This is a genomic window from Tardiphaga sp. vice304, from assembly GCF_007018905.1.
Taxonomy (GTDB): domain Bacteria; phylum Pseudomonadota; class Alphaproteobacteria; order Rhizobiales; family Xanthobacteraceae; genus Tardiphaga.
Genome location: NZ_CP041402.1, coordinates 2357481 through 2415151, shown reverse-complemented (window position 1 = coordinate 2415151; position 57671 = coordinate 2357481). Strand labels below are relative to the sequence as shown.

Below are 57671 nucleotides of genomic sequence, written 5' to 3'. Positions count from 1 at the left end.
AGATTTCCGAACACGGGCCGCACGGGCCGGTGTCGCCCATCTGCCAGAAATTGTCCGAGGTCGGAATCCGGATGATTTTCGAATCCGGCAGGCCGATCTTCTTCCAGAGATCATAGGCCTCGTCGTCCTCGGAATAGACCGTGACCAGCAGGCGGTCCTTGGCCAGACCATATTCCTTGGTGATCAAATTCCAGGCGAGCTCGATCGCGCGCTCTTTGAAATAGTCGCCGAACGAAAAGTTGCCGAGCATCTCGAAGAAGGTGTGGTGCCGCGCGGTGTAGCCGACATTGTCGAGGTCGTTGTGCTTGCCGCCGGCGCGGACGCATTTCTGCGAGGTCGTGGCGCGCTGATAGGGCCGCTTCTCGACGCCGGTAAAGACGTTCTTGAACTGCACCATGCCGGCATTGGTGAACATCAGCGTCGGGTCGTTGCGCGGCACCAAGGGCGATGACGGCACGATGTCGTGGCCGTTATCGGCGAAGTAGTTCAGAAAGGCCGACCTGATCTCGTTGACGCCGCTCATATCAATCCCAATCGCACTCAAATCGCCCAAACCGCCGGCCTGGACGCCATTTCCCAGCGGAACGCTTTTAGACAAGGGGGCTGGCGCTGTCCAGAAACTGTGCAGCTATTCATCTAGGCAGATCAGGAGCTTGCCGCAGCAGCACAGAGCCGTGGACGGCGCCCCTGGCCGCGTTGACAGAAGCGGGGGCGGCGTGGTTTTGTCCGCTCCGTCAAAACGTCGCGTCGGGAGAGATCGGCCCATTTTCGGATGAGGCCGGCGCCGAAGGAGCAACCGCCCCGGAAACTCTCAGGCAAACGGACCGCGCGACGGGATTACATCTGGAAAGAGCCGCGCCGGACCCGTAAGGGCCGGGGCGACCGCCGACGGGATAATACTCTCAGGCACAGCGACAGATGGGGCTTTGGGTTTTTCGGGATGGTCCCGGGAAACCGCGAGGGCCCGTCCGCATGCTCGACCCCACCCCTGCCAAACTGTTACAGACGCCGCTGCACGCGCTGCACCTCGCCCGCGGCGGCAAGATGGTGCCGTTCGCCGGCTACGACATGCCCGTGCAGTACCCGACCGGCGTGCTCAAGGAACACCTGCAGACCCGCGCCGGCGCCGGCCTGTTCGACGTCTCGCATATGGGCCAGATGACGCTGCGGGCGAAGTCCGGCAAGGTCGAGGACGCCGCTTTGGCGCTCGAAAGACTGGTGCCGCAGGACATCCTGGCGCTGCCGCCGGGCCGCCAGCGCTACGCCCAGTTCACCAACGACGCCGGCGGCATTCTCGACGATTTAATGGTGGCGAATTTCGGCGACCATTTGTTCCTGGTAGTCAACGCCGCCTGCAAGGCCGAGGACGAGGCCCATCTGCGCGCGCACCTCTCCGACACCTGCCTCATCGAGACCCTGCCCGACCGCGCGCTGATCGCGCTGCAGGGCCCGAAGGCGGCCGAGATCCTAGCTCGCTTCTGCCCGCAGGCGCCGGACATGCGCTTCATGGACGCCGGTCCGCACGACGTGCACGGCATCGGCTGCTTCATGTCGCGCTCCGGCTATACCGGCGAGGACGGCTACGAGATTTCCGTGCCAGCCGACCAAGCCGAAAAGCTGGCCACCGCATTGCTCGACGTCGGCGTCTGGCCGATCGGGCTTGGCGCCCGCGACAGCCTGCGGCTCGAGGCTGGACTTTGTCTGTACGGACATGACATCGACACCACGACCACGCCGGTCGAGGCCGGGCTGAACTGGTCGATCCAGAAGAGCCGCCGCGACGGCGGCACCCGCGCCGGCGGCTTCCTTGGCGCCGACACGATTCTCTCCCAGTTCGCCGACGGCGCGCCGCGCCAGCGGATCGGGCTGCAACCGGAAGGCCGCGCGCCGGTCCGCGAAGGCGTGGCGCTGTTCGCCGATGATACCTCCGCCGAATCGATCGGCCGCGTCACCTCCGGCGGCTTCGGCCCCAGCGCTGGCGCACCGATTGCAATGGGCTATCTGCCGACGGCGCAGGCCGCCGCGGGCACCATTGTCTATGCCGAATTGCGTGGCCAGCGCGTGCCGATGCGCGTCGCCGCGATGCCCTTTGTCCCCCACAGCTACAAGCGTTGAGGAATTGAGATGACCACCCTGTACACCGAAGACCACGAGTGGCTGCAGATCGACGGCGACGTCGTCACCGTGGGGATCACCGACTACGCGCAGTCGCAGCTCGGCGACGTCGTGTTCGTCGAACTGCCGAAGGTCGGCCGCCAGTTGAAGAAGGCCGAAGCCGCCGCCGTCGTCGAATCGGTGAAGGCCGCCTCCGACGTCTACGCGCCCATCACCGGCGAAGTGCTGGAAGTGAACGCCGCGCTCACCGAAGAGCCGGCGCTGGTCAATTCCGATGCGGATAGCAAAGCGTGGTTCTTCAAGATCAAGCTCGCCGACAAGAGCGAGCTCGACGGGTTGATGGATGCCGAGGCCTACAAGGCCCACACCGCGTGATGCGTAGGGTGGACAAAGCCGTCCTGCGCGCAGCGCAAGACGGCGTGCCCACCATGTCGAGGGGCGGTGGGCACCGCGCAAGAGCGCCTTTGCCCACCCTACGAACACCATGAACAGTCGTTCGAGGAACAGCAGATGAACAAAAAACCTGCCGCTGACGTCGCTACCGATTTCGTCCGCCGCCACATCGGCCCCTCGCCATCCGATATCGCAGCGATGCTGGAAACCGTCGGCGCGTCCTCGCTGTCGGCGCTGATGGGCGAGACGCTGCCGGCCTCGATCCGGCAGAAGGCGCCGCTCGACCTCGGCCGCGCGATGAGCGAGACCGAAGCGTTGGCGCACATGACAGAGCTCGCGTCGCAGAACCGGGTGTTCACCTCGCTGATCGGCCAGGGCTATTCCGGCACCATCCTGCCGGCGGTGATCCAGCGCAACATCCTGGAGAACCCGGCCTGGTACACCGCCTATACGCCGTACCAGCCCGAGATCAGCCAGGGCCGACTGGAGGCTTTGTTCAACTTCCAGACCATGATCTGCGACCTCACCGGCCTCGACGTCGCCAACGCATCCTTGCTCGATGAAGCCACTGCAGCGGCGGAAGCGATGGCGCTTGCCGAGCGCGCTTCTTCTGCAAAGACCAAAACTTTCTTCGTCGATCATGAAGTGCATCCGCAGACCCTGGCCGTGTTGCGCACCCGCGCCGAGCCGCTCGGCTGGACGCTGGTTGTCGGCGATCCGCTCAACGAGCTCGCCGGCGCCGAAATGTTCGGTGCCCTGCTGCAATATCCCGGCACCACCGGCGTGGTGCGCGACCTGCGTCCCGTCGTCGCCGCGCTGAAAGCCAAGGGCGCGCTGGCGATCGTCGCCGCCGACCTGCTGGCGCTGACGCTGCTGGCCTCGCCCGGCGAACTCGGCGCCGACATCGCGATCGGCTCGGCGCAGCGCTTCGGCGTGCCGATGGGCTACGGCGGTCCGCATGCCGCCTATATGGCCGTGCGCGACGCACTGAAGCGCTCGCTGCCCGGCCGCCTCGTCGGCCTATCCGTCGACTCCCGCGGCGAGCCGGCCTATCGCCTGGCACTACAGACGCGCGAGCAACACATCCGCCGCGAGAAGGCGACGTCGAACATCTGCACGGCGCAAGTGCTGCTGGCAGTGATCGCGGCGATGTATGCGGTGTATCACGGCCCCGAAGGCCTGACGCATATCGCACGCGCCACGCATCGCCGCACGAAAGTGCTGGCAGCCGGGCTGAAGAAGCTCGGCTTCGTGCCGACCACTGAAAGCTACTTCGACACGTTGACGATCCCGGTCGGCGACCGGCAGGACGGCATCGTCGCCCGCGCGCTGGCCGAGAAGATCAATCTGCGGATCGCCGACGGCGTGCTCGGCATCGCGCTCGACGAGACCACGACGGATGCCACGGTGGAAGCACTGTGGCGCGCCTTCGGCGGCAAACTGGCTTTTGCCGACATCGCCCACGGCGTCAGCGACGACCTGCCCGCGGCGCTACAGCGCAAGACCGCGTTCCTCACCCACCCGGTGTTCCACGCCTATCGGTCCGAAACCGAGCTGCTGCGCTATATGCGCAAGCTCAGCGATCGCGATCTGGCACTCGACCGCGCGATGATTCCGCTGGGCTCCTGCACCATGAAGCTCAACGCCACTACCGAGATGATCCCGCTGACCTGGCCGGGCTTCGGTAGCCTGCACCCCTTCGTGCCGCTCGACCAGGCGGTCGGCTATCACGTCATGTTCGACACGTTGCAGAAATGGCTGTGCGACATCACCGGCTATGACGCCGTGTCGCTGCAGCCGAATTCCGGCGCGCAGGGCGAATATGCCGGGTTGCTGGCAATCCGCGGCTATCACGCTGCGCGCGGCGATTCGCATCGCACGATCTGCCTGATCCCCTCCTCCGCTCATGGCACCAATCCGGCCTCGGCCAGCATGGTCGGCATGGATGTCGTCGTCGTCGCCTGCGATATCAGAGGCGATGTGGATGTGAACGATTTGCGCGCCAAGGCGGAGAAGCATTCGGCGAACCTCGCCGCGGTGATGATCACCTATCCTTCGACGCACGGCGTGTTCGAGGAGCACATCCGCGAGATCTGCGACATCGTCCATCACCATGGCGGCCAGGTCTATCTCGACGGCGCCAATATGAACGCGCAGGTCGGCCTGTCACGCCCCGGCGATTACGGCGCCGACGTCAGCCACCTCAACCTGCACAAGACGTTCTGCATCCCGCATGGCGGCGGCGGACCGGGCATGGGCCCGATCGGCGTCAAGGCGCATCTCGCGACCTTCCTGCCCGGCCATCCCGCCGCCGAGGGCCACGCGGCGGTCGGCCCGGTGTCGGCCGCGCCCTATGGTTCGGCGTCGATCCTGACGATCTCCTACATCTATATCCTGATGATGTCAGGCGACGGCCTGACAACGGCGACCGAGATCGCGATCCTGAACGCGAACTACATCGCGAAGCGCCTCGATCCGCATTTCCCGGTGCTCTACAAAAACGCCAAAGGCCGCGTCGCGCATGAATGCATCATCGATCCGCGGGCGCTGAAAACCTCCGCCGGCGTGACCGTCGACGACATCGCCAAGCGGCTGATCGACTATGGCTTCCACGCGCCGACGATGAGTTTTCCGGTGGTCGGCACGCTGATGATCGAGCCGACGGAATCGGAATCGAAAAGCGAGATCGATCGCTTCTGCGATGCGATGATCGCGATCCGGCAGGAGATCGGCGAGATCGAAAGCGGCCGCTGGAAGGTCGAGGCGTCGCCGCTGCGCCATGCGCCGCATACGGTTCACGACATTGCCGACGACGACTGGCAACGTGCCTATACGCGCGCGGAAGGCTGTTTTCCGGAGGGGTCTTCACGCACTGATAAATACTGGTGCCCGGTCGGTCGCGTCGATAACGTCTATGGCGACCGCAACCTGGTGTGCTCGTGCCCGCCGATGGAAGACTACGCGCAGGCGGCGGAATAGATCAGGCGTCGGCCTCTCCGCTGTCGTCCCCGCGAAAGCGGGGACCCATAGCCTCCGTCGAAAAAGAAAGTACGCTTTGGCATCACAGCGTTCTTGTCACATCTACAGCGGTTATGGGTCCCTGCTTTCGCAGGGACGACGTGGAGAGCTCACGGCTACGCCGCTGGTGTTGAGCCAGCGGCGTGATCCGAAATAAGTTTGTCCTGCAGCCTTACGCAGCCGCTGCCAGATTCACCGCGCTTACCGCCAGCTTCGACAGCGAATCGTCGGTGGTCTTTTCCTGCTTCAGCGTCTCGTCGAGCAAGCGCGCCGCATCCTTCATGCCGAGCTCGGTGGCCCAGGTCTTCAGCGTGCCGTAGCGGGAAATCTCATAATGCTCCACGGCCTGAGCCGCGGCGAGCAGGCCGGCGTCGAGCGCGCTGGTGCCCTTGTACTCGTCCATGATTTCCTTGCCCTCGTCCAGAATGCCCATGATGGCGTCGCAGGTCTTGCCGCGGGCGGGCTTCTCGAGAAGCTCGAAAATCTTCTCCAGACGCTCGATCTGGCCTTCGGTTTCGCCTTCGTGCTTTTCGAAAGCGGCGCGCAACTTGTCCGACGTGGCGGCTTTCGCCATCTTCGGCAGCGCCTTCAGTATCTGCTTCTCGGCGAAGTAGATGTCCTTCAGCGTATCGAGAAACAGGTCGTTGAGATCTTTATCTTTAGCCATGACACACTCCGTTGAAGGTATAGGGATGTCGTTCCCGCTCCTCCAACGTGATGTCGCAAACCTTGTTCCCGCTGAATTGATATCACGTAAACATTTCGTCGGCTCTGTCGGCTAGCGTTCCATCATGCCGCTAGCGTGGTCTCCACCAGCTTCACCCAGTACGACGTACCGAACACGATGGCGTCGTCGTTGAAGTTGTAGGCGGGGTGATGCAGGCCGGCGCTGTCGCCGTTGCCGCAGAAGATGAAGGCGCCGGGACGCGCTTCCAGCATGTAGGCAAAATCCTCGGCGCCCATGATCGGCACCAGGTCTGTGTTGACCTGGGCGGCGCCGGCGATCCCGCCGGCGACCCTGGCAGCGATGTCGGTCTCGGCGGCGTGGTTGACCACCACCGGATAGCCGCGGTCGTAGGTCAGCACGATCCTGGCGCCGCTCTGCAAGGCGATGCCCTGCACCACCTCGTTCATGCGCTGCTCCATGAGATCGCGTACCTCGGGCTTCAGCGTACGCACCGTGCCGCGCAATTCAGCGGTCGACGGAATGACGTTGCCTACGTCGCCGGCGCGGAAGACGCAGATCGACAGCACCGCGGATTCCAGCGGATTGACGCTGCGCGAGACGATCGACTGCAGCGCCACGACCAGCTGGGAGCCGACCAGCACCGAATCGACGGTCTTGTGCGGATAGGCGGCATGGCCGCCGCGCCCCTCGATGTTGATCGAAATGCGGTCCATCGACGCCATGATCGGACCCGGGCGAAGCCCGAACGAGCCGACCGGCATGCCGGGATTGTTGTGCATGCCATAGACCTGCTGGATACCGAAACGGTCCATCAGCCCGTCCTCGATCATGGCCAGCGCGCCGGCGCCGCCCTCCTCCGCCGGCTGGAAGATCACGACCGCGGAGCCGGCAAAGTTGCGCGTCTCGGCGAGATATTGCGCCGCACCCAGCAGCATCGCGGTGTGGCCGTCATGGCCACAGGCGTGCATCTTGCCGGGCGTCTTCGAGGCATAAGACAGATTGGTCTCCTCCTCGATCGGCAGCGCGTCCATATCGGCGCGCAGCCCGATCACGCCGCCGGGCCGGCGGCCCTTGATGACGCCGACCACGCCGGTCTGGCCCAACCCCGTCACCACCTCGTCACAACCGAAGGCGCGCAGCCGTTCGGCGACGAAGGCCGCGGTGCGGTGCACGTCGTACATCACTTCGGGGTGGGCATGGAGGTCGCGGCGCCAGGCCTGGATGTCCGGCTGCAGCTCGGCGACGCGGGGGATGATGGGCATGGAAGATCTCGGTCAGGGGAGTTCAAGAATGGGTTATCTAGCACGTCCCGTGCCAGCCGCCCAATCCGGCGGCTGTACTAAAGGCCGCGGCACGGCTATGGCCATCCGGCGCGGCAAGCAGACCGCGGCGGGGTGCAAAAAATATGGCGACACGGCTTGATGGGGATTTCGATTATATCGTTGTCGGCGCCGGCACGGCCGGCTGCATCGTCGCCAACCGGCTGTCGGCCGATCCCGCCAAACGCGTGTTGCTGCTGGAAGCCGGCGGTCGCGACAACTGGATCTGGTTTCACATCCCGGTCGGCTATCTGTTTGCGATCGGCAATCCGCGCGCCGACTGGATGTTTCGGACCGAGCCGGAGCCCGGCCTCAATGGACGCTCGCTGGCCTACCCGCGCGGCAGGGTGATCGGCGGTTCCTCGGCGATCAATGCGATGATCTCGATGCGCGGCCAGGCCGCCGATTACGATCACTGGCGCCAGCTCGGCCTCACCGGCTGGGGCTGGGGCGACGTGCTGCCGGCGTTCAAGCATCTGGAAGATCATTTCCTCGGCGCAAGCGAGCATCACGGCACCGGCGGCGGCTGGCGCATTGAGGCGCCCCGGCTGTCATGGCCGGTGCTGGACGCTGTCGGCAACGCCGCAGCCGAAATGGGAATCCGCAAGACCTCGGATTTCAACACCGGCGACAATGAAGGCATCGGCTATTTCCACGTCAACCAGAAGCGCGGCCGGCGCTGGTCTTCCGCGCGGGGGTTCCTCAAGCCGGTACTGAAGCGGCCGAACCTGCGTCTGGAAACCGGCGTGATGGTCGACCGGCTGATCCTGGACAACGGCCGCGCGGTCGGCGTGCGCTACCTGCAGAATGGCCAGGCGATGGAAGCGCGGGCCAAGGGCGAAGTGATCCTGTGCGCCGGCGCGATCGGCTCGCCACATCTGTTGCAGCGCTCCGGCATCGGGCCGGCCGACTGGCTCCATGAGGCCGGCATCGATGTCGCGCTGGACCGGCCGGGCGTCGGCCACAATCTGCAGGACCATCTGCAGCAGCGCGCGATCTACAAGGTCTCCGGCGTCCGCACGCTGAACGAGACCTACTACAACCTCTTCCGCCGCGGCTGGATGGGCGTCGACTATGCGCTGCGGCGGCGCGGCCCGCTCACCATGGCGCCGTCGCAGCTCGGAATCTTCACGCGCTCCGATCCGCACCGCGAGCGCGCCAACATCCAGTTCCATGTGCAACCGCTGTCGCTCGACAAGTTCGGCGATCCCTTGCATCGTTTCCCCGCGATCACCGTCAGCGCCTGCAATTTGCAGCCGACCTCGCGCGGCACCGTGCGGCTACGCTCGAACCGCCCCGACGAAGCGCCCGCCATCGCGCCGCATTATCTCTCCACCGACGAGGACCGCCAGGTCGCCGCCGACGCGATCCGCGTGACGCGACGGCTGATGAAGCAACCGGTTCTGGCGAAGTATCATCCGGAAGAATATCTGCCGGGGCCCTCGGTCGGCGACGACGCCGCCTCGCTGGCGAAAGCCGCGGGCGACATCGGCACCACGATCTTCCATCCGGTCGGCACGGCGAAGATGGGCGTGGAGTCCGATGCGTTCGCGGTGGTCGATGCGCGGCTGCGGCTCTACGGGATCAAAGGCCTGCGCGTGGTGGATGCCTCGGTGATGCCGACCATCACCTCGGGCAATACCAACACGCCAACCGCGATGATCGCGGAAAAAGGCGCGCGGATGATTATCGAGGATGCGAGGTAGTTCGTAGGGTGGGCAAAGCGAAGCGTGCCCACCGCGTCAAATGCACAAGTTGGTGGGCACGGCGCAAGAGCGCCTTTGCCCAACCTACCCGATGCAGGCTACGCCGACTTCCGCACGGCGTTATCCACCAGCGTCTTGCCGAGCGACCAGATCGCGCCGGGGACACGGTGGCTGTCGGCAATCACGGTGCGGAACGAGTTCTCGATCCAGGTGCCGTCTTCTTCCGTGATGGTCAGCGGCGGCAACAGCTTGATGGTATGGCTGCCGTGGCCCGATACCTGGGTCAGGATCTTCTGTTCCTTGAACAGAGGCACCGTGATCAACTGGCAGAACAGGCCCTTGTTGGCCGACTCCAGAATGTTCCAAGACGCCTTCAGCCGCAGCGACTTCGGCGGGCCGAATTCGACGCCGATCATCAGGCCCTTGCCGCGCACTTCCTTCAGCAACTCGAAACCGGGAATCATGCCCTTCAGCGCCAGCTGAATCTGCGCGCCGCGCTGGGCAGCGTTCTCGACCAGTCGCTCGTGCTTCATGACTTCCAGCGTAGCGATGCCGGCGGCCATCGCCAGATCGTTCTTGCCGAACGTCGAACCATGCACCAAGGAGCGGTCCATGCGGTTGAATATCTTGTCGAAGATGCTCTTGCGCGTCAGCAGCGCACCGACCGGGACGTGACCGCCCGACAGCGCCTTGGCGAGCAGGATCATATCGGGCTCGACGTTCCAGTGCTCGATGGCGAGGAATTTACCGGTGCGGCCGAGACCGGTCTGGATCTCGTCGGCGATGAACAGCGTGCCGTATTTGCGGCACAACGCCAGCGCGCCGGGCAGGAACTCGTCGCTCGGCATGTTGACGCCCTTGCCCTGGATCGGCTCGACGATGAAGGCCGCGACCTGCCTGGTCGACAGCGCCTTTTCCAGTGCTACCAGATCATTGAAGGGAACCGAGGAGCAGCCCGGCAGCAGGGAACCGAAGCCGCCGCGGAAATTCGAATCGTCGGTGATCGACAAGGCGCCATAGGACAGGCCGTGATAGCCGTAGTCGCAATACAGGATCTCGTTGCGGCCGGTCGCGTTGCGGGCGAACTTCATCGCCGCCTCGACCGTCTCCGCACCCGAATTGGCGAAGAACACCTTGTCCATGTAAGGCGCGTGTTCCAAAAGGCGCTCAGCCAGAATACCGGCGAGCGTGGAAACATCCATCTGCACCAGATTGGCCAGATCCGCATCGAGCACGCTCTTCAGCGCGTTTCGCAATACCGGATGGTTCCGGCCAATCGCAAAAACGCCAAATCCGCTGAGTAGATCGAGATAGCGGGCGCCGTCGCGATCGAACAGATATTGGCCGGTTCCGCGCTGGAAGCCAACGTCGTAACCGATGGTTTTGAGGACTCGCACGAGTTGCTCGTTGAGGTGGCGGGTATGCATCGCACCGCGCTGCGCCTCGCGTTCAACAAACATCTCGGAAACGTCTATATTGGGATATAACATGAAGTTACTTACGTCGGTTGATGGTCGATACGTCAACTAGAAAACTCAAATGCGGCGATTTGCCATCGCCGAAAACCGCTACTTAAGCACAGGTCATCACATGTTGCAGCGCTCCAGCAATACCACGCGCCATCTAGTTTATTGCGGATTAGTTTTATCGGCCGGTTTTGTTTCCGCAGGTCTGTCGCCCGCCCGCGCATTGGACCCGACCGGGGATTGGCAGGTCGAGGATGCTGTAGCTGTGATCCGCGTCGCCGAATGCAATGGCAGCATGTGGGGCGCCGTAACGTGGGAGAAAATCCCCGGCGGCGTCGACAAGAACAACCCGGACGTGTCGAAACGGACCAGGCCAACGCTGGGTATGGTGACCCTGTTCGACATGAAAAAGAAGGCCAAGGCCGACGAGTGGAACGGCAAGGTCTATGACGCCCGGGATTCGGGCAAGCTTTACAGCGCCAGCATCAAGCCCAAGGGACCGAACGAGCTCGAAATCGAGGGCTGTCTGGTCTGGCCGCTCTGCGGCAGCCAGACCTGGACCCGGGTCGGCCCGCCGATCCCCTCCAGCCCGACCAACAGCATGGCCAAGGGCACCGCAGCACCGGCGCCGGCGAAGCCCGGCATCATCGCGCGGATTACCGGCACCGCGCCGAAACCTGCGCCGGGCGCAGCGCCTGCTCAGGCCGCCACAACGGCCCCTGCTCCTGCCACCGGCGCGCCGAAGGCTGCCGCCCCGGTTGCCGCGGCCGGCAAGGCTCCTGCCGGTCAGAAGACCGCCGCGGCCACTGGCCAGACCGGCGACATCGGCGATATCTGCCTGCTCCCGGAAATCGCCAAGGCGGCGCCGAGTACGGCAGCCAAGTAACGCGACCAACCGTAACGCTGGGACACCTCTCCCCACCGGGGAGAGGTCGACCGGCAGAGCCGGTCGGGTGAGGGGCTATGCAGTATCGGCGACGCGCGGCCCCCTCACCCGGATTGCTGCGCAATCCGACCTCTCCCCGGTGGGGAGAGGTGACGGAGCGTCGCGGCCTCGCTTGAGTTCGGAGCGTTAGCTTCTATTCCCCTGGCTCCCGCGGCTTGCCCATCAGGGCAGGCTGGAACAGCAGCACGGCGGCCAGCGTCACGACGAATGACAGTGCGAGCAGCTTGCCCATGCTGGCGGTGCCGGGGTGGTTGGAGAACCACAGGCTGCCGAACGCGGTGGCGGTGGTCAGCGCGCTGAAGAAGATCGCGCGCGTCAGCGACGACTGCAGCAGGTTCTTGTGGCCGGCGCGCCACGCCGTCACGTAATAGATCTTGAACGCCACACCGACGCCGAGCAGCAGCGGCAGCGCGATGATGTTGGCGAAGTTCAGCGGCAGGCCAATCAGCACGCAGATCTCCAGCGTCACCGTGCCGGCCACCAGCAATGGCACCACCGTGAGCAGCACGTCGCTGATGCGCCGCAGCGCCAGCCACAGCAGCAGCGAGATCGACAGCAGCGCCCAGATACCGGCATGGATGAAGGCGGTGACGATGGTGTCGCCGGACTTCAGGATCGAGATCGGACCGCCGACCGCGAGCGGCTCGGAGGCCAGTACGGCGCCGGCGAACTTGCGCAGCGTGTCGTTGTCGTTGGGATCGCCGGCGGGCTGCACCTCGACGCGAACCTGGCCATCCTTGGTGGTCCACGACTTCACCAGATCCGGCGGCAGCGTCTCCAGGCTGACCGGAGCCGCCTGCAGCAGGCCGCGTAGCTGCGCCAGCGCCAGCTGCAGTGGCACGACGAAAGTCGACTGCACCTTGTCGCGGGTTGCCTGATTGGCCTCCGCGGTCTTCACCAGCGCATCCGCCAGACGTTTGGCAGCGATTGCGCCCGGCCCGGTTTGGGTACTCGCGACCTTGCGCAGGCTGTCGGCGGAGTCTTTCAGCGCCGTGACGTTTTCGGCGTCGGTCGGTGCGGCATCAATCGATTCGGGATTGAGCGCGGGCTCCAGGATCTTGGCGCCGTCGCCGATCAGTTTCAGCTTGGCCGGCTGTTCCTCCGGCACGAAGCTGTTCAGCGAAATCGTGCGCGCCACTTCGGGCACCTTGGCGAGGCGTTCCTCGACCTTCTTGGCCTCGGCCTCGTTCGGCGACATCACGTTGACCGCGTTGGCGCCGGTGTTGGGATCCTTGCGCAGGTCGAGATAGGTCGCGATCGATTCGACGTTCGGGTTGCGCAGGTTGATCGGGTTGAAGTCGAACTTCAGGAAGTACAACAGCGGCAGGCCGGCCACGGTCAGCAGCAGCGTGCCGCCTATCACCCAGTAGCGCTGCTTTTCGAGGAAATCATCCACCGGCGCCAGGAAGGCATAGCCGAGCGGCTCCTTCTCGCCGGCAGGATTGAGCAGGTCGAGCAGCGCCGGCAAGGTGGTGATGCAGGCCAGGAACGCGAACACCATGCCGGCGCCGGCGATCTTGCCGAGTTCGGAGACGCCCTCATAATCGGTCGGCAGGAACGACAGGAAGCCGGCGGCGGTCGCCATCGCGGCGAGCGACAACGGAATCGCGCAGTAATGCGCGGCATTTTCCAGCGCCAGCGGCAGGTTGTTGTTCTTGTAGCGCTCGGAGCGATAGCGCACGCTGAACTGGATGCCGAAATCGACGCCGAGGCCGACGAACAGCACGGCGAAGGCGATCGACAAGAGATTGAGCGATCCGACCATCATCAGACCGACCGCGGTGGTGATCGAGAGGCCGACGATCAGCGTCGCGAACACGGCGAAGATGATCTTGGCCGAGTGCAGCGCCAGCCACAGGATCAGCAGAACGATCAGGATCGTAACGACGCTGTTGATCACGACACCGTCCTGGACGGTGGCGAATTCCTCGTTGGCGATCGGCACCGGTCCGGTCAGCCGCACCTTGGCGCCGTAATTACCGGCAATGTCGAGATCGACGGCGGCCTTGCGGATCGCGTCGGTCGCGACCTTGCCGGGCTCCAGCGCCTGGAAGTCCAGCACCGGCTTGACCTCGATGAAGCCGCGCTTGTCCGATGCGGTCAACGGCTCCGGGCTGGCAAGGCCGCGCCAGGAGAACGCAGCCGTGCCGTTCTTCAGCACATCCTCGATGGTCTGCGCGACCGTGTTGAAGGTCGGCGCAGTGGCGTCGAGCTTGAGTTCGCCGCGGCGCACGCCGGTCAATCCGGTCTCCAGCGCGCCGGTCAGGCCGCGCAGGCTGGGATCGCCGGTCATGATTTCCAGGAGCGGCGCGGCCGACTGGAACTGGCCGGTCATCTCGGCGACCTGAGCGGTCGGCAGGAACAGCAGGCCGTTCTTTTCAAAGAACGCGCCGGCGCCAAGGCGGCGCACCGAATCGAATTCCTTCTTGTTCTCGAGCAGCTTCTTCTCCAGCGCCGCGGTGGCGGCATTGGCGAATTCCGGGGTCGGCGCCTCGACCACCGTGATGATCAGCCGTTCCTGATCGAAGGCCTTGTCGAAAGCAATATCGCGCTTGCGCCAATCCAGATCAGGCGAGATCAGCTTGTTCATATCGGTGTTGATGCCGAAGTGTTCGTAAGTGTAGTACGCCGCGCCGGCTGTGAGGATGAATGAAATCAGCACCGTCAGCGACGCAAAACGGGTGCAAGCCTTCACGACGGAAACAACAAAACTGGTCAGCACACTTTTTCTTTCTGTTCCACGGAGCTTGCGAAGACTGCAGGGGCGCGACAGCTTGTACCGCGTCTCGGGATCTCAAAACTAAAGCTGTATCGGCGGCGGCTCGCCCCGAACGCCGCCCCGGCGCCCACGTTCAGCCCGGGATATAGGGCAGCAGCGTGACGAACCGCGGAGGTTTCCGGCTTTGTTTAGCCCAACTGTCTCAAGCCGCAAGTTTTGCCGTGCGTATCCCCTGCCTGATGTACCGTTCGGCGGCGCGGCTGATGTGATATTTATGTCACAGAAACGGTTCGTATTGTTGGCAGGCCCTATAAGCCCCTCCAACGAGTGATATATTTGCAGCACAGGGCAAGCAATTTAACGTTATTCAGGGGTCTGAACGCCCAGTATATCTGCTTTGCGACACAAAACCGCCAATCTGCGGTAAGAGACCCTGCCCGGCTCGTTAACATCAGGGTGGGGAGCGGACGACGGTCGAACTTCAAGTCATTGAGAAGTTTTGCACCGTCGGCATGGCGCTAGAGATTGAAGTCAGAGCTATCCTTATTGCGGCGTCGATCTGACGGGCCACGAAGAGACGATCGTACTCAGGCTATCACCGGATCAGACCGGAGTTTGACCCGGGACGGTTTGATCCAAGACAAAATTTCCGGATAAACTTGCCGGACCACTTTCGACGTGTGTGCAGAAAGAAACTTGAAATGGCTATTCCGTTCTTCAAAGAAATGAAAATCGGCGGCTATCTGGTGAAGCAGAAATTGCTTGGCCGGAAGCGGTATCCGCTGGTGCTCATGCTGGAGCCGCTGTTTCGCTGCAATCTGGCCTGCGTCGGCTGCGGCAAGATCGACTACCCCAATGCCATTCTCAATCGGCGCATGTCCGCGCAGGAGTGCTGGGACGCGGCCGACGAGTGCGGCGCGCCGATGGTTGCGATTCCCGGCGGCGAGCCGCTGATCCACAAGGAGATCGGCGAGATCGTCCGCGGTCTGGTGGAGCGCAAGAAGTTCGTCTCGCTGTGCACCAACGCGCTGCTGCTGGAGAAGAAGCTCGATCTGTTCACGCCGTCGCCCTATTTGTTCTTCTCGGTGCATCTCGACGGCCTCAGGGAGCACCACGACAAGGCCGTGTCGCAGGAAGGCGTGTTCGACCGCGCGATCTCCGCGATCAAGGCCGCCAAGGCGAAGGGCTTCGCCGTCAACGTCAATGCGACGATCTTCGACGGTCACGCTGCCGAGGACATCGCCAAGTTCCTCGACTACACCGTGGAGCTGGGCGTCGGCGTCTCGATGTCGCCGGGCTACGCCTATGAGCGCGCGCCCGATCAGGAGCACTTCCTGAACCGCAGCAAGACCAAGAAGCTGTTCCGCGACGTCTTCGCGCTCGGCAAGGGCAAGAAGTGGAACATCATGCATTCCGGACTTTTCTTGGACTTCCTGGCCGGCAACCAGGAATACGAGTGCAAGCCCTGGGGCATGCCGGCGCGCAACATCTTCGGCTGGCAGAAGCCGTGCTACCTGCTCGGCGAGGGTTACACCCAGACCTTCAAGGAATTGATGGACACCACCGACTGGGACACCTACGGCACCGGCAAGTACGAAAAGTGCGCCGACTGCATGGCGCATTGCGGTTACGAGCCGACCGCCGCGGATGCCGCGATCAGCAATCCGTTCAAGGCCCTGTGGGTGGCGATGCGTGGCGTCAAGACCTCGGGCCCGATGGCGCCGGAAATCGACATGACCCATCAGCGCCCGGCGCAGTATATCTTCTCGTCGGAAGTCCAGAAGCGCCTGTCCGACATCCGCAAGGAAGAAGCCGAAGCCGCCGCCCTCAAGGCGCAGGCCAAGGCCGAGAAGGCATCGACCGCGGCGTAGGTCGAACTCTTCAGATACGAAAAAGGGCGCGATGCAAATCGCGCCCTTTTTTGTTGTAGTTAGATCAAGCAAACATACGTGACGCGCCCTCTTCCTTCTCCCCTTGTGGGAGAAGGTGGCGCCGACGAAGTCGGCGTCGGATGAGGGGGCACTGGGTTCGGAGCTCGTGGCACCCCTCACCCGTCTCGACCGCTTCGCGGCCGATCCACCCTCTCCCACAGGGGGAGAGGGAAGAAAGCGAGCGTCGCGGTCCGTCGAATCCGATTCTAAGCGACCCGCTTGATGGCGTCGCCGAGGATCGAGACGATATCGTCGATGTGGCTCTTCTCGACGATCAGCGGCGGCGACATCGCAAACGAATCGCCACTCTGGCGCAGGTAGACGCCGCTGTTGAAGCAGTCGACCATCACGTCATAGCCGCGCGCATACGGCGCATCCTTGCGGGGGGCCAATTCGACGGCGCCCATCAGGCCGCAATTGCGGATGTCGATGACGTTCGGGAATTCCCTGAGCCGGTGCAGGGCATCGCGCCAGTACTCGGCGATCGAAGCGACGCGGGTCAGCAGTCCCTCGGCCTTGTAGATGTCCAGCGTGGCGATACCGGCGGCGCAGGCTACCGGATGCGCCGAGTAGGTGTAGCCGTGGAACAGCTCGATCTGGCCTTCCGGTCCGTTCATCAGCCCGTCGTAGATCGTGCGGCTGGCGAACACCGCGCCGCACGGCACGGTGCCGTTGGTGATGCCCTTCGCGGTGGTCATGATGTCCGGGGTGACGCCGAAATGCTGCGCGGCGAACGGGGTGCCGAGGCGACCGAAGCCGCTGATGACTTCGTCGAAGATCAGCAGGATGCCGTGCTTGGTACACAGTTCGCGCAGCCGCTTGAGGTAGCCTTTCGGCGGCGGCAGCACGCCGGTCGAGCCGGGCACCGGCTCGACGATGACGGCGGCGATGGTTTCGGCGCCATGCAGCGCGACCATCCGTTCAACGTCGTCGGCGAGTTCGACGCCGTGCTCCGGCAGGTCCTTCGAGAAGGCGTTGCGAGCCAGATCATAGGTGTGGCGGATGTGATCGACGCCCGGCAGCTGGGCGGACGAGAAGGCGCGGCGGTTGTTGAGCATGCCGCCCACCGACGTGCCGCCGAAGCCGACGCCGTGATAGCCGCGCTCGCGGCCGATCAGGCGCGTGCGCGCGGCTTGGCCGTTGGCCCGGTGATAGGCCAGCGCGATCTTGAGCGCGGTATCCATCGATTCCGAACCGGAATTAGTAAAGAAGATGCGATCGAGGCCTTCGGGGGCGATCTCGGCCAGCCGGTTGGCGAACTCGAAGGCCAGCGGATGGCCCATCTGGAACGCTGGTGCAAAATCGAGGGTCGTGAGCTGGCGTTCGACGGCCGCGGCGATCTCGCGGCGGCCATGGCCGGCATTGGTGCACCACAGGCCCGCCGATGCGTCTATTACCTTGCGGCCGTCTTCGGTCGTGTAGTGCATGCCCTCCGCGGCGGCGAACATGCGCGGCGCCGACTTGAACTGGCGGTTGGCCGTAAACGGCATCCAAAACGATTCGAGTTGCAGGCTGTTCGGAATCTGATGAATGGACAAGGGGCGCTCCTCTGGCTGAACGCACCAGATCACGTTCGCCCAAGGCGCAACAAGTCCTTTTCTTGGGTGGCGCAAGCCATTGATTTATTTCTGCTCAACGGCGCATATTTGCCGGATCCGAAACACTTCCAACAGGCATTGGCTATGACCATCGATCTGGGCGAGCGGCTGAGGTTCGTTCGTGGCCGACACAAGCTGTCGCAGCGCGAGTTGGCCAAGCGCTCGGGCGTGACCAATTCGACGATTTCGCTGATCGAGTCCAACCAGATGAATCCGTCGGTCGGCGCGCTCAAGCGTATTCTCGATGGCATCCCGATGGGGTTGGCCGAATTCTTCGCCATGCAACCGGAGACACGGCAGAAGGCCTTCTATCGATCGGACGAACTGACCGAGATCGGCGAGAAGCCGATTTCCTACCGTCAGATCGGCGACAATCTTTTCGGCCGCAGCCTGCAAATCCTGAAGGAGCGCTACGAGCCGGGCAGCGACACAGGCCGGGTGCCGCTGGTGCATGACGGCGAGGAAGGCGGCATCGTGGTGAGCGGCCGGCTTGAAGTCACGGTCGATGACGAGCGCCGCATTCTCAATCCCGGCGATGCCTATTATTTCGAAAGCCGACGTCCTCACCGATTCCGCTGCGTCGGCGACGCGCCTTGCGAAATCATCAGCGCCTGCACGCCACCGTCATTTTGAGCCGACGAGCGCTGTCGATCTTCCTTCTCCCCCGCGCGAAGCGAAGCTTCGCTAGGTGGGAGAAGGTGGCGCGGACGAAGTCCGCGTCGGATGCGGGGTTACTGGCTCGGAGTTTGTTGCCGCCCTCACCCGTCTCGAACCGCTTCGCGGTTCGATCCACCCTCTCCCACCTAGCGAAGCTTCGCTTCGCGCGGGGGAGAGGGGAAGAATAGAACGTCGCGGTTCGGGAAGAACTAGACTTCCGCCGACACCAGGCTGGTTTCGCCGAGGAAGAAGCTGCGGCAGTCGCGCAGGCTGCGCAGCGCGCGGTTGAAGTCGCGGCCGGTCGAGACCAGCGCGCGGATCACCAGCGGGTTGCGGGCGATGCCGCGCATCACCTTGGCGAGGTCGATGTCGCCATTCGGCTTGATCGCGGTGGTCGCCAGTTCCGGCAGCGCCCGGTGGGCGGGATCGGAGACGACGCGCAGGGCGGCAAACGGCAATCCGGCAGCCGCGGCGTAGCCGGCGGCAATGTGGCTTTCCATATCGACCGCGGCAGCGCCCGTGCCGGAGCGCAGGGCAGCCTTGCCGACCTGTCCGGTGACGACCTTCTCGACACCGGCAAGCCCGCCGCGGAACACTTTCTGGCCGATGCCGGCGCCGGCGATCAACTCCTCGCTCAGGGTTTCGCAGGCCTGCCAGCAGCGCTCGCCAGCCATGACTTCGGTCGCCACGATCACGGCGCCGGACTTGAGCTGCGGATCGAGACCGCCGGCAACGCCGAACGAGATCACGCCGCGGATGGTGGTGGGATCGAAGCCAGCCAACAAAGCGCGGAGCTGGGCGGGGTCGCTGGAACTGCAGATGACGGTCATGCCGGGGCCGGCTGCGATCTTGGCTTCCTGAACCAGTCCCGTGACGATCAATACAGGACGCGGGTCCTGAGAAGCGCTCCCGGTCGCAATGCCCCCAGCCGTCAAAATCACATCCCGACCCTTACCGTCTTGCTGTTGGTGCTCTTCAAATTGCGGAACCGGGCCAGCGCCCAGAGCGGGAAAAACTTCGCATATCCATGATAACGCAAATAAAATACGCGCGGGAAGCCTGTTGCGGTGTAGCGCGCCTCATCCCACAGGCCTTTTTCGGTCTGTGTGTCAATTAAGTATCGCATTCCCCGCGCCACCGCCGGATGCTCGACCTCGCCGGCCGCCATCAGGGCCAGCAAGGCCCATGAGGTCTGCGACGCCGTGGTCGGCGCCTGCTCGTAGCCCTTGTAGTCGAGCCGGTAGCTGACGGCGTCCTCGCCCCAGCCGCCATCGGCGTTCTGGACCGACAGCAGCCAAGTCACGGCCCGGCGCATCATCGGGTCCTGGTGGTCGATCCCGGCGGCGTTGAGAGCACAAAGCACCGACCAGGTGCCATAGATGTAATTGAGGCCCCAACGGCCATACCAGGAGCCGTCGGCGAGCTGGGTACGGCGCAGATATTCGACGGCATCGGCCATCGGCCTGCTGGTCTGGACGGTCTCGCCGAGCTGCGCCAGCATCGAGACGCAGCGCGCCGTGACATCCTCGGTCGGCGGGTCGAGCAACGCGCCGTGGTCCGAAAACGGGATGTGGTTGAGATAATGTTCGAGATTATCGACGTCGAACGCCGCGAAGCCGCCATCGCGACTCTGCATGCCCAGGATCCACTCCCGGCCGCGGTCGATCGCGTGGTCATAGTCGGTGATGCCAGCGTGCTTGCGCGCGCGGTCCATCGCCATCATCACCACGGCGGTATCGTCGAGATCGGGATAATGGGCGTTGTTGTATTGGAAAGCCCAGCCGCCCGGCCGCAGATCGGGTCGCTTCACCGCCCAGTCGCCCTTGACGTCCAGCACCTGCTTCGGCACCAGCCAGTCGAGGCCACCCTTCGCGGCATCGAAGGCGGCATCGCCGCCGGCCTCAAGCATGGCATGCGCCGTCAATGAGGTGTCCCACACCGGTGAGACGCAGGGCTGGCAATAGGCTTCGACCTCGCCGATCACCAGGAGCTTGTCGATGCCGCGGCGGGTAGTGGCGCGCGGCGGATGGTCCGCGGGAAAGCCCAGCACCTCGTACATCATCACGGTATTGGCCATCGGCGGATAGATCGCGCCGAGCCCGTCCTCGCCGTTCAGCCGCTCCTCGACAAAGGCCACCGCCTTGTCGATCGCGCGCTGCCGCAGCTTCTTGGGGAAGAACGGTTCGGCAGCGCGCAGCAGCATGTCGATGCCGGTGAAGAAGGCGAACAGCGCGCGGCTCTGGTGCGGCGCGCGCGCGGTGCGGCCGATCAGCTTGGGATCCTGCAGGAAAAGTTCGCGGATATCGATCTCGCCAAGATTCTGCGCACGCGGCTTTTTCGCAGTCAGCACCATCAATGGCACGATGGTGGCGCGGGCCCAATACGACATCTTGTTGAGGTGAAACGGAAACCAGAACGGCAGAAACATGATCTCGACCGGCAGCACCGGCACGCTCTTCCAGGTCAGCACACCGAACATCGACAGCATGAAGCGCGTGAACACGTTGCTATGGATCGCTCCGCCGCGCGAACGGATCGCCTCGCGCGCTTTCGCCATATAGGGCTCGTTGGGATCGACGCCCATCATCTTCAGCGCGAAGTATGCTTTCACGCTGGCGCTCATGTCGAACGGGCCGTCCTGCACCAGCGCCCAGCCGCCATGCGTGCCCTGGGTGCGGCGAATGTAGTTGCCGATCTTGCGCTCCAGCTCGTGATCGACGGGCTCGGCGAGATAGTGACGCAGCAGAGCGTATTCGGAGGGGATCGTGACGTCCGCCTCAAGCTCGAACACCCAGTGGCCGTCAGGCTGGCGGAATCCGAGCAGGCCCTGCCGCGCCGCGTCGATGCTGCTTTCCAGCGCCGCATTCGAAACGGTGGCCTCCGCATGATCGGACTGCATCTGGTTCGGCATGATGTGTACTCGTCGTGAACTAGTGGTTACGCCTGCGACATCGCCAGAACGAGATCGGCGGCGCGGTCGCCGGAGCGCACCGAGCCCTCGATGGTCGCCGGCAGCCCGGTGTCGGTCCAGTCGCCGGCGAGGAACAGGTTCTTGAACGCTGTCACCGGACCCGGCCGCAGCGCGTTCTGCTCGGGCGTGGCTTCGAAGGTGGCGCGGCGCTCGCGCACGATCTGCCACGGCGGCAGCTCGGCGGTAATGCCGGCGGTCTTGCAGATATCGTCCCAGATCGCCTGCGCCAATTGTTCGCGCGGCATGTCGATCAGCCGGTCAGCGCCGGAGATGGTGATCGAGAGCCGCTGCGGAAACGCGAACAGCCATTCGATCAGGCCGCCGACCACGCCGGTGAGATCCGGCAGGCCGGCCGGCGGGTCAAAACGGAAATGCGCGTTGACGATGGCGCGGAATTTGGTCGGCGCCGTCAGCCCAGGCAGCATCGACATCGCCGCGCGCGGCGGCACGGCCATCACCACGACGTCGTCGGGGCCGAGGGTCACCACGTCGTCGGCGCCGAAGTTCAGTTCGCCGGCGCGACCGCCGTTGTTCGTGAAGCCGCGCAGTTCATGTCCGAAATGGATACCTGCGCCTTTGCTGCGCAGCAGCTCGATCGCGGGTTCGACCAGCACGGCGCTCAGGCCATCGCGCGCAATCAGCGGCCGGCAGGCGTGGCCGCCGGCGAGCAGCGTCTCACGCACGATCGCGCCGGCGAGACCGGCCGAGCCTTCCGGCGGATCGACATTGAGCGCGGCGAGCAGCAACGGCTGCACCAGCCGGTCGTACAGTACGCCCTTGCACGGGATGACGTCGCCAACCAGCTGGCTCGGCTTCGCCCAGATCAGCGGCGCCAATGCCAGATAGTCTTTGATACTGGTATCCGGTACGCGGCGCGTCTTGTCGAACAACCAGGTCGGAATGCGACCATTGCCGAGGTCGAGCTGCCAGCGTTTTCCGGTCTTCAGATCGAAGAAGGGAAACTGCGCGCGCGCAGGACCGACCAGGCCGGCCTCGGTGCCGATCGACTTCGCATAGGCGATGGCGTGGTGGTTGCCCGACAGCAGCAGATGGTTGCCGTTGTCGATCACCAGCTGGGTCTGCGCGTCGAAATAAGAGCGGCAGCGGCCGCCGGCCTGCTGCGTGGCCTCATGGACATGCACCTGGAAGCCGGCATTGGCTAACCTGACGGCGGCAGCGAGGCCGGAAATTCCGGCGCCGATGATGTGAGCAGTCTTGGTAGGAGGAGTCTTGGTCATCACACGATGCCGTATTGCAGCAGGATCGCGATTTTCGACGCGCGGCCGAGGCGGACCGGATCGCGCCGCAGCGCGAAGCCACGCTCAACCAGCAGTTCGAGAATCTTGCGATAGTATTTCGACATGATGCGCGGCGCCTTCACGGTGCTTCGGCGGTTGCGCGACATGATCTCGTCGGCCTTGTCGTAATGCGCGCGGGCGCGCTTCACGAGGGGAGCCGCGACCTTCGGCACCGCCGGGCTGGCGATCACGGTGTCCGGGTCGCTCGAGGTGATGCCGGCGTGAAACAACAGTTCGCGCGGCAGATAGAGACGGCCGATATCGGCGTCCTCGTCGATGTCGCGCAGGATGTTGGTGAGCTGCAGCGCGCGGCCGAGGTGGTGCGCCAGCAGGATGCCGTCGTCGTCCGGCAGGCCGAATATCTTGACCGACAGCCGGCCGACGGCGCTGGCGACGCGGTCGCAGTACAGATCGAGCGTGGCCTCGTCCGGCGCGCGGATATCGGCCGGCACGTCCATCTCCATGCCGTCGATGACGGCGATGAAATCCTCGCGGCGCATGCCGAATTGCGCGATCGGCGCCGCGTAGGATTGCACCCGCGCCGGTGGATTTCCGGCATAGAGCGCGTCGATATCCTCGCGCCACTGCTGCAGGGCTTCGAGGCGCTCATCGCGCGGACCGTCGGAATCGGCGATGTCGTCGACCTGGCGGCAGAAACTATAGACCTGGAACATGGCGTCGCGCTGCGCGCGCGGCAGAATCCGCATCGCGGCATAGAACGAGCTGCCGACCGCGATCCCCTGGGCCTCGTCGCGGGCCTCTTCGATATTCGGTGCGCTGTTCATGGGATCAAGCGCCCGGTGTCGAGCGCGACAGCGGCGCGCCGCCGGTGGCGCGGCGCCACAACCCGCCGAACAGCCCGCTGAGGCCAAAGCTGACCAGTTGCATCTTCGACAAATGGACACGCTCGCTGAGCGGATCGCGCAGTTTCAGCAATTTCAGGATTTCGCGGGCATAGGTGTCGATCACCGCGACCTCGCAGCCGAGCCGGATATCGGCGACCTGCACCGTCAATACATCGCTTTCGCGCAGCAGCGTGTCGGTCTTGTCGGCGAGCTCACGGATGCAGGCCAGCAGAGCAGGCGAGGCCGTGCGCTGACCCAGCTCAGCCCGCGTCGCGCCGAAGCGGGCCAGCGTGTCGTCGGGAATGTAGACGCGGTCGAGCTCGCGGAAATCCTCGCCGCAATCCTGCAGATGGTTGTTGATCTGTAGAGCCGCACACAGCGCGTCAGAGGCCGGCCAGGTGGCCCTGCTCTCGCCGTGCACGTCCAGCATGAAGCGGCCGACCGGCATCGCCGAATACGAACAATAATGGATCAACTCATCCCAATTGCCGTAGCGACGGCGGTTGACGTCCATCCGGAACGCGGTGAGCACGTCCTGGGCATGGCGCGGCGCCATGCCGCGCTCGGCCAGAGCGGCGCGCAGTACCACGCCCTCGCGCTGGGCATCGCTTTGCCCCAGCAGATTGGCTTCCAGCTCATCGAGCAGCGCGAGCTTGGCCGCAGCATCCAGCGTGGCGTGGTCGGCAATGTCGTCGGCCGTGCGGACGAAATTGTAGAAGGAAAGAATCAGCGCCCGGTGGCGCGGATGGATGATCCACGACGCCACCGGGAAATTCTCGTCCTTGTGGGTTTTGCCCGATCGCAGGTCGCTCGCAGGGGTCATTCAAAAAGGGCTACATTGGTGACAAACAGGGATGGCCCGCCCATCGCCCACCTGAATTCGGCGGGCTGGTCGGTCGCGAGCCCCCATATAGGGGAAATCGCCCGGCTAAACCAATGCCAAATGCCCGGATACGGCTGCCCACCCCGAGGCCCTGCGCGACAAGGCCGGCCCGCGGCAGACCGCCGGGCCGGTCCGATCGCGCAGCCGGCTTACTGGCCGTGGCTGATCAGCACGTTGCCGCAGGCCTTGGTCAGCTTCGGGCGGTTTTCCTTCAGGCAGGACAGGATCGTGAGATCGCCCTGATCCATCAGGGGGCGGCAAAAACGCTGCACGTCGCGCGTACAGGCCTTCTGTTCGGCCTCCGTACCACTGCGCTGCTGCGCCAACGCGCCCGTCGTCGCGGACACGGAAAGCACGGACAGAACCAAGAGAAATCTACGCATTGTCTTCCTTCAGGGTGGGGACAAATTCAGCTCGTCAGCTATTTAGCATAACGCTGCGTTGTCGCATCGAGGGGGACGGCATATCTTCAGGCTCCGCAGCAGATTGGCAAAAATGGATGCAATCCGGACACAGCGCCGACCGAACCGAGACACCTGACAAATGCGGCAAAAACGCGCCGCCTCGCTGAATAAAGCTCGACCGACAGACAGGTTCCGGGGCTGTGAACTTGCGCCGCACGCTGCTGCAAAATCTTACCCGCGGGAGGTGACGGGGTACTTCTGGCTCAAGGCGGTGAAATCTAATTAAGTTGAACCTTACGGAACGCAGCAATACCAATTCGACGCGGCCGCGCCGGAGGCGCATGGGTAGGGAAGACGATATGAAACGATCTGCTCTGTTTTTTTCACGTTTGGCGGTCAAGGGCGCCGGTATCGGCGCCATGCTGATGCTGTCGGTCTCGGCCGGCCAGGCACAGTCCGGCCCGTTTGCCGGGTTCGACGGCTCCTGGAACGGCAGCGGCACGGTCACCCTGTCGGATGGCTCGTCGGAACGGATCCGCTGCCGGGCGACCTACCGGATCAATGGCGGCAACGCCCTGTCGCAAACCCTGCGCTGCGCCAGCGACAGCTATAAGTTCGATCTCTCCAGCAACGTGACCAGCCAAGGCGACAACGTCTCGGGCAACTGGAGTGAAGCTAGCCGCGGCATCAACGGCAACCTCAACGGCCGCGCCGGCGGAGGCCAGATCGACGTGTTCGTCGAAGCCGCGGGCTTCGCCGCCAGCATCACGCTGACGACGCGCGGCAACCGGCAGTCGGTATCTATCAATTCCAAGGGTGAAATCCGCGACGTGCGGATCAACATGGTCAAGGGCTGAGGCGACCGCGCCACCGGCCACGCTCTCCCGCTGCCATCGCCCCGGATTGACCGGTCGATGACAGCCGGGTTTGTGCGCCTTGGACCCCGCCCTACTCCGCCGGCTTGGTCAGTGTCGATCGGCTGGTCAGCTTCTGTTGCAACTGGATCAGCCACATCGAGGTCGGGCGCAGGATGAACAAGTCCGCGACCAGGGCTGCGACCATCGAGAAGGCCGACAGCCAGCCGAACAGCCGCAGCGACGGCAGGTCGGAGAACACCGTGACGATCAGGCCGCAGGCCAGCACTACCGTGGTCAGGATCAGTGCCGGGCCGACCAGCACCGTGGCGCGCTCCACCGCGACAGCGGGATCGGTCCCCGGCGTATCCTCCAGCCGCAAGCGGTTGAGGAAGTGGATGGTGGCGCTGAGGCCGAGGCCGAACGACACCGTGAGCGCCACCACGCTAGCGAATTGCAGCCCCTCTCCCAGCAGCCACAGCACGAAGCCGGACAGCACCACCGGGAAGATGCCCGGCAGAATGCACGCCAGCCCGACCACCCAGGAGCGGAAGGCGAGCCCGATGAACACCGCGACCAGCACGAATTCGATGGTCAGGCCGTGGTTGAGCTTCTCGATCATGCTGGCCGAATTGCGTGCCGCGATCGCCGACAGACCCGTGACCGCGATCTCGTAGCCGGGATGCCTGGCGCGGACGTCCTGCAAAAGGCCGTCGAGCTTGTCGACTACCGGCAGGATCTGGCTGGAATCCAGATCCGCGACGCGGCCGGATACCACGACCGCGGTCTTGTCCGCGGAGATGAAGCGGCGTGCCAGATGCTCGGGAATAACGTCGACATATTCCTTCAGCGTGCCGACGTCCGTGGCACCGGCTTTTTCGGCGAGCCAGCGGCGCAGCGTCTCGATCGACCAGACGTTGCCGACGCCGGCCGACTTCTCGACCAGCGAATGCACGTCGGCAATGGTCGCCAGCGTCTCTGGCGAATACAGGTCCTGGCCCTTGGGGAATTCGATCAGCACGTCGATCGGATTGGCGCCGGTCAGCTTGGCATCTAACCGGCTCGAGGCGGCGACCGCCTGCTCCTTGTCAGGTACCTGGTCGGCGAGGCGATAGCGCGGCTCCAGATTGGCGTAGACGATGCCGAGGCCGACGACGACCACCACCGAAATCAGGCTGAACAGGCCGGGACGGCCGACCATCCGCACCGCGATCCAGTAGCAGAAATCGCGCAGCGCCTTGACGCCGGAATCCGCCTTCTGGAACTTGGCGGCGAACTTCTCCTCGTTGCGCACCAGCAGCACGCCGAACACCGGCACCAGCGACAGCACCGCGACCAGCGCAATGATGGTGGCGGCCAGGCCGGCCTCGCCGAAGGCGCGGATCAGGTCGGAATCGGAGAATTGCAGCGCCAGAAACGAGATGCCTGCGGTGGCGTGGGTCAGCACGCAAGCGGGCCCGACAACGAGCACCGCGTTCTTGAATGCGGAGTACTTGTCCTCGCCGGCGATCAGCCGGTCACGCGCCGCGAAGGTGAGCTGCATGGAGTCGGCGAAGCTGATCACCATGATCAGCGGCGTCATCACGTTGAGGAACATGTTGAGGCTGAAGCCGGCCCAGCCGAGCGCGCCCAGTGCCAGCAGAATCGCCAGCAGCGGCGGGAACGCCGCCACGATCATGAACGACACTTTGCGGAAAAAGATGATCGCGATGATGCAGCCGGCGAGGATGCCGGCGACGTTGTAGATCAACCCGTCGCGTTCTACGGCGTTGCGGATCTCGAGCTGCATTACCGGCACGCCGGAGAGCTGCTTGGTCAGGTTGGAGTCGGCGAGATCGTCGTTCATGATCTTGCGGATCTCGCCGACGACCTTGGTGAGCTTGTTGTTGCTGACGACCTCGGGATCGAGCGACAGCACCACCAGCGCCAGCGTGCCGTCTTCGGACAACAGCTTGCCGCGGATCAGTTCGTTGGTCTTCACGGTTTCGATGAACTGGTCGTAGGCCGCGCCTTCGGGCAGCTCGGCGGGAAACAATGCCGCCGGCAGCTTGCCCGGCGCCGGCGTCTGCCGGGCGGAGAATAGCGAGATCAGTCCGCGGGTGCCGTCGACCAGCTGCAAATCGGTGACGAGGTCGCGGATCTTTTCGAGATTCTCGCGGGCCAGCAGCGTCTTGCCTTCGACGACCACCAGCACGTCGAACTCGCTCGACGGGAAGCGCTTCGTCACTTCCTCATACTGCCGATACTCCTTGGAGTCGGAGCGGAACAGCTGGCTCAGCGAATCGTCGATCTTGATGCGCTGGATGCCGAAGATCGCGCCGATCACCAGCGCCAGCAGGATCAGGCAGGACACGACCGGCGCCTTGACGGCGATCAGGCCAAGTCGCTCGAGGCCGAAGGCGATGCTGACGGGTCCTTTCCCAAGCTTTGCAATATCGGCGTCGTGCGAACTCTTGTCGTGCATCGTCTGTCCAGTTCTGTCGAAGGCGGCTCGCGTCGCACACCTCCGGGGCATCAATGAGGCGGCGTTCAACAGGACCGAACAGGCCTAACTGTTGAAAACATGGGCAAATTCCATCGGGAACTGGTGTAGCAGGTGAGTGTGACACCTCGCAAGGCGGTGGCGAGGCACGTCATGTCGGCATCGTGCCGAGTGCGCGCAGCCCACTCTCATCCTTCAACGCAACGCCGGTGACGCCGCGGGACAGGCCCTCGCGCACCAGCCACGCGATCTTGGTAGCGGCTTCGTCGTAGCGCAGACCGGCGGACTGGATGTTGGACACGCAATTGCGTCGCTCGTCGGTCAGGCCCGGTGTCGGACCCAGCGTGAGGTAGGCGCCGAGGCTGTGCGGCGACGATAGCCCCGGTCGCTCGCCGATCAGCAGCACGGTCATCCGCGCCTGCAGAAGCGCGCCGATCTCGTCCCCGAGTGCCACGCGGGCGCCGCAAGCGATCACCACCGGACCGATCCGCAATCCCGCGAGCTTTGGCAGCAAGGTTCCGATCAGCTCCGCAACATGCGCGTTGGCGGCCGCCGGCGACAGGCCGTCTCCGACCATCAAGGCGATGTCGCAGGGCGCGGCGTCGCGTGCCGCAAGTTGAATTTGCGATGCTTCATCGAGCTTGCGGCCGAGATCGGGGCGCTTGAGGTAGTCGGCACGCGCCAACGCCTGGCTCAAAACCACCACCGTCTCCAGCCCGAGCGCGACCAGAGCATGGGCGATCGCCTCCGTGTCGAACGACGAATGAACGGCATCGCGCGCGCGGGCATGGTCCAGCGTGAAGTCGAGCAGCGCCCGTGTCGTCAGGCTGGCACCGCTACGGCCCAGCCCGATCCGCGCCGGCGTCAGCGCTTTCAGGTCGGCCACCGTCCGCCGAAGCGGACGGGGCGTATTGTCGTCGGCCACGCCGGCCATTATTCGGCCGGAACCGCGTCCGGCAGCTTCATTGAATAATACGATGCGCTGGTGGTGCCCTGCGAGGCATCGCGCGAGAACATGATGAGGTGCTGCGCGACCATGATCGAGGAGATCAGATATTCGATCTCGCCGCGCTTCAGGCGACGGAAGGCGAACTTCCAGAACGCCGCCTTGTAGTCGCCGAGCACGCCGACCTTCCAGAAGATGTTACGCAACATGATCAGACCCATCCGGATATTCTTCCAGGACATCTGCTCTTTGGTGCGCGGCATGATGCGGTTCGGATAGGTGTGGGTGATCTGGTACTCGTACCGATCGAGCAGCTTCTGCGGCTGATAGGCCGCGCCCATGCAGGCGCGCCACGAACTGACCACGTCATGATACGGCAGCAGGAACTCGACGTTGGAATCGCGGCCCTCCTCCTCGTTGAGGCGGTCGGCCTTCTTCAGTCGGTCCCACAACGGCGTCTGCGGCAATGCCTGCAGCAGGTTGATGGTGAGCAGCGGGATCTGCGAGGCATCGACGAAGTCGAGCAGCGACTGGCCGGTTTCCGGACGGTCGGTGTCAAGGCCGAGAATGATGCCCGACACCACTTCCATGCCGAACGAGTTCAGCACTTCGATCGATTCCATGATCGGCAGGACCATGTTGTGGTCCTTCTTCATTGCCTTCAATGCCACCGGATCGGGCGTCTCGATGCCGCAGAAGATGGTGCCGAACAGCGAATCGCGCATCAAGGCGAGGATTTCCGGGCGCTTGGCGATGTTCAGCGTGGCTTCGCAGGACAGCCGCAGCACGTAGCCGGTCTTCTTCTGCCATTCGACAAGATGCGGCAGCAGGTCGAGCGCGGCCTTGCGGTTGCCGATGAAATTATCATCGACGAAATAGACCGAGCCCATGATGCCGCATTCGAGCAGCTTGTCGAGTTCCGCGGTGATCTGCTGCGGCGACTTCAGCCGCGGATTGCGGCCATAGAGGCCGGGGATGTCGCAGAACTCGCACTGATACGGACAGCCCGAGGAATACTGGATCGAGCCCAGGAAGTAGCGCGGGATCTCGGCCAGCTCATAGGCCGGGATTGGAAACTTGGTCATGTCGAGGCGTTCGTCGGTCTTCAGAACGACCTGACAATCCGGCCTTGTGACATCGGCGGCCAGAATGTCGATCAGCCGATCGGTGGCGTCGCCGAGTTCGCCGCAATGCAGATAATCGAATGCCGGATAGTATTCCGGGCACGACGACACCGACGGACCGCCGATCGCCACCGCCAGGTCATGGGCGTGGGCGCGGTGGCAGATGTCGTTCATCTGGCTGCGCTGGATGTGCATGCCGCTGACGAACACGGCTTCGGCCCAGCGGAAATCCTCGTCGGTCGCGACGCGGATGTTCTCGTCGATGAAGCGAACGTCCCAGTCCTCGGGCATGTAGGCAGCGATCAGCAACAGCCCCTGCGGCGGCATGAACGCCTGCACGCCGTCGGTGAGAGGGTAGGCATATTCGAACGTGCCGAATGAAGATGTGTATCGCGGAAAGACACACAATATGCGCCGTGCCGTCTGCCTGCCCTCAGCTCGCATCAATTTTCCTTTGTGGATTCGCCGGATGCCCCCCGCTGGTCATACTCGGCGCAGGGACTAATGTCTTAAGGTTCAAGCGGTTCCACTCCCGCCGGGTAAAAGCCGATCTAATCATGGTGCTTAAGGCTGGGCTACAAATTCTTCAAGATTGTGGCGTGCTTTGACGATTAGGTGACAGCAGGCGCATGACGCGGCGATGACATCAGGCGATCAGCCGTGCCAGCTCCGGCAGCAGGCCGTCATGGCCGTCGATGCGGAAATCCCTGTCCGTCAGGCCGGCGCGCACCAGCCAGTCGTCGAATTCCGGCGCCCGCTTCAATCCGAACAGATCACGGACATAGAGCGCGTCGTGGAACGACGTCGACTGATAATTCAGCATCACGTCGTCGGCGCCGGGCACGCCCATGATGAAAGTCACGCCAGCCGCTGCCAGTAGCGTCAGAAGATTGTCCATGTCGTCCTGGTCGGCCTCGGCATGGTTGGTGTAACAGACGTCGATGCCGAGCGGCAGGCCGAGCAGCTTGCCGCAGCAATGATCCTCCAGCCCGGCGCGGATGATCTCCTTGCCGTCATAGAGATATTCCGGGCCGATGAAGCCGACCACGCTGTTGACCAGCAGGGGATTAAAGGCGCGGGCCACGGCATAGGCGCGCGCCTCCAGCGTCTGCTGGTCGACGCCGTGATGGGCATTGGCGGATAGCGCACTGCCCTGCCCGGTCTCGAAATACATCACATTGTCGCCCACGGTGCCGCGCTTCAGCGAAAGCCCGGCCTGATGCGCCTCCTTCAGGATGGCCAGATCGATGCCGAAACTCTTGTTGGCGGCTTGGGTGCCCGCAATCGACTGGAACACGAGATCGACGGGAAAGCCCTGGTCGATAAGATCGAGCGAGGTCGTGACATGAGCCAGCACGCAGCTCTGCGTCGGGATCTGCAGCTTGCCGATGACCTCGTCGAGCAGCCGCACCAGGCCGCCCAGCACCGCGGGATCGTCGCTCGCAGGGTTGATGCCGATGCAGGCATCGCCGGCGCCGAGCATCAGGCCATCGAGCACCGAAGCGGTGATGCCGCGAATATCGTCGAACGGATGGTTGGGCTGCAGCCGCACACTCATCCGGCCGCGCAGGCCGATGGTGTTGCGGAAGCGGGTGATCACCTCGCATTTCTTCGCCACCAGGATCAGGTCCTGGTTGCGCATCAGCTTGGAGACCGCGGCGGCCATTTCCGGCGTGATGCCCGGCGCGAGCCGCCGCAGAACCTGCGGCGTCGCGGCCTCCGACAGCAGCCAGTCGCGCAAGCCGCCGACGGTCAGCGACGCAATCGGGGCAAAGGCCGGGGCGTCATGGCTGTCGATGATCAGCCGCGTGACCTCATCGTCCTCGTAAGGCACGACGGTCTCCTGCAGGAATTGCGACAGCGGCACGTTCGCCAGCGCCATGCGGGCGGCGATCATCTGCTCGGCGCTGTCGGCGGCGACGCCGGCCAGCCGGTCGCCGGAGCGCGGCGGCGTCGCCTTGGCCATCAGGTCGCGCAGGTCGGCAAAGACATGGGTCTGCGCGGCGATGGCGTGGCGATAGATCATGGCAAACTCCGGGGCCGGCTGCTCCCGAACGTTCCGGGAGGCCGGCCACGGCGCAGACTAGCATGGAAGCCGCGTTACGCAGCCTTGACGGTGGCGAGGAACTTGTCGACCTCCCCGCGCAACTGCTCGGACTGGCGTGACAATTCGGACGCCGAAGCCAGCACCTGCGAGGCGGCGGCACCGGTTTCACCGGCAGACGCCGTGATGCCGGCGATATTGGACGACACCGTACTGGTGCCGCGCGACGCTTGCTGGACGCTGCGCGAGATCTCGTTGGTCGCGGCGCCCTGCTGCTCGACCGCAGCCGAGATGGCGGTGGAGATCTCGCTCAGCGCACCGATGACCTTGGTGATGGTACCGATCGCCGCGACCGATTCCGTGGTCGAGCTCTGGATGTCGCCGACCTGTTCGGCGATCTCCGCCGTCGCCTTGGCGGTCTGTTCGGCCAGCGACTTGACCTCCTGTGCCACGACCGCAAAGCCGCGGCCGGCCTCGCCGGCGCGTGCCGCTTCGATGGTCGCGTTCAGCGCCAGCAAATTGGTCTGCGCCGCGATGTTGTTGATCAGTTCGACCACCGTTCCGATCTTCTGAGCGCCTTCGGCGAGCCGGTTCATCTTCACCGCGGTTTCATCCGCATCGCGCACGGCGGCACTTGCAATCCGCGAGGATTCATTGACCTGACGGGAAATCTCGCTGATCGAGCTGGTGAGTTCTTCCGTCGCCACGGCGACCGCCTGCACGCTCGACGACGCTTCGCGCGATGCGTTATCGACCACCTGCGACTGCGCCGTCGCCGTGCTCGCCGAAGAGGTGAGCATCTGCGCCGCGGTCTGCAATTCGGTGGAGGCCGACGCCACGATCCCAACCACGCCGCCCACGGTTCGTTCGAAATCCACGGCCAGGCGATCCAGCATCTCGCGACGTTCGCGGCGACCTCCCTCGACATAGACCGAGATCGCCAGATCCATGTCGAGCATCGCAGCCTTGATAATCGCGGTCTGGAACGCCGCGCGTTTCTTCTTCGCGCTGGAGTCGAACCTGCCGAATGGCATCTTGGTGGCGATGGCGTGCACCAGCCCGGCTGCCAGCGCGTTATAGCCGCCGATGTACCAGCGCGGCTCGAGCCCGAGCTTGTTGTGAACCTCGCCGATCTTGGTGACCGACGCAGAGTACGTATCGTCGAACCGCGCATCCAGGATCACCGACCAGTGCTGGATCTGCATCTTCTTGGCGTGCATCATGTGATCACGGCTCTTGAAGAATTTCGCGGTGTCGGAAAACTTTCCGATGTGATCGTAGAAGGCGTCGAGCACCCCGGGAAGTTCGCCGAGCACAAACGTCTTGGCTTCACGCAGGGCCGCCATGGTCTCCTGGTCGATCAGATTGAAACGAAGGCGCTCAGACAGTGAATTATTGCTGCTCATGGGAGCTCCTGTGTCAATCGCAGGCTTGAAGCGGTATTCAGCTGCGTTTATCTCGGTGCGGATCCCTCCATCGAGAGGGCGGTGAACGCGGCCAGGACATCAGGATTTTTTCGCTAGCCTGAGTTTGATATCCGCACGACAACAATGTCGCGGCATAGTTAAATTAGGGTCTCTGCGGCAAACCGTAATTTTACGGAAGGTGGCCCGGCGGCGACGCCGGTGCGCGCTTTTACTAGATTCCGTTACCGGCCGCGAAGCCGGACGACCACGCCCACTGAAAATTAAATCCGCCGAGATGGCCGGTGACATCGACGACTTCGCCGATGAAGTACAATCCCGGCACCAATTTCGATTCGAACGTCTTCGAGGATAGTTCGGTGGTATCGACGCCGCCGAGCGTGACTTCAGCCGTGCGATACCCCTCGGTACCGTTCGGGCGCACCCGCCATTCCTTGACCGCCGCCGTCGCTGCCGCGAGAAACTTGTCGGAATAGTCCGCCAGCCGCGGCGGGCCGGCCACGCGCTCCGACGCCATCTGCGCCAGTCGCTTCGGCAGCAGCTCGGTCAGTACCGTCGCCAGCTCCTGGCGCGGCCGTTCGCGGCGCGCCTGCTTCAGCCCGGCCAGCACATCGACATCCGGCGCCATGTCGATCATGACGTCCTGGCCGTCGCGCCAGTACGACGAGATCTGCAGCACCGCGGGCCCGCTCAGCCCGCGATGGGTGAACAGCAGAGCCTCCTCGAAGCGCGCCTTGCCGGTGCTGACCGCGGCATCTACCGCCAGCCCCGCCAGCTCCTTGAACTGCGCGAGTTGGCCGACGTCGAAGGTCAGCGGGACGAGGCCAGCGCGCGGCGGCACCATCTTGTGGCCGAATTGCTGCGCCGTCTTGTAGCCGAACGCGCTGGCGCCCATTTTCGGAATCGACGGCCCACCGGTGGCGACCACCAGCGAGCGGCTGCGATACTCGCCCTGGTCGGTCCCGACGACGAAGCCGGATTCGTTCTTCGACACGCCGAGGATCTGGACGCCGAGCCGCATCTGCGCGTCGCCGCGCCGGCTTTCCGACAGCAGCATGTCGATGATCTGCTGCGCCGAGCCGTCGCAGAACAATTGGCCTTTCGTCTTCTCGTGATAGGCGATGCGATACTTGTCGACCAGCGCGATGAAATCCTGTTGGGTGTAGCTCTTCAGCGCCGATTTGCAGAACTGCGGATTGTTCGACAGGAAATTCGCCGGCGAGGTGTGCAAATTGGTGAAATTGCAGCGGCCGCCGCCGGAGATGCGGATCTTTTCGCCGGGCGCCCTCGCCTGCTCCAGCAGCAGCACCGAACGGCCGCGCTGGGAGGCTGTACCGGCGCACATCAAGCCTGCAGCGCCGGCGCCGAGGATGATGACGTCATAGGTGTTGAACGTGCGGGGCGTGCTCATTCGACCAGCAATACGTCGACGCCGACGGCGAGCTTCTGCTTGCGCGCGCCGATGATGACGCCATCGACCGGCGACACGTCGGAGAAGTCACGGGCGACAGCGAGGATGATGTGGTCGTTCTCCACCAGAATGTCGTTGGTCGGGTCGAAGCCGACCCAGCCGAGTTGCTTGCCGCACCACACCGAAGCCCAGGCATGCGTGGCGTCGGCGCCCTGCAGCCGCGGCTGCCCCGGTGGCGGGATGGTGCGCAGATAGCCGGAGACATAGGCCGCCGGCAGGCCGAGCCCGCGCAGGCCGGAGATCATGATGTGGGCGAAGTCCTGGCAGACGCCGTGGCGCTTTTCCAGCACCTCCTGCAGCGGGGTGGAAATCACTGTGGCCTTCGGATCATATCTGAACTCGGTTCGAATGCGGTGCATCAGGTCGATCGTCGCTTCCAGCATGCCGCGGCCCGGCGTGAAACTCACCGCGGCATAGGCGGTAACATCGGCCAGCAGCGGCACCAGCGGGCTGGCAAAGACATAGCCGATCGGCGACGCCGCACCAAGATCGGCCGATTTATACGACGCCTCGCGCACGTTCTCCCACGCCGGACTGTCGTCGCTGCGGACAGGCACCGTGCGCTCGACATAGACGCGGGAGCGGCTGTCGATCCGCAGCGTGCGGTGCGGGGTCTCGATTAGCACGGTCTCGGTCGCGGTGCCGAAAAAATCGGTGCGCGTCGTGCGGCTCGCCGGGGTCGGCTTGATCTCGACATGGTGCGAGACCAGATGCTGGCCCGGGCTGGTTATTGGCTCCAGCCGCAGCGAGCAGCGCGCGAAGCTGACCGGGCTTTCGTAATTGTAGGTGGTGACGTGGCGAATATCGTAGATCACGCCAGCCCCGTCAGTTTTTCCGGCCGCGTCGCGCTGGAGGCGTGCGGGAAATAATGCGAGCCGATCGCGCTGGAAAGACTGAGCAGGTCCTGCTCCAGCACGAATAGCGATTTGGTATTCAGCTCCGAGGCTTCCCCGGTGGTGAGCGATGTCTGCAGCGCCATCGCCAGCCGCTGCGGACGCTCCATCAGACCGTCCTCTTTCAGCGCCGGGAGATTGGCGATGTGATCGTTGAGCGCCGACACCTGGAACGCGACCGAGCGCGGATTATAGGGGTCGAGCATCACGAGATCGCGCACCGGCGCCAGCAACGGGCCGACCAGATAGCGCGAGCGGTAGGTGATCTGGCAATCCACCAGCGTCAAAAGAATATCGAGATCGTCGGCGCTGGCTTCGTCATAGGCAAACTGCCGGGCAAAGCGCGTGGTGTTGATGGCGCGTTCGGCGCGGCGGCCCATCTCGAGAAAACGCCAGCCGGCGGCGCGGTTCATATTTTCCTGCGCCAGACCGGCGAAGCTCGCCAGCTCCTGCAATGTGAGTTCGGCGGCGCTGACCACGCCGTCATCGTCCTCGACCTCCTTGCCGAGCCGGTCGGCCATCTCTGTGATGACCTGCCAGGCGTCCGGCGACAGCCGTTCGCGCAGCGACGTCGCGGTGCGTTGCGCTGAGCGCACTAATGACAGCGCGGAGCCGAACTTCTCCTCGCTTTGCAGGGCTTGCGCGGCGACCTTAGCGGGCTGCGAGCGCGCGGTCCCGGAGGTCGCGCCCCAGGCCACCAGCAGGCGCTGGATGCGTTCGACCGAATGCTGCGCCGAGGCGCCGCCCTTGCCGGGGTCGCGCTGCGGCACGCCGAGCGCGCGCACCAGACGCAAGGTCGCCTCGGCGCGCTCCAGGTAGCGGCCGAGCCAGAACAGATTGTCGGCAGCCCGGCTCGGCACCCAGCCCGCAATGCGGCGGATGCGGACGGTCTCGACCGCCGGCAGCAGCGTGGTGGTCGGCACCGCCCGGTCGGCGACGACCCAGACGTCGGCGGCACGGGCACCCGCGCCCATCGATACCGCACGCGCATCGGGCTGGTCGGCGATGCGGCAGAAGCCGCCGGGCATGATGGTCCAGCCTTGCGGCGTGGCGGCGGCGAACACCCGCAGCACGAACGGGCGCGGCGCGAGGCGGCCGTTGTCCCACACCGGCGTGGTCGAGAGCTGCACCAGCTCCTGGCCGACATAATCGATGCCGCGGTTCTGGATCGCGGCGCGCAGCCGGTCGCGATCGGCCGGCGACAAATTGGCGGCGAGCACCGGGCCGGGACCCGGGAAGCCCGGCACCGACTGGCCGTAGGCGCTCTCGATGACGAAGTCGTCGAGCCGGTCCAGCACTTCCTCGCGCGCCGCCTTCTGGCCGCACCACCAGGTCGCGATATGCGGCATCTGCAGCTTTTCGCCGAGCAGCTTTTCGCACAGGCTCGGCATGAAACCGAGCAGCGCGCGCGCTTCCATCACGCCGGTGCCGGGCATGTTGGCGACGACCACGCCGTTCTTGCGGATCACGTCGAGCAGGCCGGGGATGCCGAGCTGCGACGAGGCATCGAGCTCAAGCGGATCGAGCGAATTGGAATCGACGCGGCGCAGCAGCACGTCGAGCCGCTTCAGGCCGGCCACGGTGCGGATGTGGATGCGGTCGCCGGACACCGCGAGATCGTCGCCCTCGACCAGCAGGAAGCCGAGATAGCGCGCCAGCGTGGCGTGTTCGAAATAGGTCTCGCTGAACGGCCCCGGCGTGAGCAGGCCGATGCGCGGCTCGTCGCGGTCGGCGGAGCCGCGCAGATTGTCGCGAAACGCCTCGAAGAACGGCGCCACGCGCTCGACATTCATCGACTTGTAGAGATCGGTGAAGGCGCGCGACAGCACCAGGCGGTTTTCCAGCGCATAGCCCATGCCGGACGGCGCCTGGGTGCGGTCGCCGAGCACCCACCAGCGGCCGTCGGGGCCGCGGCCGAGATCGGCGGCATAGAAATTCAGATAGCGGCCACCGGGGGGGGCCACGCCGCACATCGCGCGCAGATATTCTGCGCTGCCCGCGATCGCCGCCGCCGGCACGGCGCCGTCCGCGACCAGCCGGCCGCGGCCGTACAAATCGGTCAGCACCAGCTCGTGCAGTTGCGCGCGCTGGATCATCGCGACCGAGATCTGCTTCCACTCGGTCTCGTCGATCAAAAGCGGCACATGGCTGAGCGGCCAGACCCGGTCCGCAACGTCGCCCGGCGCCCGGTAGGTGACGCCGGCCTCGCGCAGATGGCGGTCGGCCGAGCCGAAGCGGCGCTCGATATCGGCGGCCGGGAGGTCACCAAAGGCATCGAAGAACCGCGTCCAGACCTCGCGCGGCGTGCCGTCAGCCTTGAGATATTCGTCGGGAATTCCGGGCAGCCGCTCGTAGTCGCGGGTCCACCGCGCAACCTTGCGATGCCCCGGACGGGGTTTTCTCCCCTGGCCGGTCTGTGACGTCATCCCGACTCTCCTGCCAACACGATTGGCACCTCAATGCAGGAGCGGCGTCCTCAAGTCGAGGGTCAAGGGGAATTCAAGTGTGCGTTCGGGCTTCGGCGGGTCCATTTCGCCGGGGGTGTGGCCGATCGCCTCGAAGCGCGCCAGCCGGCGGGCTTCGGCCTCGTAGGAATTGACCGGCTTGGTCTCGTAGCTGCGGCCGCCGGGATGGCCGACATGATAGACGCAGCCGCCCAGCGACCGCCGGTTCCAGGTATCGACGATATCGAACGTCAATGGCGCGTGCACCGGGATCGTCGGATGCAGGCCAGACGCCGGCTGCCAGGCCTTGAAGCGCACTCCCGCCACCGTCTCGCCGGAGCGGCCGGTCTCGGTCATCGGCAAAGCGCGGCCGTTGCAGGTAATCATGTGCCGGCCCGGCACGAAGCCGTTGGCCTTGAGCTGCAGCCGCTCCACGGAGGAGTCGACGTAGCGAACCGTGCCACCGGCCGAGCTTTCCTCGCCCAGCACGTGCCACGGCTCCAGCGCCTGACGGACTTCCAGCGTGACGCCGCCATTGGTGACCTGGCCGAACACCGGGAAGCGGAACTCGAGCTGCGCCTCGTACCATTCCTTCGAGAATTCGTAGCCGGCGTGGCCGAGCTCGGCGAGGATGTCCTGGAAATCCTCCCAGAGATAATGCGGCAGCATGAAGCGGTCATGCAGCGTGGTGCCCCAGCGCGTGAAGCCGCCCTGCTGCGGCTCGCGCCACATCTTTGCGATCAGCGCGCGGATCAGGAGCTGCTGCGCGAGGCTCATCCGAGGATCGGGCGGCATCTCCAGCGCACGGAATTCGACCAGCCCGAGGCGGCCGGTGGTGCCGTCCGGCGAATAGAGCTTGTCGATGCAGATCTCGGAGCGATGGGTGTTGCCGGTGATGTCGACCAGGATGTGCCGGAACAGCCGATCGACCAGCCACAGCGGCGCCTTCACGCCGGGTGGCGGCACCTGCGCCAGCGCGATCTCCAATTCATACAGACCGTCATGACGCGCCTCGTCGATGCGCGGCGCCTGGCTTGTCGGGCCGATGAACATGCCGGAGAACAGATAGGACAGGCAGGGATGGCGCTGCCAGTACAGCACCAGGCTCTTCAACAGATCGGGCCGGCGCAGGAACGGCGAATCCGCGGGCGTGCTGCCGCCGACCACGACGTGGTTGCCGCCGCCGGTGCCAGTGTGGCGGCCATCGACCAGAAAACGGTTGGCGCCGAGCCGCGTGCGCGCGGCGTCTTCATACAGGAACGTCGTGGTGTTGACGGCCTCGCGCCAGGTCGCGGCGGGATGGATGTTGATCTCCAGCACGCCGGGATCGGGCGTCACCTTGATCACCTCGACGCGCGGATCGTAGGGCGGCGGATAGCCCTCGACGTGAACCTGCAGCTGCATCTCTTCGGCGGTCGCTTCCAGCACCGAGACCAGTTCGAGATAGTCCTCCAGCTTCTCCACCGGCGGCATGAAGGCGCACAATATGCCGTCGCGCACCTCGATCGACATCGCGGTCCGCACCGGGCCGCGGTTGCGCCGATCCTGCTGAATCTTGTCGGCCGCAGCTTTCGCCCGCGCGGTCGCCTCGACATCCTCCGCCGACAGATCGCCGCGCGGCTCCATCGGGTCCCGCTCGACGATGTAGGGAAAGTCGTCTTCCGGGACATGCGGCAGGGAGGCGATCGGCAGCCGCAGGCCGAGCGGGGAATCGCCGGGGGTGAGAAACAAATTGCCGCGGCGCAACTGCCAGTGCTCGGAGCGCCAGCGCAGGTCCGGCTCGGCCTCCGCGTTCCAACGCTGGATCGGCAGCACGAAACCCTTCGGCGTGTTCAGCCCCTCGTCGAACACTTTGGCCATCCGCGAGCGCTCTTCGGGATCGGCCAGCTTGGAATCGCTGGGATCGACATTGTGCGGCAGGCCGGCTTCCTTCTGCAGCCAGTGCGAGGGGTCCTCGAACGCCGGAATGATGAAGTCGAGCGGCACGCCGAGGCGCTGCGCGGCGCGCTTGGCGAATTTCTCGGCGTCGCTGACCGCGGCCTTGCGCGGGCCTTCGACGCGCGCGATCAGCGCGTCGTTCTTCCAGATCGGCACGCCGTCTTTCCGCCAGTACAGGCCGAAAGCCCAGCGCGGCAGGCTCTCGCCGGGATACCACTTGCCTTGGCCATAATGCAGCAGGCCTCCGGGCGCAAAGCGCGTGCGCAGACGCCGGATCAGGTCGTCGCCGAGCCCGCGCTTGGTGGGACCCACCGCCGAGATGTTCCACTCCGCGCCTTCGAGATCGTCCATCGACACGAAAGTCGGCTCGCCGCCCATCGTGAGGCGCACGTCGCCGGCGGCCAGATCGGCATCGACCGTTTCGCCCAGCGCATCGAGCTTCTGCCAGGCAGCTTCCGAAAACGGCTTGGTGATGCGCGGCGCCTCGCGGACGCGAGTGACCTTCATCTCGAAGCCGAACTCGACTTCGGCAAAGCCCGCCATGCCGGAGATCGGCGCGGCCGAGCGGAAATGCGGCGTGGCCGCCACCGGGATATGGCCCTCGCCGGTCAACATGCCCGAGGTCGCGTCGAAGCCGATCCAGCCGGCGCCGGGGATATAGACTTCGGCCCAGGCGTGCAGGTCGGTGAAATCGTTCTCGACCTCGCGCGGGCCTTCCAGCGGATCGATGTCGGGGCGCAACTGGATCAGATAGCCGGAGACAAATCGCGCGGCGAGGCCGAGATGGCGCACCGTCTCGATCAGCAGCCAGGCGGAATCTCGGCACGAGCCGGAGCCCAGCGCCAACGTCTCTTCCGGGGTCTGGATGCCCGCTTCCATGCGGATGATGTAGTTGACCTTCTCGCGCAAGCTGGCGTTGAGGTCGACCAGGAAGTTGACCGTGCTCGGCGCTTCCCTGGCGATCTCCTCCATGTACGCTTTGAAGCGCGGGCCCGACGGCGTGGTCGCCAGATAGGGCTCAAGCTCGGACTTCAGATCGTCGGGATAGGCGAACGGGAATTTCTCGGCATAGGGCTCGACGAAGAAGTCGAACGGATTGATGACCGTCATCTCGGCGGTGAAATCGACCTCGATCTTGAGTTCGGTCGCCTTCTCCGGAAACACGAAGCGCGCCAGCCAGTTGCCCTGCGGATCCTGCTGCCAGTTCACGAAATGGTTCGACGGCGTGACCTTCAGCGAATAGGCCGGAATCGGCGTCCGCGTATGCGGCGCCGGCCGCAGCCGGATGGTTTGCGGGCCGAGATCGATCGGACGGTCGTATTTGTAATGCGTGACGTGATGTAGCGCGACGAAGATCGACAATGGGCAACTCCAGCAGCTTTTTTAAGCAGAACATTGCTGGCGGGTTGGATCAAGGCCTAACAATTGGCACGCGCTGCCTGTTGTGGGGGCGTCCATTTGTCGTTCCGGGGCGCGGGCGGCGTCAGCCGAACGCGAACCCGGAACCTCGACATGTTCATCGTCCCATGTCGAGGTTCCGGGTTCGCTCGCGGCTTACGCGCTCGCGCCCCGGAATGACAGTTTGTGGCAATGACAGTTGGTTACATCGTCGCCCCTAACACCCAGGGCGCGAACTCGGCGCCGCCGAAATCAAAACTCTCGCTCTTGGTCGGCGCGCCGGACGCCGTTTTCAGCATCTGCGCGAAGATGCGCTGGCCGCACGCCTCCACGCTCTCGTCGCCGTCGAGGATGGTGCCGCAGTTGATGTCCATGTCGTCTTCCATCCGCCGGAACATCGGCGTGTTGGTCGCGAGCTTGATCGAGGGCGCGGGCTTACAGCCGAACACCGAGCCGCGGCCGGTGGTGAAGCACACCAGATTGGCGCCGCCGGCGACCTGCCCGGTCGCGGCCACCGGGTCGTATCCCGGCGTGTCCATGAACACAAAACCCTTCTTGGTGACGGCCTCGGCGTAGTTCAGCACGTCGACCAGATTGGTCGAGCCGGCCTTGGCCATCGCGCCGAGCGACTTCTCCAGGATCGTGGTGAGGCCGCCGACCTTGTTGCCGGGCGAGGGATTGGCGTTCATCTCGGCACCCTCGCGCTCGCAATAGGCGTCCCACCAGCGCATCAGCCCGACCAGCTTCTCGCCGACCTCGCGCGACACCGCACGGCGCGTGAGAAGATGCTCGGCGCCGTAGGTCTCCGGCGTCTCCGACAGGATCACGGTGCCGCCGTGGCGCACCAGGATGTCGCTCGCCGCCCCCAGCGCCGGATTGGCGGAGATGCCGGAATAGCCGTCGGAGCCGCCGCATTGCAGGGCGACAATCAACTCGCTGGCCGCGACTTCCTCGCGTTTTGCCTTGTTGGAATCTTCCAGCACTTCGCGCACGAAAGCGACGCCGGCCTCGGTGGTCTTGCGGGTGCCGCCGACTTCCTGGATCTGCATTTCGCGCAGGCGGCCGGCGAGCTTCTGCTCCTCCATCAGCCCGCCGATCTGGTTGATCTCGCAGCCCAGCCCCAGCACGATGACATGCGAGAAGTTGACGTGGCGCGCATAGCCGCCGAGCGTCCGGCGCAGCAGCCGCAGCGGCTCGTCCTGCGTCATGCCGCAGCCAGTCTTGTGGGTCAGCGCGACGACGCCGTCGACGTTCGGATAGTTTTCGAGCGGATTGTGGCCGGTGAACGGATTCTTCTTGAACACGTCGGCGACCATCGAGGCGACATGCGCGCTGCAATTCACCGATGTGAGAATGCCGATGTAATTGCGCGTGGCGATGCGGCCGTCGTCGCGGCGGATGCCCATGAAGGACGCCGGCAGATCGAAATTCGGCGTCGGCTTGACATCGACGCCATAGGCATAGTCGCGCGCGAAATCGCCCATGCCCAAATTCTGCGTATGCACGTGCTGGCCGGGCGCGATCGGCTGCGTCGCGAAGCCGATGATCTGGCCGTAGCGGCGCACCTCTTCGCCGACCGCGATCGGCCGGATCGCGACCTTGTGGCCGGCCGGAATCCGCTCCGACGTGACGACACCCGGCGAGACCTCGACGCCCGGCATCAGGCTGGCGCGGGCGATCAGCACGGCGTCGTTGGCATGCAGGCGGATGACGGGAGATGCGGCCATGTTGTTTCCTCGGTTATTTTTGTTTGGAACGAGTCTAGCCCGTAGCCCGGATGGAGCGAAGCGAAATCCGGGGATGCCCGACCTGCTGAAACGCCGCCCCCGGATTTCGTAGAGTTCATCATCGGGCGCGCTTCGCGCGACCCGGTGGCTCCATCCGGGCTACCGATCGACAGACATGCGACATCGCCCCTGTTGTTTGCGGCGCGGGGACGCCGTCGTCTCGTCTTGCATTCCCTGCCCTCTCGAGAGGGCGCGCGGAACGCCGAGTGCCCGATGCACCCATGGTCCAGGCGCCGATGCCGTATTCGGCAAGGGGAATGCGCCCGGAAACTTCCGGATTCACCGGGGTATCACCCGGCGTTCCGCACGCGATGAGGCTCCGGCTTGCTTCGTGCTCTTTCCGGCGGAATGGTCGACGCCCGGAACTGAGGATGCGGCTCGCAGGCCGGTAGGCGTTGCGAACTCTCCGATCCGCGATGCCCCGTTCGGCATCGAGAAACCACACGACTTGGGCCGGCGCGACAGCGTGGTTCGTCAGCGCTTCGATCGATGGTTCACGGCCCTTGTGGGTGCCGCCCAGCCACCAACCTCTGCGCCTGACGCTGTCGCGTCACCGCATCCCGCCCCGCGTATCGTGACGATCGCGAGCCGCCCCTCCCAGTGGAGCGGGACGATACGGATAATAGTCCTGTTAGGGATATTGTCAAGCGACACAATCCGGCGTCCTGAAAAGACTTGGGCGTGCGGCAGACGTCTTGGTATCACACCTGACGGAGGCTATGGGTCCCCGCGTTCGCGGGGACTACTCGCGGAGGCGATGTCGCGCAAATTCGGCTTCGTTGTGTAGCCCGGGCTTGTTACTTAGCCACTACGTTCTTGTAGATCTTGCCGTCCTTCATGATCACAAGAAAGTTCTTCGCCGCGTCCGCCACCAGCGTGAGATCCTTCGTCGGATCGCCATCGACGAGCAGCAGGTCGGCCAGCGCGCCCGCTTCGATCACGCCAAGTTTTCCCGGATAGGGCGAGCGCGGACCTGACAGCGCGAGAAGCTGTCCGTTGTTGTAGGTCGCGATCTGCAATGTTTCGGCCGGCGTATACCACTTGACCACCCGGGCCTCGCGCGCGCTTGCGCACGGTGGCCTCGTCGTCCGCGATGGCGGCAGCGCCGATCCGGTCCGTGTAGCCGAACGCCTCGGGCGCCGCCGGCAATTCGGTCGGCAACCGGAAATCGCCATGGCCGCCGGTCTGGGAAATCAGGGCCCCCGACGGTCAGATGCGCGGGCCGGCCACCACGCCGCTATCGATCGCCTTTTCAGCCCGAAGGACGGGCCGCCGAGATCGCGGACGCTGGTGAAGCCGCGCATCAGCATGTCGGTTGCCGCCCTGGATGCGACGATATTGACCAAGCCGATGTCGGAGGTGAGCAAGGCAATCTGCGGCAGCGAACTGAACATCAGATGCACATGGGCCGAGAAGGAACGCCTGCTGGTGCGGGCGATGATCCAGCTGTCGCACGACCTCGGCTACCGCGTGGTCGGCGAAGGCGTGGAGACCGCCATTATCCAGCAGTGGCTCTGCGAGATGCAGTGCGACGAGGCGCAGGGCTATTTCATCGCGCGACCGCTCGAGACCGATCAGCTCGAAGCCTGGATGCGGGATGACCGCCGTTCCAAGCTGTCACTGGCGTCGTAACCAGCAGCGCAGCCGCCCGCCGCCCATTCGATTTAATCCGTAAACGCTTGCGATTGAGGCGCCATTGTGTGGCGCTGCCCGGTGAGACGTCGGCCCGCGCGGTCTCGCAGTCCGGAACATGGCAGTCGGCCCGTCACGCCGCGGACGTTTTTTATGCGTATCCTATTACTCTATTAATGGTTGTGGCCTAGCGTGGCAGCTTGATGCGATGGAGATTATTTTGGCTGATATGACGACCGACACGACGATCGAGACGATGACGCTGGGAGACCTGCAGGCGATGCGGCCCGACGATTGCAACCAGCTTCCCTTCGGCGTCATCGGCCTGGATCGCTCCGGCATCGCCAAGCTCTACAACGCTACCGAATCGCGGATGGCAGGGCTGTCACCGGACAAGGTAATCGGCTCGGATTTCTTCGGCGCTGTCGCGCAGTGCATGAACAACTATCTGGTCGCGCAGCGCTTCGAGGACGAGGCGGAACTCGATACGATCATCCCTTACGTGCTGACGCTGCGGATGCGGCCGACGCAGGTGCGGATGCGTCTGCTCGCCAGCCCGTCCGCCCCGTTGCGCTACATTCTCATTGCACGGTGAAGCGATGGCGCAGATCGTAAGCGACGAAGAGAGACTGCTTGAGTTCCTCTATGCAGCGCCGACCGGGCTGGTGGAGATCAATGCGTTGGGAGCGATCATGATGATCAACCCCTATGCGATGAAACACCTGCTGCCGCTGACCGGCGCACGCGATTCCGGCAATCTGTTTGCCATGCTGGAAAACTCCGCGCCGGAATTGCGCAATCTGCTCGATGGCTTTGACGGCGAGCGTGGCACCGTCTGCGACGGTCACCGCATCACGGTCGACATCGGGCGCGATCGCGACGGCCCGGAGCCCAAGGTACTGGCCTGCACGCTGGTCAAGCTGGACCCCGACCGCGCCATTGCCTGCATTTCGGACATCACCCAGCAGGTCGCCCAGGAGCGGCGGCTGAAACAGGCCGAGACCTGGTTCTCGTCGCTGATGAACGACATCAACGACTATGCCGTGCTTTCGATCACCTCCGATGGCTTGGTCGATGCCGTCAATGATTCATGGACGGCGCAGACCGGCGAAGCCCGCGAGCGGGTGCTCGGACAGACGCTCGCCGATATCTTTCCGTCCACCGACGACGACGCTGTCGGCATGGCCGAGCTGCTGCGGGGCTGTGCGCGCGACGGCTGGCATCTCGACGAAATGTCGCATGTGCGGGCCGACGGCTCGCGCTACTGGTGCCAGCGCCTGCTTGCCGCACGCGTCGGCAGCCAAGGCGATCTCGTCGGCTACACCGTGGTGTTGCGCGATATCGCGCGGCCGGCCTATGACACCGGCGACCTGCGCCGCCTGCTGACGCAGGACCATCTGACCGGCGCGGCCAACCGCGCCCGCTTCCAGCATCTGTTCGAGCGCGCGCAGCAGGCCTGGAGTGAACACGGCACGCCGCTGTCGCTGATCATGCTCGACATCGATCATTTCAAACGGGTCAATGATAGCCACGGACATGTTGCCGGCGATATGGTTCTGACGGCCTTTGCCGAAACGATTAGCCAGACGATCCGTCCGAAGGACGTATTTGCGCGTCTTGGCGGCGAAGAGTTCGCGGTGCTGCTGACCGGGACCCTGTCCGACGCCAGCGAGATGGCCGAACGGCTGCGGCTGGCGGTCGCCGCCATGCGGGTGGCGACGCCGCAGGGCGAATTGTCGATCACGGTCAGCCTCGGCTGCGCCACCGCGCGCATTGGCGAGGATTTGCTGCGTGTCGCCGACGCAGCGCTTTACGTCGCCAAACACACCGGCCGCAACCGCGTGCACAAGGCGGCAAGCGCCGTGGCGGCGGCATGAGGGCTCGCCCCGCTCTGGGCTGAAGGGTGTGGATCGGCTCTGCGCGCCCGCTTCAGCCGGGCGCGAACGGCAGGCGCCGGACCAACCGCCAGGGTCCGCCCAGATACTCCCAGACCAGCAATGCCGTGGCGTGGCCGGCGCGGCCGGCGAAGTCTTCACTGAGCGTCACGAACAGATCGCGGGCGATTTCCGTTTTCACCTTGTTCTGCACCGTCACATGCGGCGTCCATTTCTGGGCGTCCTGTCGCGACAACTCGCCTGCCATCGCGGCGATGATCGCTTCGCGCAGGCGCGCCAGCCCCGGTGATCGCAGATTGAAGGCCACGCCGCCGCCCAGAAAGCGCAAGCCGTCGACATCGAGGTCGATCGGCTGGTCCGGTATGGCAACCAGCGGCAGCCGCTCGATCTGCGCGCCGGACAGGCGATGAAACATCGTGAGATGCGCCGACAACACGTTACGCTCGGGCGGAAAATGTTCACGGCGCAGCGCGTCGAGCCAATCGAAACTGGCATCGTCCAGCTCGGCGGTGAGAATGTAGGTCTTGTCGTTCATGGCGACAGATCAGTCGGTCCAGGTTTACTCGTCGAAGCCGACGAACACGGTGGCTTCCTCGACCGATCGGCGCTCGGACACCACCGCATTCGCCGGGAAGCTGTCGTCCGGCCAGCCCAGCGCGATGCTTTTCATGATCACCTGGTCGTCGGCGATGCCCGCGTGTTCGCGCACCACCGGCGACTGCATGATGCCCTGGCTGTTGATGACGCAGCCCAGCCCGCGCGACCAGGCAGCATTGACCAATGCGGTCGCCACCGCGCCGCAATCGAACGGCGTGTCGTCGCTGCCGTCGAGCGCGCGGTCGTAGGTCACGATCACGCACACCGGCGCGTCGAACTGGCGAAAGCCGCGCAGCACCCAGTCCTGCCGCATCTCCTTGTCGTCGCGCGCGATGCCCATGGCGGAGAATAATTGCTTGGCGACGCCGACCTGGCGATCGCGGTGCGGTCCGGCGAAGGCCTGGCCGGTGCGGAATTCGCGCGACTGCGGCACGCCGGCCAGCATCCGCTCGGTATTGCCGGCGCGGATGCGGTCGAGCGGTTCGCCGGTGATGACGTAGAAATTCCACGGCTGGACGTTCATCGACGACGGCGCGCGCATCGCCAAAGCAATGATTTCCTCGATCAGTTTGCGGGGCACCGGATCGGGCTTGTAGCCACGGATCGAGCGGCGGCCGCGAATGACGTCGTCGTAAAGCATGGTGTTTCCCCAGTGAACCGTCTTGTCAGGATCGTCGCGGCTTCGCCGCTCGAACGCAAGGTGGCGACCCGCGCGTCACCCCTGTCGGAAATGACGCGGTAGCCTTTCCGCATGTCGTCCCCGCGAAAGCGGGGACCCATACGCCGTGCAGTGGCCTCGACGCGCGGCAGATCTCGTCAATTATCACAACGACGGAGGCTATGGGTCCCCGCTTTCGCGAGGACGACTCGCGGAGGCGATGTCGCGGAGTTTCAGCGTCGCTGCGTACTGCACCTATTGCGGCGATCCCAGGCCCGCGGCCAGCTCGGCCCAGATCGGCGCCTCCGTCGCGTAATGCGCCTGGCTGGCGGCCAGCGTCATCGGGCCTTCGTCGATGCCCTGGCTCTTCAGCAGCTCACGCACGCGGTCGCTCTTGCCGGCGTTGACGAACAGCTCGGAGAGTTTGGCAATGATCTCCGGTGGCGTCTTCGCCGGGGCAACGCAGCCCTGAAACGTCAGAAGCGAATGCCCGCGCGAGGTGGCGCCTTGCTCCACGAAGGTCGCCACATCGGGCAGATCCTTGATGCGGCGGCGCGAGACCGCCACCGCGCGGGCGCGCCCGGTCTGCAGCACCGGCAAGGCCGCGGCATAGCTGCCGATGCCGGCATCGATCGAGCCACCGGCGAGATCCGTCCACATCGGCGCCTCGCCGCGGTAATGCACCGCCTCCATCTTGAGGCCGTATTGCTTGTTGAGTTCGACGATCACCATGTGCGCGAACGAGCCGCTGGCATAGGTGCCGACATTCACTTTCTCGGTGCGGCGCGCATAGGCGATGAACTCGGCCAGCGTCTTCGCACCGACCTTCTCATTGACCACGAGCGGCAGGCTGCCGCCCGGCATCACCGAGACCCAGGCAAAATCCTCGGCGACGTTGTACTTGATGTCTTTGATGACCACCGGATTGAGCATGTAAGCGGTGGTATTGCAGATCATCAAGGTGTGGCCGTCGGGCTCGGCGCGCTTCAGCTCCATCGCCGCGACCGCGCCGCCGGCGCCGGCCTTGTTCTCGACCACCACGGTCTGGCCGAGCTCGCGCGACAGATACTCGCCATAGACCCGCGCGAACTGGTCGGTCTGGCCGCCCGCGGCGGAGCCCGCCAGCATGCGGATCGGCTTGGTCGGCCAGGTGCTGGCACGCAGCAGCGACGGCGCGGAAAGCAGCGCGGCGGCTCCGGCGCCGGCACCGATGAGCTGGCGTCGGTTGAGCAGAAGCGAGCGGTTTCGCATGGTCGTCATCCCAGGGGTTGGCCTCATCTCTGCGGACGAGTGCGTCGATTAACGTGTCATTCCGGGGCGCGAGCGCACCAGCGCGAGCGAACCCGGAATCTCGAAGTGTTCATCGTCCCATGTCGGGGTTCCCCACCACTCCAATTGGAGTGGCTGAGGTTCGGTAGCGGCTCGCGCCGCTCCCGCCCCGGAACGACAATAAGTTACGCCTTGCCGCCGGATCCCTGGCGCGTCTCGGCGACCCAGTTCCTCGCGCCGATGGCGAGGATGCCGCTGTCGTTAAGCAGCGTCACCAGCTTGAAGCCCATGTCGATCGCACGCTTGGCGCCGGCGGGGCCCGAGCAGTGGATGCCGGGATAGATGCCGCGGGTGCCGCATTCCTTCACCAGCTTCTCGTAGATCTTCAGGATCTCCGGCTCCTCGCGGTCGAGCTTCGGCACCAGGCCATAGGAGAAGCCGAGATCGGAGGGGCCGACATAGACGCCGGCAATGCCTTCCACGTCGAGAATCGATTCCATATTGTCGACCGCGGTGCGGGTTTCCAGCATCGGAATGCACAGCGTCTCGTCATTCGCGGTCTTCTGGTAGTCGCCGGCGCCACCATAAAGGCCGGAGCGGATCGGGCCGTTGGAGCGGGTGCCGAGCGGCGGATATTTGGCGTATTGCACGAAGTTCTCGGCTTCCTCGCGGGTATTCACCATCGGGCAGATCACGCCATAGGCGCCGCCGTCCAGCACCTTGCCGATGATGCCGGGCTCGTTCCACGGCACCCGGACCATCGGCGTCACCGGCTGGCCGCTCATCGCCTGGAAGCATGTCACCATCGACTGATAGTCCTGCACGCCGTGCTGGATATCGACCGTGACGCTGTCGAAGCCGCATTGCGCCATCACCTCGGCGGAGAATCCCGACGGGATCGCCAGCCAGGCGTTGACGACAACTTTTCCGGATGCCCAGATTTCCTTGACTCGGTTTGCCATTGTTTTTCCTTTTCCACTCGATTTCAGAATGCGTCATTGCGAGGTCAGGGAAAGCCAATTGGCTTTCCCCTTAGCCCTTGCGACGAAGCAATCCAGTCTTCTTTCGCTTGTGGCTCTGGATTGCCGCGTCGCTTCGCTCCTCGCAATGACGGGTGATGGTGAAGCGCTCTAATTGGTAGCGTTGCGAACCGCCTCTTCGCTGACGCCGACTTCACGGGCGGTCTGCACGATGGCGCTCCAGGTCTCGTCGGGCAAGGGCACGCCGTTCGCCGTGCGATCGGCGCGCGTCATGGCCTCCTTGTCGCCGGGGATCAGCACATGGTCGGTGCCGGCCGCCGGCTTTGTGTCCTTGAAGTAGTCGATGTAGCGCGTCACCTCGCCGTCGAAGAAGTTCGCAGGATCGATCCGCTTCGGATCGACATAGATCGCGAACATGCCATTGGCGAAGGGGCGGTTCGGCTTGGTGGCGCCGTTGCCGGTCAGCGCGCCGCCCAGCAACTCGCACATCAACGCGAGGCCGGAGCCCTTGTGCTCGCCGAAGGCGCGGATCGCGCCCGTGCCCTTGGAATGGTCGCGCGGGCCGTTGGCCTCATGCGGGCCGTAGAGCGAGGTGGGGTCCTCGCTCAGCGTGCCGTCGAGATCGATCAGCGCGCCGTCCGGCAGCTTCTTGCCGCCGCGGCTGGCGACCAGCACCTTGCCTTCGGCGACGATCGAGGTGGCGAAATCCAGCACCACCGGCGCCATGCCGGGGCGCGGAATGCCGACGCAATACGGCGCTGTCGAAAGCCTTCGCTCGACGCCGCCATAGGGCGCCACCAGCACCGAGCCCGCGGCGTTGACGAAGTGGATCGAGATCAGCCCCTCCTCCGCCGCCATCTCGGCCCAGTCGCCGATGCGGCCGATATGACCGGAGTTGCGCGTGGCGATCGCGGCGAGGCCCGTGGCCTTGCACTTCTCGATGCCGATCCTGACCGCCTGCGGCCCCACCGTCTGGCCATAGCCGAAGCGGCCATCGACCACCGCCAGCGACGGCGTGTCGACCGGCACTTCGATGGTCTGGTTCGGCACGATCATGCCGCTGTTCTTCCAGCGGATGTAGACCGGCACGCGGATGACGCCGTGGCTGTCATGGCCGGTGAGGTTGGCCGTGGTGAGGTAGGTGGCGATGCGCTTCGCCTCTTCGGCGGAGGAGCCGGCATGCGCGAACACGTCGGCGACGAAGTCGATGAGCTTGGTGACTGGAACTGTAACCATGGGTGGACATTCGCCCTTATACGTTGGTTGCGAGCGGCTTTTCGTCAGAAGGCTTGGCGTGGCCGCCGAGATAGGCGGCGGCGATCGCCTCGTTGCCCCATAATTCATCCGGTTTGCCGCCAAGTACAATCCGTCCCGTTTCCAGCACGTAGCCCTGATCGGCGACCGACAGTCCCATGCGCGCGTTCTGCTCGACAAGCAAGACCGTGGTTTGCATGCGTATCTCGCTGACAATGCGGAACACCGCCTGCACGATCACCGGCGCCAGTCCCAGCGAAGGCTCGTCCAGCAGCAGCAGCCGCGGCTTGGCCATCAGGCCGCGCGCCACTGCGACCATCTGTAGCTGGCCGCCGGACAGCGTCCAGCCCAGCGCGTCGGTGAATTTGCGGATGTCCGGAAACAGGTCGAACATCGCGTCGGCCTCTTTCGACAGCTCGGCCTTCGACGCCCGGCGGTTGGAGCCGCCGAGCATGATGTTCTCTTTCACGGTGAGGCCGGGAAACACCCGCCTCCCCTCCGGCACGTGGCTGATGCCCATCCGCACGATCGCTTCGGGACCGAGGCCGGCGATGCTTTTTCCGTCAAATAGAATGTCGCCCTGCGCCGGCCGGGCAAGGCCGGAGATCGCGCGCAAGGTGGTCGACTTGCCGGCGCCGTTGGCGCCGAGCAGCGTCACCACCTGGCCTTCATCGACGCTGAAGGAGACGCCGCGCAAGGCCACGATCTCGCCGTAGCGGACATGGAGGTCGTTGATTTCCAGAAGCGCCATCAGTCTGTCCCGAGATAGGCGGAGACGACGTCGGGATGCCGCAGCACCGCCATCGATTCGCCGTCCGCGATGCGGCGCCCGAAGTTGAGCACGGTAATGTGCTGGGCGGCCTCCGACACCAGCGTCATGTCGTGGTCGATGATCAGGATGGTCAGCCCCTGCGCCGCGATGCGCTTGAGCAGCTCGTGCAGTTCGAGCTTCTCGGTCGAGTTGAGGCCCGCGGCGGGCTCGTCGAGCAGCAACAGCGTGGGGTTGGCGGCGAGCGCGCGGGCAATCTCGATCAGCCGCTGGTGGCCGTAGGAGAAGCTGGAGATTAACTCATTAGCGCGCGGGCCGAGGCCGACGAAGGCCAGCGCCGCCATCGCCCGCAGCGTCAGCGCGGCTTCGCCGCCATTGCCGATCAGCGTGTTGCCCGGCCGCTCGGCGCCGATGATAACGTTCTCCAGCGCGGTCATCGAGCGGAACAACCGGATGTTCTGGAAGGTGCGCCCGAGCCCCGCCGCGGCGCGCAAGTGCGGCGGCATGGTCGTGACGTCGGTGCCGTCTAGCAGCACGCGGCCGGCGGTCGCCTCATAGAGGCCGGACAACACGTTGAGCGTGGTGGTCTTCCCGGAGCCGTTCGGCCCGATCAGCGCATGCACGCCGCCGCGGCGCACCGCGATATCGACATCGTCCACGGCCTTGAGGCCGCCGAAATGCTTGGCGAGGCCGGTGACTTCCAGCACCATCTCGCCGCCGGTCTTGGCCGGCGCCAGCACCAAAGGCAGGCCCTCAGCCGGCAGCTTCACCTTGCGGCGGAAGCGGTCGAAGAAGGTGGTGACGAAGCCCCAGATTCCGTCCGGCATGTAACGGATGATCAGGATCACCGACAGGCCGTAGATGGCGAGATACAGGCCGGGGACGCTCTTGAGAAAGCGCAGCCATTCCGGGATCAGGATCAGCAGGCCGGTGCCGATTGCCGAGCCGATTGGAGAGGCCACCCCGCCGAGTAGCGACATGGTCAGGAATACGATGGATTCCGCGAACGAGAACTGGTCCGGGCTGATATAGGCGAAGCCGCCGGCGAACAGCCCGCCGCCCAGGCCGCCGAGTACGGCGCAAATCGCAAAGGCATAGATCTTGGTACGAAACACGTCGATGCCGTTGACGCCGGCGGCGAGTTCGTTGTCGCGCACCGCGCGCATGGCCCGGCCGAGCCTTGTATCCGGCAGGTGCCAGACGAGGTAACCGACCAGCGCCAGCATCGCGACGCAGAAGGCGAGATAGGATTGCGACGACTGGAACAAAGCGGGACGGCCGATCTTGCCGACGCCGTCCGGCCCGTGCGTCAGCCAGATCGCGTTGATCATCACCAGGGTCACGATCTGCTGGAACGAGATCGTCACCATCGCGAGGTAATGCCCGCCGAGCCGCAAGGTGGACATGCCCAGCACGGCGCCGGCGAGCAGCGCCATGATGCAGCCGGCCACGAGGCACAGCCAGTAGCTGATCTGGTAGTCCGCGGTGCCGATGCCGACGGCATAGGCGCCGAAGCCGAAGAACGCCGCCTGCGCCAGATTGATCTGGCCGCACAGGCCGAGCACCACCGAGAGGCCGAACACGGCGATCGCAAAGGTCGTCGCCTGCATCAGGATGTTGAGGATATAGCCATCGAACGAAGCGGAGGCTGCCAGCGCCACCACGATGGCCGCGCCGATGAAATACGGCGAGTGCCGGATCAGCAGCGGCGTCGGACGTGCGAGCTGTTCGATGGTCTGGACGTGTTCGGTGCTGCTCATGCTTTTTCCGCCACGCGCTCGCCAAAGATGCCCTGCGGGCGGAACACCAGGAACATCACCAGCACCAGGAAGGCGAAGGCGTCCTTGTACGGAACGGATATATAGGCTGCACCAAAGGTCTCGATGATGCCGAGCGACAGACCGCCGATGATCGCGCCGGTGACGTCGCCGAAGCCGCCGATGATGGTGGCGGCGAAGGCCTTCAGCGCGATGGTCGAGCCCATCTGGATCGAGACGAACAGGATCGGCGCCACCAGAATGCCGGCGAGGCCGCCGAGCACGGCCGAATAGATGAAGGTGATCATGATCATGGTGGAGACGGAGATGCCGAGCAATGACGCCATCTCCTTGTCCTGCGAGGTGGCCTGCAGCTTCTTGCCGAGCATGGTCTTTTCGAAGAACCAGTAATTGAACGCGACCAGGATCATCGTCACCACGATGATGAGCAGATACTGGCTGTCGAGATAGACCGGGCCGAGCTGGATGCCGGGGGTCTCGAACCAGCCCTCCAGCACCTGCGGCTGCGGGCCGTACAACGCCAGCACGCCGTTCGCCATCAGGATGGAGGCGCCGATGGTGGCGATGATGACCGGCAGATAGGTGCGGTGGCGCAGCGGATAATAGACACCGAGATTGAACACCGCGCCGAGGATCGCCATGCCGGCCAGCGCCAGCAGGAACGACAGCCAGTATGGCAGCGCCAGGTCGACGGCGAACACCACCATCAGATAGGCCGCCACCATCGAGAATTCGCCTTGCGCGAAATTGACGACGTTGGTGGCGCGGAAGATCAGCACGAAACCGAGCGCCACCAGCGCATAGACCGCGCCGATCCCGATGCCGGTGAAGAGAAGTTGCAGGACAAGATCCATTGAAAGGGACTCGGTAGGAGGGCAGTTAGGCGGTCATTCCGGGGCGCGAGCGCGTCAGCGGCGGCACCACCATGTCATTCCGGGGCGGACGACAGCGGCGAAGCCGTCTGGCGGGCGAACCCGGAACCTCGAAATGTTCATCGTCCCATGTCGAGGTCCCCCGCCACTCCAATTCACTCCAATTGGAGTGGCTGAGGTTCGCTCGAGCTTTCGCTCTCGCGCCCCGGGACGACAGTGTGAGGTTAGTCTGCAAACTCGATGTGCTTGTCGAAGACGATATTGCCCTTCTCGTTCCGGACGATGTTGTAGCCGTGCAACCCGTCGCCCTTGTCGTCGAAATTGTACTCGCCTTCGGCGCCGGGGAATTTCTTGATGGCGACGATCGCCTCGCGGATCTTCTGCGGATCGGTCGAGCCGGCCTTGTTGATCGCCGCAGCCAGCACCGTTACCGCGTCATACGGCCACGAGCTCTGGTTGTCGGGCGCCACCTTGTAGGCGTCGCGATAGGCCTTGCCGAACGCCTTCGACGCCTCGGAGGATTCCTCGGCGTAATCGGCGACGCCATAGGTCCCGTACAGCGCAGGTCCCGCCAGCTTCAGCGCGGTGACGTTGACGATCGAGGGCGAGCCGACCCACGGAATGGTGACGCCGAGCTGGCGCAGCTGGCGAGCAAAAATGCCGAGGTCGTTCTCGAAGGTGAAGTAGGAGCCGAGAATATCCGCGCCGGACTGCTTGATCGCCAGCACGACGGGCGTGAAATCCTGGCTCTGGTTGGCATAGCCCTGGTCGATCGCGATCGTCGCGTCGAGCTTGCCGAGAGCCTCTGTGAGTGCCTTGCCGCCGGCGGTGCCGAAGGCGTCGGTGGAATGCAGCACGGCCCACTTCTTCTTGCCGAGCGTCTTGACGCCGTAATCGGCGATCACGCGGCCGGAATAGGTGTCGTTGGGGCGAAAGCGGAACAGCCAGGGATTGCCGAGCTTGGTGAGATTCGGATCGGTGCCGCCGAACATCACCGGCTTGCCGAGCTTCATGACGTCGGGCGCCATCGCATGGACCTGCGTCGAGCGGATCGAGCCGAGGAAGCCGACGATGTCGGACTGCGCGGCGAGCTTGGAGAACGCCAGCACGATGCCGGGATTGGTGGTCTGGTCGTCCTCGACGATCAGTTCGAGCTGCTTGCCGAGCACGCCGCCGGCCTTGTTGATCGCCTCCACGGCGAGTTTGGCGCCGCCGGTGGCGTATTTGCCGGCTTCGGCGGCGGGGCCGGTGATCGGCGCGCACATCCCGATCTTGATGGTCGCACCTTGCGCGCGCACGCTGCCGATGAGGTAGGGTGCCGTCATACCTGCGGCGAGACCCGCCGTGAATCCACGTCTCGTGAGCTTCATCATATCCTCCCTCAGAGGCCGGTCGTGAGCGCCAGCCTTCTTGATGTGGCGAGTTGAGCGAAAAGTTTTTGCGCTGTCTACCGACTCTACTGATAGGCGCGGATCTCCAGGCAATCAAATTCTCTTTTGGCGGAGGCAAGGTCGTGGTGTGAGAACGCGGCGCGCGCCGCCCTAATTCCGCAGCACGAATTGCCCTGGCGTCACATGCCTAAAGCCGATGCAATCGCGCATGCTGCAGTGCGGCGCGAACGACTGTACTATACCCATCGCGTGATATTTGGTAGAAGCTCGCGCCAAGCCAATCACCAGTTTCGGTCAACGAGACGCCATGCCGCATTTTACCCTGCAATATTCCGCCAACCTCGACGACACGCTCGATATCGCGGCGGTCTGCGAAGTCGTGCGGCAGGCGGCGGTCGCGACTGGCATCTTCCCGCTCGGCGGCATCCGCGTCCGCGCCATCCGCTGCTCCAATTTTGCCATCGCCGACGGCCGGTCTGACTACGCCTTTCTCGACATGGTGCTGCGGATCGGCGAGGGCCGAGACCTCGCGACGCGACAACAAGCGGGCGCACATGTGTTCAAGGCGCTGTCGGATCATCTCGATCCGGCCTTCGCAAAACAGCCTTTGGCGCTGTCGTTCGACATCCAGATCAACGACAGCGCGATGAGCTGGAAGCGCAATACGATTCATGACGCGCTGAAAGCAAAAGCCTAGGAATCCCCATGCCCGTTCCACAGCATATCTTCGATCCGCCGTTCAACATCCTGCGCGCCAGCCATGTCGTGCTCGACGTCTGCGACCTCGACGCCAGCCGCGCGTTTTATGAGATCA

Annotated in this window: 45 protein-coding genes and 1 riboswitch (2 of these 46 cut by a window edge); of the genes, 13 read left to right on the top strand and 32 right to left on the bottom strand. The window is 64.5% G+C overall.

Going from position 1 to position 57671, the window contains the following annotated elements; genetic code table 11:
* Positions 1-523, bottom strand: the start of a protein-coding gene (gene alaS, locus FNL56_RS11410; protein WP_143572819.1) for an alanine--tRNA ligase. 2156 nt of this gene lie to the left of the window's left edge; the window shows 523 of its 2679 coding nt (coding positions 1-523); its start codon is at positions 521-523; its stop codon lies beyond the left edge, outside the window.
* 214 nt (positions 524-737) lie between these two features.
* A riboswitch (glycine riboswitch) is annotated at positions 738-837 on the top strand.
* 135 nt (positions 838-972) lie between these two features.
* Between alaS and gcvT the strand changes: the two genes are divergently transcribed.
* The 3 genes from gcvT (at position 973) to gcvP (ending at position 5487) form a co-directional block, all read left to right on the top strand.
* A complete protein-coding gene (gcvT, locus tag FNL56_RS11405) occupies positions 973-2115 on the top strand; it encodes a glycine cleavage system aminomethyltransferase GcvT (protein ID WP_143572818.1) in 1143 nt (380 codons plus the stop codon).
* A 9-nt stretch (positions 2116-2124) separates the two neighbouring features.
* Positions 2125-2490 (top strand): glycine cleavage system protein GcvH, encoded by a 366-nt coding sequence (gene gcvH / locus FNL56_RS11400; RefSeq protein ID WP_143572817.1) that lies wholly within the window; start codon positions 2125-2127, stop codon positions 2488-2490.
* 135 nt (positions 2491-2625) lie between these two features.
* Positions 2626-5487, top strand: coding sequence for an aminomethyl-transferring glycine dehydrogenase (gcvP, locus tag FNL56_RS11395; RefSeq protein WP_143572816.1), 2862 nt, complete (start codon positions 2626-2628; stop codon positions 5485-5487).
* A gap of 211 nt (positions 5488-5698) precedes the next feature.
* Here gcvP and FNL56_RS11390 read toward each other — a convergent pair whose 3' ends face one another.
* Both FNL56_RS11390 and FNL56_RS11385 read right to left on the bottom strand, forming a co-directional pair.
* Entirely contained in the window at positions 5699-6193 is a 495-nt protein-coding gene (locus FNL56_RS11390; protein WP_143572815.1) for a YciE/YciF ferroxidase family protein, read from the bottom strand.
* A 122-nt stretch (positions 6194-6315) separates the two neighbouring features.
* Entirely contained in the window at positions 6316-7476 is a 1161-nt protein-coding gene (locus FNL56_RS11385; protein WP_143572814.1) for a M20 aminoacylase family protein, read from the bottom strand.
* Positions 7477-7619: 143 nt separating this feature from the next.
* Between FNL56_RS11385 and FNL56_RS11380 the strand changes: the two genes are divergently transcribed.
* Positions 7620-9239 carry a GMC family oxidoreductase gene (locus FNL56_RS11380; protein ID WP_143572813.1) on the top strand — a complete coding sequence of 540 codons (1620 nt, stop codon included), beginning with the start codon at positions 7620-7622 and terminating at the stop codon, positions 9237-9239.
* A gap of 98 nt (positions 9240-9337) precedes the next feature.
* On the opposite strand, the gene hpnO is transcribed toward FNL56_RS11380, so the two are convergent.
* Positions 9338-10729, bottom strand: a complete 1392-nt coding sequence (gene hpnO / locus FNL56_RS11370; RefSeq protein ID WP_143577827.1) for an aminobacteriohopanetriol synthase HpnO — start codon at positions 10727-10729, stop codon at positions 9338-9340.
* A gap of 100 nt (positions 10730-10829) precedes the next feature.
* Between hpnO and FNL56_RS11365 the strand changes: the two genes are divergently transcribed.
* Positions 10830-11591: a DUF2147 domain-containing protein gene (locus FNL56_RS11365; RefSeq protein ID WP_143572811.1), complete on the top strand. Its 762-nt coding sequence runs from the start codon at positions 10830-10832 to the stop codon at positions 11589-11591.
* Positions 11592-11784: 193 nt separating this feature from the next.
* On the opposite strand, the gene FNL56_RS11360 is transcribed toward FNL56_RS11365, so the two are convergent.
* Positions 11785-14373 carry an MMPL family transporter gene (locus tag FNL56_RS11360; protein WP_143572810.1) on the bottom strand — a complete coding sequence of 863 codons (2589 nt, stop codon included), beginning with the start codon at positions 14371-14373 and terminating at the stop codon, positions 11785-11787.
* Between the two features lie 698 nt (positions 14374-15071).
* Here FNL56_RS11360 and hpnH point away from each other — a divergent pair.
* Complete coding sequence (gene hpnH / locus FNL56_RS11355) at positions 15072-16241, top strand: adenosyl-hopene transferase HpnH (RefSeq protein ID WP_143572809.1); 1170 nt, start codon at positions 15072-15074, stop codon at positions 16239-16241.
* 266 nt (positions 16242-16507) lie between these two features.
* Here the strand turns inward: hpnH and FNL56_RS11350 are convergent, their stop codons facing one another.
* On the bottom strand, positions 16508-17839 hold the full coding sequence (locus tag FNL56_RS11350) for an aspartate aminotransferase family protein (protein WP_168202905.1): 1332 nt from the start codon (positions 17837-17839) through the stop codon (positions 16508-16510).
* A 144-nt stretch (positions 17840-17983) separates the two neighbouring features.
* On the opposite strand from FNL56_RS11350, the gene FNL56_RS11345 reads away from it, so the two are divergent.
* Positions 17984-18532, top strand: coding sequence for a cupin domain-containing protein (locus FNL56_RS11345; protein WP_143582540.1), 549 nt, complete (start codon positions 17984-17986; stop codon positions 18530-18532).
* Between the two features lie 233 nt (positions 18533-18765).
* Here FNL56_RS11345 and FNL56_RS11340 read toward each other — a convergent pair whose 3' ends face one another.
* The 6 genes from FNL56_RS11340 to FNL56_RS11315 all read right to left on the bottom strand — a co-directional run bounded on the left by FNL56_RS11340 (position 18766) and on the right by FNL56_RS11315 (position 24936).
* Positions 18766-19497, bottom strand: a complete 732-nt coding sequence (locus tag FNL56_RS11340; RefSeq protein WP_246660934.1) for a phosphorylase — start codon at positions 19495-19497, stop codon at positions 18766-18768.
* Positions 19494-21467 carry a squalene--hopene cyclase gene (gene shc / locus FNL56_RS11335; protein ID WP_441351283.1) on the bottom strand — a complete coding sequence of 658 codons (1974 nt, stop codon included), beginning with the start codon at positions 21465-21467 and terminating at the stop codon, positions 19494-19496. The genes FNL56_RS11340 and shc overlap by 4 nt, the downstream gene beginning before the upstream one ends.
* A 26-nt stretch (positions 21468-21493) precedes the next feature.
* The gene (gene hpnE / locus FNL56_RS11330) at positions 21494-22765 is read right to left on the bottom strand and encodes a hydroxysqualene dehydroxylase HpnE (protein ID WP_143572808.1); all 1272 of its coding nucleotides are present in this window, start codon (positions 22763-22765) and stop codon (positions 21494-21496) included.
* Positions 22765-23610 carry a presqualene diphosphate synthase HpnD gene (hpnD, locus tag FNL56_RS11325; RefSeq protein WP_143581995.1) on the bottom strand — a complete coding sequence of 282 codons (846 nt, stop codon included), beginning with the start codon at positions 23608-23610 and terminating at the stop codon, positions 22765-22767. Before hpnD ends, hpnE begins: the two co-directional genes overlap by 1 nt.
* A 4-nt stretch (positions 23611-23614) precedes the next feature.
* Positions 23615-24493, bottom strand: coding sequence for a squalene synthase HpnC (gene hpnC / locus FNL56_RS11320; RefSeq protein WP_143572806.1), 879 nt, complete (start codon positions 24491-24493; stop codon positions 23615-23617).
* A gap of 209 nt (positions 24494-24702) precedes the next feature.
* Positions 24703-24936, bottom strand: a complete 234-nt coding sequence (locus tag FNL56_RS11315; protein WP_143572805.1) for a hypothetical protein — start codon at positions 24934-24936, stop codon at positions 24703-24705.
* 380 nt (positions 24937-25316) lie between these two features.
* Here FNL56_RS11315 and FNL56_RS11310 point away from each other — a divergent pair, with 380 nt between their 5' ends.
* Positions 25317-25814 (top strand): hypothetical protein, encoded by a 498-nt coding sequence (locus tag FNL56_RS11310; protein ID WP_143572804.1) that lies wholly within the window; start codon positions 25317-25319, stop codon positions 25812-25814.
* Positions 25815-25905: 91 nt separating this feature from the next.
* On the opposite strand, the gene FNL56_RS11305 is transcribed toward FNL56_RS11310, so the two are convergent.
* The 11 genes from FNL56_RS11305 to FNL56_RS28820 all read right to left on the bottom strand — a co-directional run bounded on the left by FNL56_RS11305 (position 25906) and on the right by FNL56_RS28820 (position 44811).
* Positions 25906-28275 carry an efflux RND transporter permease subunit gene (locus FNL56_RS11305; protein ID WP_143581994.1) on the bottom strand — a complete coding sequence of 790 codons (2370 nt, stop codon included), beginning with the start codon at positions 28273-28275 and terminating at the stop codon, positions 25906-25908.
* A gap of 169 nt (positions 28276-28444) precedes the next feature.
* Complete coding sequence (eutC, locus tag FNL56_RS11300; RefSeq protein ID WP_143572802.1) at positions 28445-29227, bottom strand: ethanolamine ammonia-lyase subunit EutC; 783 nt, start codon at positions 29225-29227, stop codon at positions 28445-28447.
* The gene (locus tag FNL56_RS11295) at positions 29227-30807 is read right to left on the bottom strand and encodes a B12-binding domain-containing radical SAM protein (RefSeq protein WP_143572801.1); all 1581 of its coding nucleotides are present in this window, start codon (positions 30805-30807) and stop codon (positions 29227-29229) included. Before FNL56_RS11295 ends, eutC begins: the two co-directional genes overlap by 1 nt.
* A gap of 202 nt (positions 30808-31009) precedes the next feature.
* On the bottom strand, positions 31010-32389 hold the full coding sequence (locus FNL56_RS11290) for an ethanolamine ammonia-lyase subunit EutB (RefSeq protein WP_143572800.1): 1380 nt from the start codon (positions 32387-32389) through the stop codon (positions 31010-31012).
* A 74-nt stretch (positions 32390-32463) separates the two neighbouring features.
* Positions 32464-33813, bottom strand: a complete 1350-nt coding sequence (locus FNL56_RS11285; RefSeq protein ID WP_143577826.1) for a globin-coupled sensor protein — start codon at positions 33811-33813, stop codon at positions 32464-32466.
* Between the two features lie 232 nt (positions 33814-34045).
* Entirely contained in the window at positions 34046-35242 is a 1197-nt protein-coding gene (locus FNL56_RS11280) for an NAD(P)/FAD-dependent oxidoreductase (RefSeq protein WP_143572798.1), read from the bottom strand.
* Positions 35239-36117, bottom strand: coding sequence for a transglutaminase family protein (locus FNL56_RS11275; protein ID WP_143572797.1), 879 nt, complete (start codon positions 36115-36117; stop codon positions 35239-35241). Before FNL56_RS11275 ends, FNL56_RS11280 begins: the two co-directional genes overlap by 4 nt.
* A complete protein-coding gene (locus FNL56_RS11270) occupies positions 36114-38621 on the bottom strand; it encodes a circularly permuted type 2 ATP-grasp protein (protein ID WP_143572796.1) in 2508 nt (835 codons plus the stop codon). Before FNL56_RS11270 ends, FNL56_RS11275 begins: the two co-directional genes overlap by 4 nt.
* A gap of 30 nt (positions 38622-38651) precedes the next feature.
* Positions 38652-41939 carry a transglutaminase family protein gene (locus FNL56_RS11265; RefSeq protein ID WP_143572795.1) on the bottom strand — a complete coding sequence of 1096 codons (3288 nt, stop codon included), beginning with the start codon at positions 41937-41939 and terminating at the stop codon, positions 38652-38654.
* Positions 41940-42178: 239 nt separating this feature from the next.
* Positions 42179-43702: a UxaA family hydrolase gene (locus tag FNL56_RS11260; RefSeq protein WP_143572794.1), complete on the bottom strand. Its 1524-nt coding sequence runs from the start codon at positions 43700-43702 to the stop codon at positions 42179-42181.
* 857 nt (positions 43703-44559) lie between these two features.
* Positions 44560-44811 (bottom strand): hypothetical protein, encoded by a 252-nt coding sequence (locus tag FNL56_RS28820; protein WP_210245495.1) that lies wholly within the window; start codon positions 44809-44811, stop codon positions 44560-44562.
* Here FNL56_RS28820 and FNL56_RS28815 point away from each other — a divergent pair.
* The 3 genes from FNL56_RS28815 (at position 44804) to FNL56_RS11240 (ending at position 47271) form a co-directional block, all read left to right on the top strand.
* A complete protein-coding gene (locus FNL56_RS28815) occupies positions 44804-45394 on the top strand; it encodes an EAL domain-containing protein (protein WP_368039342.1) in 591 nt (196 codons plus the stop codon). The two genes, FNL56_RS28820 and FNL56_RS28815, sit on opposite strands and share 8 nt — an antisense overlap.
* A 220-nt stretch (positions 45395-45614) precedes the next feature.
* Complete coding sequence (locus FNL56_RS11245; protein ID WP_210245494.1) at positions 45615-45989, top strand: hypothetical protein; 375 nt, start codon at positions 45615-45617, stop codon at positions 45987-45989.
* A 4-nt stretch (positions 45990-45993) separates the two neighbouring features.
* Positions 45994-47271, top strand: a complete 1278-nt coding sequence (locus tag FNL56_RS11240) for a sensor domain-containing diguanylate cyclase (protein ID WP_143572792.1) — start codon at positions 45994-45996, stop codon at positions 47269-47271.
* A 52-nt stretch (positions 47272-47323) separates the two neighbouring features.
* Here the strand turns inward: FNL56_RS11240 and FNL56_RS11235 are convergent, their stop codons facing one another.
* The 9 genes from FNL56_RS11235 to FNL56_RS11195 all read right to left on the bottom strand — a co-directional run bounded on the left by FNL56_RS11235 (position 47324) and on the right by FNL56_RS11195 (position 56836).
* Entirely contained in the window at positions 47324-47824 is a 501-nt protein-coding gene (locus FNL56_RS11235; protein WP_143572791.1) for a 2'-5' RNA ligase family protein, read from the bottom strand.
* Positions 47825-47848: 24 nt separating this feature from the next.
* Positions 47849-48526 (bottom strand): nitroreductase, encoded by a 678-nt coding sequence (locus FNL56_RS11230; RefSeq protein ID WP_143572790.1) that lies wholly within the window; start codon positions 48524-48526, stop codon positions 47849-47851.
* A gap of 273 nt (positions 48527-48799) precedes the next feature.
* Complete coding sequence (locus FNL56_RS11225; protein ID WP_168202904.1) at positions 48800-49795, bottom strand: Bug family tripartite tricarboxylate transporter substrate binding protein; 996 nt, start codon at positions 49793-49795, stop codon at positions 48800-48802.
* A gap of 203 nt (positions 49796-49998) precedes the next feature.
* Positions 49999-50775, bottom strand: coding sequence for an HpcH/HpaI aldolase family protein (locus FNL56_RS11220; protein WP_143572788.1), 777 nt, complete (start codon positions 50773-50775; stop codon positions 49999-50001).
* A gap of 168 nt (positions 50776-50943) precedes the next feature.
* On the bottom strand, positions 50944-52029 hold the full coding sequence (locus tag FNL56_RS11215; RefSeq protein ID WP_143572787.1) for a malate/lactate/ureidoglycolate dehydrogenase: 1086 nt from the start codon (positions 52027-52029) through the stop codon (positions 50944-50946).
* 16 nt (positions 52030-52045) lie between these two features.
* The gene (locus FNL56_RS11210; protein ID WP_143572786.1) at positions 52046-52798 is read right to left on the bottom strand and encodes an ABC transporter ATP-binding protein; all 753 of its coding nucleotides are present in this window, start codon (positions 52796-52798) and stop codon (positions 52046-52048) included.
* On the bottom strand, positions 52798-54576 hold the full coding sequence (locus FNL56_RS11205; protein WP_143572785.1) for a branched-chain amino acid ABC transporter ATP-binding protein/permease: 1779 nt from the start codon (positions 54574-54576) through the stop codon (positions 52798-52800). The genes FNL56_RS11210 and FNL56_RS11205 overlap by 1 nt, the downstream gene beginning before the upstream one ends.
* Positions 54573-55448: a branched-chain amino acid ABC transporter permease gene (locus FNL56_RS11200; RefSeq protein WP_143572784.1), complete on the bottom strand. Its 876-nt coding sequence runs from the start codon at positions 55446-55448 to the stop codon at positions 54573-54575. Before FNL56_RS11200 ends, FNL56_RS11205 begins: the two co-directional genes overlap by 4 nt.
* A 242-nt stretch (positions 55449-55690) precedes the next feature.
* Complete coding sequence (locus tag FNL56_RS11195) at positions 55691-56836, bottom strand: ABC transporter substrate-binding protein (protein ID WP_143572783.1); 1146 nt, start codon at positions 56834-56836, stop codon at positions 55691-55693.
* A gap of 328 nt (positions 56837-57164) precedes the next feature.
* Between FNL56_RS11195 and FNL56_RS11190 the strand changes: the two genes are divergently transcribed.
* Both FNL56_RS11190 and hpaD read left to right on the top strand, forming a co-directional pair.
* The gene (locus FNL56_RS11190; RefSeq protein WP_143572782.1) at positions 57165-57554 is read left to right on the top strand and encodes a 5-carboxymethyl-2-hydroxymuconate Delta-isomerase; all 390 of its coding nucleotides are present in this window, start codon (positions 57165-57167) and stop codon (positions 57552-57554) included.
* An 8-nt stretch (positions 57555-57562) separates the two neighbouring features.
* A protein-coding gene (hpaD, locus tag FNL56_RS11185) for a 3,4-dihydroxyphenylacetate 2,3-dioxygenase (protein ID WP_143581993.1) crosses the window boundary here: on the top strand, positions 57563-57671 show its 5' portion. It continues 875 nt past the right edge of the window; only the first 109 of its 984 coding nucleotides appear in the window; it begins with the start codon at positions 57563-57565; its stop codon lies beyond the right edge, outside the window.

What these genes read in the sequence shown, in the direction of transcription:
- FNL56_RS11210 (WP_143572786.1), bottom strand. Translation starts at nt 52,798, where the DNA reads ATGGCGCTTCTGGAAATCAACGACCTCCATGTCCGCTACGGCGAGATC.
- shc (WP_441351283.1), bottom strand. Translation starts at nt 21,467, where the DNA reads ATGCCGAACCAGATGCAGTCCGATCATGCGGAGGCCACCGTTTCGAAT.
- hpnO (WP_143577827.1), bottom strand. Translation starts at nt 10,729, where the DNA reads ATGTTATATCCCAATATAGACGTTTCCGAGATGTTTGTTGAACGCGAG.
- hpnD (WP_143581995.1), bottom strand. Translation starts at nt 23,610, where the DNA reads ATGAACAGCGCACCGAATATCGAAGAGGCCCGCGACGAGGCCCAGGGG.
- FNL56_RS11390 (WP_143572815.1), bottom strand. Translation starts at nt 6,193, where the DNA reads ATGGCTAAAGATAAAGATCTCAACGACCTGTTTCTCGATACGCTGAAG.
- FNL56_RS11285 (WP_143577826.1), bottom strand. Translation starts at nt 33,813, where the DNA reads ATGAGCAGCAATAATTCACTGTCTGAGCGCCTTCGTTTCAATCTGATC.
- FNL56_RS11260 (WP_143572794.1), bottom strand. Translation starts at nt 43,702, where the DNA reads ATGGCCGCATCTCCCGTCATCCGCCTGCATGCCAACGACGCCGTGCTG.
- eutC (WP_143572802.1), bottom strand. Translation starts at nt 29,227, where the DNA reads ATGGCCGGCGTGGCCGACGACAATACGCCCCGTCCGCTTCGGCGGACG.
- FNL56_RS11270 (WP_143572796.1), bottom strand. Translation starts at nt 38,621, where the DNA reads ATGACGTCACAGACCGGCCAGGGGAGAAAACCCCGTCCGGGGCATCGC.
- FNL56_RS11200 (WP_143572784.1), bottom strand. Translation starts at nt 55,448, where the DNA reads ATGGATCTTGTCCTGCAACTTCTCTTCACCGGCATCGGGATCGGCGCG.
- FNL56_RS11345 (WP_143582540.1), top strand. Translation starts at nt 17,984, where the DNA reads ATGACCATCGATCTGGGCGAGCGGCTGAGGTTCGTTCGTGGCCGACAC.
- FNL56_RS11225 (WP_168202904.1), bottom strand. Translation starts at nt 49,795, where the DNA reads ATGCGAAACCGCTCGCTTCTGCTCAACCGACGCCAGCTCATCGGTGCC.
- FNL56_RS11235 (WP_143572791.1), bottom strand. Translation starts at nt 47,824, where the DNA reads ATGAACGACAAGACCTACATTCTCACCGCCGAGCTGGACGATGCCAGT.
- FNL56_RS11305 (WP_143581994.1), bottom strand. Translation starts at nt 28,275, where the DNA reads ATGCACGACAAGAGTTCGCACGACGCCGATATTGCAAAGCTTGGGAAA.
- hpnE (WP_143572808.1), bottom strand. Translation starts at nt 22,765, where the DNA reads ATGACCAAGACTCCTCCTACCAAGACTGCTCACATCATCGGCGCCGGA.
- hpnC (WP_143572806.1), bottom strand. Translation starts at nt 24,493, where the DNA reads ATGACCCCTGCGAGCGACCTGCGATCGGGCAAAACCCACAAGGACGAG.
- FNL56_RS11205 (WP_143572785.1), bottom strand. Translation starts at nt 54,576, where the DNA reads ATGAGCAGCACCGAACACGTCCAGACCATCGAACAGCTCGCACGTCCG.
- FNL56_RS11220 (WP_143572788.1), bottom strand. Translation starts at nt 50,775, where the DNA reads ATGGCAAACCGAGTCAAGGAAATCTGGGCATCCGGAAAAGTTGTCGTC.
- gcvH (WP_143572817.1), top strand. Translation starts at nt 2,125, where the DNA reads ATGACCACCCTGTACACCGAAGACCACGAGTGGCTGCAGATCGACGGC.
- FNL56_RS11310 (WP_143572804.1), top strand. Translation starts at nt 25,317, where the DNA reads ATGAAACGATCTGCTCTGTTTTTTTCACGTTTGGCGGTCAAGGGCGCC.
- gcvT (WP_143572818.1), top strand. Translation starts at nt 973, where the DNA reads ATGCTCGACCCCACCCCTGCCAAACTGTTACAGACGCCGCTGCACGCG.
- gcvP (WP_143572816.1), top strand. Translation starts at nt 2,626, where the DNA reads ATGAACAAAAAACCTGCCGCTGACGTCGCTACCGATTTCGTCCGCCGC.
- FNL56_RS11380 (WP_143572813.1), top strand. Translation starts at nt 7,620, where the DNA reads ATGGCGACACGGCTTGATGGGGATTTCGATTATATCGTTGTCGGCGCC.
- FNL56_RS11295 (WP_143572801.1), bottom strand. Translation starts at nt 30,807, where the DNA reads ATGCGAGCTGAGGGCAGGCAGACGGCACGGCGCATATTGTGTGTCTTT.
- FNL56_RS11280 (WP_143572798.1), bottom strand. Translation starts at nt 35,242, where the DNA reads ATGAGCACGCCCCGCACGTTCAACACCTATGACGTCATCATCCTCGGC.
- FNL56_RS11385 (WP_143572814.1), bottom strand. Translation starts at nt 7,476, where the DNA reads ATGCCCATCATCCCCCGCGTCGCCGAGCTGCAGCCGGACATCCAGGCC.
- FNL56_RS11195 (WP_143572783.1), bottom strand. Translation starts at nt 56,836, where the DNA reads ATGAAGCTCACGAGACGTGGATTCACGGCGGGTCTCGCCGCAGGTATG.
- FNL56_RS11365 (WP_143572811.1), top strand. Translation starts at nt 10,830, where the DNA reads ATGTTGCAGCGCTCCAGCAATACCACGCGCCATCTAGTTTATTGCGGA.
- FNL56_RS11230 (WP_143572790.1), bottom strand. Translation starts at nt 48,526, where the DNA reads ATGCTTTACGACGACGTCATTCGCGGCCGCCGCTCGATCCGTGGCTAC.
- FNL56_RS11240 (WP_143572792.1), top strand. Translation starts at nt 45,994, where the DNA reads ATGGCGCAGATCGTAAGCGACGAAGAGAGACTGCTTGAGTTCCTCTAT.
- hpnH (WP_143572809.1), top strand. Translation starts at nt 15,072, where the DNA reads ATGGCTATTCCGTTCTTCAAAGAAATGAAAATCGGCGGCTATCTGGTG.
- FNL56_RS11315 (WP_143572805.1), bottom strand. Translation starts at nt 24,936, where the DNA reads ATGCGTAGATTTCTCTTGGTTCTGTCCGTGCTTTCCGTGTCCGCGACG.
- FNL56_RS11190 (WP_143572782.1), top strand. Translation starts at nt 57,165, where the DNA reads ATGCCGCATTTTACCCTGCAATATTCCGCCAACCTCGACGACACGCTC.
- FNL56_RS11290 (WP_143572800.1), bottom strand. Translation starts at nt 32,389, where the DNA reads ATGATCTATCGCCACGCCATCGCCGCGCAGACCCATGTCTTTGCCGAC.
- FNL56_RS11215 (WP_143572787.1), bottom strand. Translation starts at nt 52,029, where the DNA reads ATGGTTACAGTTCCAGTCACCAAGCTCATCGACTTCGTCGCCGACGTG.